At 62.6% G+C, this 55,854-nt stretch carries 59 protein-coding genes (2 of these 59 only partly in view); 50 read left to right on the plus strand and 9 right to left on the minus strand.

All coding sequences use genetic code 11. The features are described from left to right. Positions 1 to 435 carry the start of a helix-turn-helix transcriptional regulator gene (locus BW992_RS14950; protein ID WP_072459172.1) on the minus strand. The gene continues 435 nt to the left of window position 1, outside the view, so the window shows 435 of its 870 coding nt (coding positions 1-435); it begins with the start codon at positions 433 to 435; the stop codon falls past the left edge of the window. 276 nt (positions 436 to 711) lie between these two features. On the opposite strand from BW992_RS14950, the gene BW992_RS14955 reads away from it, so the two are divergent. The 12 genes from BW992_RS14955 (at position 712) to BW992_RS15010 (ending at position 10,980) form a co-directional block, all read left to right on the plus strand. Continuing rightward, positions 712 to 906 (plus strand): Flp family type IVb pilin, encoded by a 195-nt coding sequence (locus tag BW992_RS14955; protein ID WP_072393491.1) that lies wholly within the window; start codon positions 712 to 714, stop codon positions 904 to 906. A gap of 142 nt (positions 907 to 1,048) precedes the next feature. Continuing rightward, positions 1,049 to 1,243, plus strand: a complete 195-nt coding sequence (locus tag BW992_RS14960; protein ID WP_072393488.1) for a Flp family type IVb pilin — start codon at positions 1,049 to 1,051, stop codon at positions 1,241 to 1,243. 26 nt (positions 1,244 to 1,269) lie between these two features. Next, positions 1,270 to 1,800, plus strand: coding sequence for an A24 family peptidase (locus BW992_RS14965; RefSeq protein WP_072393485.1), 531 nt, complete (start codon positions 1,270 to 1,272; stop codon positions 1,798 to 1,800). A gap of 2 nt (positions 1,801 to 1,802) precedes the next feature. Beyond that, on the plus strand, positions 1,803 to 3,131 hold the full coding sequence (locus tag BW992_RS14970) for an AAA family ATPase (protein ID WP_072393482.1): 1,329 nt from the start codon (positions 1,803 to 1,805) through the stop codon (positions 3,129 to 3,131). 15 nt (positions 3,132 to 3,146) lie between these two features. After that, positions 3,147 to 3,965, plus strand: a complete 819-nt coding sequence (cpaB, locus tag BW992_RS14975; protein ID WP_076406479.1) for a Flp pilus assembly protein CpaB — start codon at positions 3,147 to 3,149, stop codon at positions 3,963 to 3,965. Between the two features lie 65 nt (positions 3,966 to 4,030). After that, positions 4,031 to 5,350: a TadE/TadG family type IV pilus assembly protein gene (locus BW992_RS14980; RefSeq protein ID WP_072393476.1), complete on the plus strand. Its 1,320-nt coding sequence runs from the start codon at positions 4,031 to 4,033 to the stop codon at positions 5,348 to 5,350. 8 nt (positions 5,351 to 5,358) lie between these two features. Beyond that, complete coding sequence (locus tag BW992_RS14985) at positions 5,359 to 5,838, plus strand: TadE/TadG family type IV pilus assembly protein (RefSeq protein ID WP_076406480.1); 480 nt, start codon at positions 5,359 to 5,361, stop codon at positions 5,836 to 5,838. An 11-nt stretch (positions 5,839 to 5,849) separates the two neighbouring features. Further along, positions 5,850 to 6,344: a TadE family protein gene (locus tag BW992_RS14990; protein WP_076407342.1), complete on the plus strand. Its 495-nt coding sequence runs from the start codon at positions 5,850 to 5,852 to the stop codon at positions 6,342 to 6,344. Beyond that, positions 6,338 to 7,558, plus strand: a complete 1,221-nt coding sequence (locus BW992_RS14995) for an AAA family ATPase (protein WP_072393470.1) — start codon at positions 6,338 to 6,340, stop codon at positions 7,556 to 7,558. The genes BW992_RS14990 and BW992_RS14995 overlap by 7 nt, the downstream gene beginning before the upstream one ends. 3 nt (positions 7,559 to 7,561) lie before the next feature. Continuing rightward, on the plus strand, positions 7,562 to 9,004 hold the full coding sequence (locus BW992_RS15000) for a CpaF family protein (RefSeq protein WP_072393467.1): 1,443 nt from the start codon (positions 7,562 to 7,564) through the stop codon (positions 9,002 to 9,004). Then, positions 9,001 to 9,987: a type II secretion system F family protein gene (locus BW992_RS15005; protein WP_072393464.1), complete on the plus strand. Its 987-nt coding sequence runs from the start codon at positions 9,001 to 9,003 to the stop codon at positions 9,985 to 9,987. Before BW992_RS15000 ends, BW992_RS15005 begins: the two co-directional genes overlap by 4 nt. Before the next feature lie 27 nt (positions 9,988 to 10,014). Then, on the plus strand, positions 10,015 to 10,980 hold the full coding sequence (locus BW992_RS15010) for a type II secretion system F family protein (protein ID WP_076406482.1): 966 nt from the start codon (positions 10,015 to 10,017) through the stop codon (positions 10,978 to 10,980). A 445-nt stretch (positions 10,981 to 11,425) separates the two neighbouring features. Here BW992_RS15010 and BW992_RS15015 read toward each other — a convergent pair whose 3' ends face one another. The 5 genes from BW992_RS15015 to BW992_RS15035 all read right to left on the minus strand — a co-directional run bounded on the left by BW992_RS15015 (position 11,426) and on the right by BW992_RS15035 (position 17,151). Then, positions 11,426 to 11,695, minus strand: coding sequence for a DUF3613 domain-containing protein (locus BW992_RS15015; protein ID WP_072393458.1), 270 nt, complete (start codon positions 11,693 to 11,695; stop codon positions 11,426 to 11,428). Positions 11,696 to 11,716: 21 nt separating this feature from the next. Beyond that, positions 11,717 to 12,427, minus strand: coding sequence for a tetratricopeptide repeat protein (locus BW992_RS15020; protein WP_072393455.1), 711 nt, complete (start codon positions 12,425 to 12,427; stop codon positions 11,717 to 11,719). A gap of 56 nt (positions 12,428 to 12,483) precedes the next feature. Next, positions 12,484 to 13,707, minus strand: a complete 1,224-nt coding sequence (locus BW992_RS15025) for a type II and III secretion system protein family protein (protein WP_072393452.1) — start codon at positions 13,705 to 13,707, stop codon at positions 12,484 to 12,486. A 505-nt stretch (positions 13,708 to 14,212) separates the two neighbouring features. Continuing rightward, complete coding sequence (locus tag BW992_RS15030; protein ID WP_072393448.1) at positions 14,213 to 14,620, minus strand: PA2817 family protein; 408 nt, start codon at positions 14,618 to 14,620, stop codon at positions 14,213 to 14,215. A gap of 83 nt (positions 14,621 to 14,703) precedes the next feature. Beyond that, positions 14,704 to 17,151, minus strand: a complete 2,448-nt coding sequence (locus tag BW992_RS15035; protein WP_076406484.1) for an acyl-CoA dehydrogenase — start codon at positions 17,149 to 17,151, stop codon at positions 14,704 to 14,706. A gap of 309 nt (positions 17,152 to 17,460) precedes the next feature. Between BW992_RS15035 and BW992_RS15040 the strand changes: the two genes are divergently transcribed. From BW992_RS15040 to BW992_RS15055, 4 genes are all read left to right on the plus strand, one after another. Continuing rightward, positions 17,461 to 18,120: a transglutaminase-like domain-containing protein gene (locus BW992_RS15040; RefSeq protein ID WP_072431799.1), complete on the plus strand. Its 660-nt coding sequence runs from the start codon at positions 17,461 to 17,463 to the stop codon at positions 18,118 to 18,120. Between the two features lie 44 nt (positions 18,121 to 18,164). Then, entirely contained in the window at positions 18,165 to 18,788 is a 624-nt protein-coding gene (locus tag BW992_RS15045) for a glutathione S-transferase family protein (protein ID WP_072394117.1), read from the plus strand. Positions 18,789 to 18,968: 180 nt separating this feature from the next. Further along, positions 18,969 to 19,901 (plus strand): ABC transporter ATP-binding protein, encoded by a 933-nt coding sequence (locus BW992_RS15050; RefSeq protein WP_072431800.1) that lies wholly within the window; start codon positions 18,969 to 18,971, stop codon positions 19,899 to 19,901. Continuing rightward, positions 19,898 to 20,677: an ABC transporter permease gene (locus tag BW992_RS15055; protein WP_053150099.1), complete on the plus strand. Its 780-nt coding sequence runs from the start codon at positions 19,898 to 19,900 to the stop codon at positions 20,675 to 20,677. Before BW992_RS15050 ends, BW992_RS15055 begins: the two co-directional genes overlap by 4 nt. Positions 20,678 to 20,739: 62 nt before the next feature. Here BW992_RS15055 and BW992_RS15060 read toward each other — a convergent pair whose 3' ends face one another. Continuing rightward, positions 20,740 to 21,255: a DUF2062 domain-containing protein gene (locus BW992_RS15060; protein WP_072393434.1), complete on the minus strand. Its 516-nt coding sequence runs from the start codon at positions 21,253 to 21,255 to the stop codon at positions 20,740 to 20,742. Between the two features lie 145 nt (positions 21,256 to 21,400). Between BW992_RS15060 and BW992_RS15065 the strand changes: the two genes are divergently transcribed. The 12 genes from BW992_RS15065 to BW992_RS15120 all read left to right on the plus strand — a co-directional run bounded on the left by BW992_RS15065 (position 21,401) and on the right by BW992_RS15120 (position 33,010). Then, positions 21,401 to 23,635, plus strand: coding sequence for a DNA internalization-related competence protein ComEC/Rec2 (locus BW992_RS15065; RefSeq protein WP_076406486.1), 2,235 nt, complete (start codon positions 21,401 to 21,403; stop codon positions 23,633 to 23,635). A 139-nt stretch (positions 23,636 to 23,774) separates the two neighbouring features. Then, positions 23,775 to 24,410, plus strand: a complete 636-nt coding sequence (locus BW992_RS15070) for a MotA/TolQ/ExbB proton channel family protein (RefSeq protein ID WP_165887346.1) — start codon at positions 23,775 to 23,777, stop codon at positions 24,408 to 24,410. Next, the gene (locus tag BW992_RS15075) at positions 24,407 to 24,835 is read left to right on the plus strand and encodes an ExbD/TolR family protein (RefSeq protein WP_072393427.1); all 429 of its coding nucleotides are present in this window, start codon (positions 24,407 to 24,409) and stop codon (positions 24,833 to 24,835) included. Before BW992_RS15070 ends, BW992_RS15075 begins: the two co-directional genes overlap by 4 nt. Then, a complete protein-coding gene (gene lpxK / locus BW992_RS15080) occupies positions 24,835 to 25,845 on the plus strand; it encodes a tetraacyldisaccharide 4'-kinase (protein WP_072393424.1) in 1,011 nt (336 codons plus the stop codon). The genes BW992_RS15075 and lpxK overlap by 1 nt, the downstream gene beginning before the upstream one ends. 23 nt (positions 25,846 to 25,868) lie before the next feature. Next, a complete protein-coding gene (locus BW992_RS15085) occupies positions 25,869 to 26,054 on the plus strand; it encodes a Trm112 family protein (protein WP_042728811.1) in 186 nt (61 codons plus the stop codon). After that, positions 26,051 to 26,815, plus strand: a complete 765-nt coding sequence (gene kdsB / locus BW992_RS15090) for a 3-deoxy-manno-octulosonate cytidylyltransferase (protein WP_072431802.1) — start codon at positions 26,051 to 26,053, stop codon at positions 26,813 to 26,815. The genes BW992_RS15085 and kdsB overlap by 4 nt, the downstream gene beginning before the upstream one ends. After that, entirely contained in the window at positions 26,815 to 27,279 is a 465-nt protein-coding gene (locus BW992_RS15095; RefSeq protein WP_072393418.1) for a low molecular weight protein-tyrosine-phosphatase, read from the plus strand. Before kdsB ends, BW992_RS15095 begins: the two co-directional genes overlap by 1 nt. After that, entirely contained in the window at positions 27,276 to 28,295 is a 1,020-nt protein-coding gene (gene murB / locus BW992_RS15100) for a UDP-N-acetylmuramate dehydrogenase (protein WP_072393415.1), read from the plus strand. The genes BW992_RS15095 and murB overlap by 4 nt, the downstream gene beginning before the upstream one ends. A 340-nt stretch (positions 28,296 to 28,635) precedes the next feature. Beyond that, the gene (locus BW992_RS15105; protein ID WP_072393412.1) at positions 28,636 to 29,106 is read left to right on the plus strand and encodes a (2Fe-2S)-binding protein; all 471 of its coding nucleotides are present in this window, start codon (positions 28,636 to 28,638) and stop codon (positions 29,104 to 29,106) included. Next, positions 29,103 to 31,418, plus strand: coding sequence for a xanthine dehydrogenase family protein molybdopterin-binding subunit (locus BW992_RS15110; RefSeq protein ID WP_076406487.1), 2,316 nt, complete (start codon positions 29,103 to 29,105; stop codon positions 31,416 to 31,418). Before BW992_RS15105 ends, BW992_RS15110 begins: the two co-directional genes overlap by 4 nt. Continuing rightward, entirely contained in the window at positions 31,418 to 32,389 is a 972-nt protein-coding gene (locus tag BW992_RS15115) for an XdhC family protein (protein WP_072393407.1), read from the plus strand. Before BW992_RS15110 ends, BW992_RS15115 begins: the two co-directional genes overlap by 1 nt. A 27-nt stretch (positions 32,390 to 32,416) precedes the next feature. Then, positions 32,417 to 33,010, plus strand: a complete 594-nt coding sequence (locus BW992_RS15120) for a nucleotidyltransferase family protein (RefSeq protein ID WP_076406489.1) — start codon at positions 32,417 to 32,419, stop codon at positions 33,008 to 33,010. Positions 33,011 to 33,100: 90 nt separating this feature from the next. Here BW992_RS15120 and rne read toward each other — a convergent pair whose 3' ends face one another. Then, positions 33,101 to 36,301, minus strand: coding sequence for a ribonuclease E (gene rne, locus BW992_RS15125; RefSeq protein WP_072459179.1), 3,201 nt, complete (start codon positions 36,299 to 36,301; stop codon positions 33,101 to 33,103). A gap of 698 nt (positions 36,302 to 36,999) precedes the next feature. On the opposite strand from rne, the gene rluC reads away from it, so the two are divergent. The 3 genes from rluC to sppA are packed head-to-tail and all read left to right on the plus strand — an operon-like array spanning position 37,000 to position 39,618. Next, positions 37,000 to 37,956, plus strand: a complete 957-nt coding sequence (gene rluC / locus BW992_RS15130; RefSeq protein ID WP_072394114.1) for a 23S rRNA pseudouridine(955/2504/2580) synthase RluC — start codon at positions 37,000 to 37,002, stop codon at positions 37,954 to 37,956. Further along, positions 37,946 to 38,608: an HAD-IA family hydrolase gene (locus BW992_RS15135; protein ID WP_072459180.1), complete on the plus strand. Its 663-nt coding sequence runs from the start codon at positions 37,946 to 37,948 to the stop codon at positions 38,606 to 38,608. The genes rluC and BW992_RS15135 overlap by 11 nt, the downstream gene beginning before the upstream one ends. Positions 38,609 to 38,628: 20 nt before the next feature. Then, complete coding sequence (sppA, locus tag BW992_RS15140) at positions 38,629 to 39,618, plus strand: signal peptide peptidase SppA (protein WP_072459181.1); 990 nt, start codon at positions 38,629 to 38,631, stop codon at positions 39,616 to 39,618. A 66-nt stretch (positions 39,619 to 39,684) separates the two neighbouring features. Here sppA and BW992_RS15145 read toward each other — a convergent pair whose 3' ends face one another. Further along, the gene (locus BW992_RS15145; protein ID WP_072393392.1) at positions 39,685 to 40,263 is read right to left on the minus strand and encodes a Maf family protein; all 579 of its coding nucleotides are present in this window, start codon (positions 40,261 to 40,263) and stop codon (positions 39,685 to 39,687) included. 105 nt (positions 40,264 to 40,368) lie between these two features. Here BW992_RS15145 and BW992_RS15150 point away from each other — a divergent pair, with 105 nt between their 5' ends. From BW992_RS15150 to BW992_RS15240, 19 genes are all read left to right on the plus strand, one after another. Then, positions 40,369 to 40,896, plus strand: a complete 528-nt coding sequence (locus tag BW992_RS15150; protein ID WP_072393389.1) for a YceD family protein — start codon at positions 40,369 to 40,371, stop codon at positions 40,894 to 40,896. 13 nt (positions 40,897 to 40,909) lie between these two features. Beyond that, positions 40,910 to 41,092, plus strand: coding sequence for a 50S ribosomal protein L32 (rpmF, locus tag BW992_RS15155; protein ID WP_003179396.1), 183 nt, complete (start codon positions 40,910 to 40,912; stop codon positions 41,090 to 41,092). 3 nt (positions 41,093 to 41,095) lie between these two features. Then, a complete protein-coding gene (gene plsX, locus BW992_RS15160; RefSeq protein ID WP_072393385.1) occupies positions 41,096 to 42,106 on the plus strand; it encodes a phosphate acyltransferase PlsX in 1,011 nt (336 codons plus the stop codon). A 123-nt stretch (positions 42,107 to 42,229) separates the two neighbouring features. Continuing rightward, positions 42,230 to 43,168 carry an ACP S-malonyltransferase gene (gene fabD / locus BW992_RS15165; protein ID WP_072393382.1) on the plus strand — a complete coding sequence of 313 codons (939 nt, stop codon included), beginning with the start codon at positions 42,230 to 42,232 and terminating at the stop codon, positions 43,166 to 43,168. 15 nt (positions 43,169 to 43,183) lie between these two features. Beyond that, positions 43,184 to 43,927 carry a 3-oxoacyl-ACP reductase FabG gene (gene fabG / locus BW992_RS15170; RefSeq protein WP_072431811.1) on the plus strand — a complete coding sequence of 248 codons (744 nt, stop codon included), beginning with the start codon at positions 43,184 to 43,186 and terminating at the stop codon, positions 43,925 to 43,927. Positions 43,928 to 44,118: 191 nt separating this feature from the next. Then, positions 44,119 to 44,355, plus strand: coding sequence for an acyl carrier protein (gene acpP / locus BW992_RS15175; RefSeq protein WP_007987170.1), 237 nt, complete (start codon positions 44,119 to 44,121; stop codon positions 44,353 to 44,355). 108 nt (positions 44,356 to 44,463) lie between these two features. After that, entirely contained in the window at positions 44,464 to 45,708 is a 1,245-nt protein-coding gene (gene fabF / locus BW992_RS15180) for a beta-ketoacyl-ACP synthase II (protein WP_072393376.1), read from the plus strand. Continuing rightward, entirely contained in the window at positions 45,708 to 46,523 is an 816-nt protein-coding gene (gene pabC, locus BW992_RS15185; protein ID WP_072459182.1) for an aminodeoxychorismate lyase, read from the plus strand. The genes fabF and pabC overlap by 1 nt, the downstream gene beginning before the upstream one ends. A gap of 3 nt (positions 46,524 to 46,526) precedes the next feature. Further along, on the plus strand, positions 46,527 to 47,687 hold the full coding sequence (gene mltG, locus BW992_RS15190) for an endolytic transglycosylase MltG (protein ID WP_072393370.1): 1,161 nt from the start codon (positions 46,527 to 46,529) through the stop codon (positions 47,685 to 47,687). 19 nt (positions 47,688 to 47,706) lie between these two features. Then, the gene (gene tmk, locus BW992_RS15195; protein ID WP_072393367.1) at positions 47,707 to 48,339 is read left to right on the plus strand and encodes a dTMP kinase; all 633 of its coding nucleotides are present in this window, start codon (positions 47,707 to 47,709) and stop codon (positions 48,337 to 48,339) included. Further along, the gene (locus BW992_RS15200) at positions 48,332 to 49,318 is read left to right on the plus strand and encodes a DNA polymerase III subunit delta' (protein WP_072393364.1); all 987 of its coding nucleotides are present in this window, start codon (positions 48,332 to 48,334) and stop codon (positions 49,316 to 49,318) included. Before tmk ends, BW992_RS15200 begins: the two co-directional genes overlap by 8 nt. Before the next feature lie 162 nt (positions 49,319 to 49,480). Further along, complete coding sequence (locus tag BW992_RS15205; RefSeq protein ID WP_072393361.1) at positions 49,481 to 49,837, plus strand: PilZ domain-containing protein; 357 nt, start codon at positions 49,481 to 49,483, stop codon at positions 49,835 to 49,837. 11 nt (positions 49,838 to 49,848) lie between these two features. Beyond that, positions 49,849 to 50,643: a TatD family hydrolase gene (locus BW992_RS15210; protein ID WP_072393358.1), complete on the plus strand. Its 795-nt coding sequence runs from the start codon at positions 49,849 to 49,851 to the stop codon at positions 50,641 to 50,643. Positions 50,644 to 51,027: 384 nt separating this feature from the next. Then, a complete protein-coding gene (locus BW992_RS15215) occupies positions 51,028 to 51,666 on the plus strand; it encodes a TetR/AcrR family transcriptional regulator (protein WP_072393355.1) in 639 nt (212 codons plus the stop codon). Between the two features lie 136 nt (positions 51,667 to 51,802). Then, positions 51,803 to 52,771 carry a GTP 3',8-cyclase MoaA gene (locus BW992_RS15220; RefSeq protein WP_072431813.1) on the plus strand — a complete coding sequence of 323 codons (969 nt, stop codon included), beginning with the start codon at positions 51,803 to 51,805 and terminating at the stop codon, positions 52,769 to 52,771. 227 nt (positions 52,772 to 52,998) lie between these two features. Continuing rightward, complete coding sequence (locus BW992_RS15225) at positions 52,999 to 53,604, plus strand: DUF4823 domain-containing protein (RefSeq protein WP_072393349.1); 606 nt, start codon at positions 52,999 to 53,001, stop codon at positions 53,602 to 53,604. Between the two features lie 15 nt (positions 53,605 to 53,619). Then, a complete protein-coding gene (locus BW992_RS15230; RefSeq protein ID WP_076406491.1) occupies positions 53,620 to 54,180 on the plus strand; it encodes a DUF1285 domain-containing protein in 561 nt (186 codons plus the stop codon). Positions 54,181 to 54,290: 110 nt separating this feature from the next. Further along, on the plus strand, positions 54,291 to 55,037 hold the full coding sequence (locus tag BW992_RS15235; protein WP_072393343.1) for a FadR/GntR family transcriptional regulator: 747 nt from the start codon (positions 54,291 to 54,293) through the stop codon (positions 55,035 to 55,037). After that, positions 55,034 to 55,854 carry the 5' portion of an SMP-30/gluconolactonase/LRE family protein gene (locus tag BW992_RS15240; RefSeq protein ID WP_072431815.1) on the plus strand. It continues 55 nt past the right edge of the window, so only the first 821 of its 876 coding nucleotides appear in the window; it begins with the start codon at positions 55,034 to 55,036; its stop codon lies off the right edge, out of view. Before BW992_RS15235 ends, BW992_RS15240 begins: the two co-directional genes overlap by 4 nt.

Genomic DNA, 55,854 nt, shown 5'->3' on the forward strand with positions numbered 1-55,854 from the left:
CGGCAGGGTAGGGGCATGGTCGATCTGCGAGGCTTTACCCCGGCCAAGGGCGTTGCGCCGCAGCTCGCATAATTGCACCAGGGCCGCCAGGTAGCGTTTCCTTTCGGTGGCCGACAGGGGCAGCACCATGTATTCCCAGACGCTGGAGCGCATCGCCCAGACCGCCAGCTCTTCGGAATGCTGCACCGTGAACATGGTAATGGGGATGGCGGGTACCGTGCGCTTGATCTCCAGCAGGCGCCTCAGGCCGGGGGTGTCCGGCCGGTCGAAATGGATGCAGATCATGTCCACCTGCTCTGCGCCGGGCAACATGGCATGTTTGCCCAGTGTGCAGATGCAGGATTCCTCGAACTGAGTGATGAGTTCATTCGTGGACCGATCATGGGTCAGATCGAACCACAACAACTTTGGCTTTCCGGTCAGATTCGACGTCATGTGCCTGTCCAGGTGGTTCTTCCTGCCCTTTAGCCGGAAGTATCGTCAATGTGCCATCATCTCGCCGAATAAATTCTTCTAAGAAATCGATCCCTTATCTCCATCCCCCCTCAGTGTCGGCTGCGGCGCGGGGTGATGTCCTCTGCGCGAACCTGCGCAAAAAAGTCCTAGGGATGTGCAAAATCCTCCTAACGGCTCTCCCGCCCCCCTGACTAGGGTTGCATCAGGCAGTTCGCAATGTACTGCCTTTAAAACAACCCCGATGAGGTGTGCGAAATGACTCTTCAAACAATCAAGGCTTCGGTAGTGAAGTTCGCCAAAGATGAAGACGGCCTGACCATTGTGGAATACGCAGTGGCCGGCGGGTTGATCACGGTACTGGTGGCCGCTGCCTTCGTTCTCCTGGGCGGTGCCGTGAATACCAAGATCCGTGCCCTGTGCCAGGCCGTCAACGGCAACGTTGCCTGCTGATCGTAACCATTACGGCAGGGGACGCGGCAACTTTCATGGAATAGCGCTTGCGACTCTTTAGCAGTGAGTACAACCAACTGATTCGAATGGATCTCGCGCTGTCCCCCGACCCCAGCTTCTTTCCGAAGACGAGGTAAATGAAATGACTCTGCACACAATCAGAACTTCGATCGGCAAGTTCGCCAGAGATGAAGACGGCTTGACCATCGTCGAGTACGCAGTGGCGGGAGGCTTGATCACGGTCGCGGTGGCCGCGGCGTTCGTCCTGTTGGGTGGCGCCGTGGATACCAAGATCCGTGCCCTGTGCCAGGCCGTCAATGGCAACGTTGCCTGCTAACGATCACTGCAACCGGGAGACGCGTCATGTCCATGGAATTGCTGGTATCGACAGTACTGCTGGTGGGACTGCTGGGTGTGGCGGTGGTGAGCGATCTGCTTCGCCACCGCATTCCCAACACGCTGGTCCTGCTGGGGCTCGCCCTGGGAGTGGCCGGTCAGGTCTATGCAGCTGGCATCGCCGGGCTGGGTGACAGCCTGTTGGGCATGCTGATTTGCTTCGGGCTGTTCCTGCCCATGTATGCGGTGGGCGGCATGGCGGCGGGAGACGTCAAGTTGATGGCCATGGTGGGCAGTTTCCTGCCGTTCCATTATGCGTTGTGGGCGGCGCTGTTCAGCCTGATCGCAGGCGGGGTGTGCGGTTTCCTGATTGTCCTGGCCCGCGGTCAACTGCTCCAGACCCTTGGCCGCTACTGGCTGATCCTCAGAGCCCAGGCTTACCTGGCGCCCACGACGGATGAAGTGGCCGGCAAACCTTTTCCTTATTCGATTGCCATCCTGATCGGCACCTTGAACAGCGTCTATTGGCAGCTGGTTGCCGACGGCTGGGGAGTCTAGTCATGCACGTCATCAACGATAGTGATGCCTACCCCAGCGAACGGGAGGCGGTACAGCGCCTGGCACCCCAGCCCTGCACCATTCGCGACACCGGCCTGTCCGACAGCTTCCTGGGCGAACTGGTGTGCAAGCATCTGCATGATGCCGGCGTGCTGGACATGCCGCGGCTGGTGGAGCGCCTGGCGCTGACCGGCGCGGTACTGGAGGAAGTCCTCGCGTTCCTGCGCAAGGACGGGCGTGTCGAAGTGCTTGGCCAGATCGGCCAGGCGAGTGTCCAGGGGCTGCGCTATGGCCTGACCGAGCGCGGTCGCAGCTCGGCCCGTGACGCCTTGTCCCGCAGTGGCTACATCGGTGCGGCCCCGTTCCCGGTGAGCACTTACCGGTCGCTGATCAAGATCCAGACCATTCACCATGGCCGAATCACCGCCAACGACATGCAACGGGCCCTGTCCGGGATCGTGTTGACCCAAAGCATGCTCGACCAGTTGGGTGTAGCGCTGAACTCCGGTCGGGCCATCATGATCTACGGCCCTGCGGGCACCGGCAAGACGTATGTCAGTAGCCGCCTGATCCGTCTGTTCGCCGAGGCCATCTGGGTTCCCCACGCCATTGTCATCAACGAGTCGGTGATCGAAATCTACGACCCGCAGGTCCACCAGCGCCTGGACGACAACAGCCAATCGAACAACCTGATGCTTAACGAGGGCATCGACCGCCGTTTGCTGTGCTGCAAGCGCCCCATCGTGATCACTGGCGGCGAGTTGAGCATGGAGCAACTGGATGTGCGCTACGACCCGTTCACCCGCCAATACCAGGCCGCGTTGCAGCTCAAGGCCAGTAACGGCCTGTTCATCATCGACGACATGGGCCGCCAGCGCATGGCGCCGGCCGAGCTGCTCAACCGCTGGATCGTGCCCATGGAAGAGAAGCGCGACTTCATCAACCTGGGCGGCGGTCGTCACTGTGAGCTGCCGTTCGACCTGATCCTGGTGTTTTCCACCAACCTCAACCCCCTGGAACTGGCCGACGAGGCCTTCCTGCGGCGCATTGGCTACAAGGTGCAATTCGGCTACCTCAAGCCTGAGGAATACGAGCGCATCTGGCGCCAGGAATGCGAACGCCTGGGCATTCCCTACGACCCGTTGCTGGTGCGCTACGTGCTGCAGCGGCTCTATGCGGGCGAAGGCATGCCCCTGGTGCCTTGCCATCCACGTGATCTGTTGAACATGGCGCTGGACCGCCAGCGTTACCTGGGCGGCTCCGGGCCGCTGGCGCCCCAGGAGCTGGAATGGGCGTGGCACAACTATTTCGTTCAGCTCGACTTCCTTTGATTCGGAGATACCGACATGAGCTCTCGTACGCTTTCGCTGATAGGCGTTTCCCTGGTAATGGGCCTCGGTGCCGCATGGATGGCCGACTCCTGGCTGAGCGCACGACTCAATGCCACGCCTGACGATCACCTTCGAAGCGTGGTGGTCGCCACGGTGGAGATCCCGTTCGGGCAGATGGTCGAGGCCCAGCAGGTCACGACCGTGCGCATGCCCATGGACACGATTCCGGAAGACGCTTTCGATTCCAGCGAAAAGGCCGTGGGCAAGATCGCCACGTTCGACATCCTGCGCGGTGACATCGTGCGGGGGGCGCGCCTGAGCGAGCATCTGGGAGGCAGCACCCTGGCCTCGCTGATCGCCCCGGACAAGCGCGCCATTTCGGTACGGGTGGACGATGTGGTCGGCGTGGGCGGCTTCCTGTTGCCGGGTAACCGGGTCGATGTGCTGGCGACCAAGACCACCAGTGCCGGCAGCAACAACGCGGTGTCCCGGACCATCCTGGAAAACCTGCGGGTGCTGGCGGTCGACCAGACGGCGGGCACCGACAAGACCCAGCCAGTGGTAGTGCGGGCCGTGACGCTGGAGATGACCGCCGCGGAGGCGGAGGCCCTGGTTACCGCACAGACCGAAGGCAAGTTGCAACTGGCCCTGCGAAATCCGCTGAACCTGGAGAAAAAAGCCGCGGCCGTCGCGCCACCCGCTCCCGCGCCGGTCATAGCGGTGGCGGCTGCCCCGGTACCAAGGCCCGTGGTGCAACGCCGCGCCAAGGCGCCGGACGGCGGGGCGGTCACGGTGATCCGAGGGGTTGAAAGCAGCGTGATCAACGTCCGCTGATTCGCGCGGACGAAACGGCCTGGCTCCCAGGCGATGACGATCCTCAAGCAGTCAGCGAGGGCGTGATGATGAGTTCCAATATTCGGCAGCGCCAGGGAGGGGCAGTGAGTGTACTGATGGTGATCGCCTTGGTGGCGATCTCCATGATGGCGGCATTGGCCCTGGATGGCGGTCACATGCTGCTCAACAAGACCCGCCTGCAGAATGCCGTGGATGCCGCGGCGCTGAGCGGCGCCAAGACCCTCAGCCAGGTCGTGGGCGGCCTGAACATGGCCAGCACGACGCGTGCCGCAGCCCTCGATACCCTGACGAAAAATGCCGATGCCTTGGGTAACGCCGAACTGGCGAGCGCAGTGGCCGGTAACCCGGGGGCATTCGCCGTGGTGGAGTTGGCCAGCAGTGTCTATGGCCCTTTCTCTTACCCGGGGCCGACGGATGCCAAGTATGTACGGGTGTCGGTGTCCAGTTATCAATTGAACGGGTTCTTCTGGAGTTTCGTCCAGACCATGGGCAGCGCCGGTCTCGGCGGCAAGGCCGTGGCGGCGATCGCTACCGCGGGCCCCAGCCCGACTTCGCCCTGTGACCTGGCACCGCTGATGGTCTGCGGCGATCCCAACCAGTACGACCCCTCCGCCGGCAATTTCTGGGGTTACCACTTCGGTGACCTGGAGGTGCTGAAGACGGCGGCGGGCAATACGTCGCCCATCGGTCCCGGCAACTTCCAATTGCTGGATTTCGGCTCCGGCGGCAGTGCGGTCCGGGAAGACCTGGCCGGTGGAGGCTCGGTCTGCCGCAGCGTGGGCGACAACGTCCAGACCGCTCCCGGCAACAAGGCCGGTCCCACCTCCCAGGGCTTGAATACACGCTTCGGCATCTACAACGGCCCCGTCAGTTCGTCCGACTATCCGCCGGACCTGGTGACCTCGTCGAGCAATCCGGCGATGACCTATGACGATGCGCTTGCCCAGGCGAAATACAAGAACCAACCCGTGACCGCGAGCAACGGCGATCTCACGGCGGGTGGCGAGGCGATCCAGGACTATAACGACTGGCGAACCCAGGTCGCCGCCTGTGTGGCCGGCAGCGGCAGTGGCTGTGAAAGCAACGGGGTGTTCGAGCGCCGGATGCTGAAGATCGTGATCGGCAACTGCACCGGCAAGCAGGGCGGCTCCACCTCGATTCCGGTCCTGGGCTTTGGCTGCTACTTCGTCGTGCAACCGGTGGACGGCGGCGGCTCGGACTCCCTGGTCTTCGGCCAGTTCGTGCAGGAGTGCGAAGGGGACGGGGTACCGGGCCCTACGCCATCCACCGATGTCGGCCCGCAGATCATCCAGCTCTACAAGACCTATCTCAACGGCAGCGGCACTCCGAGCACCGACTCGTAGGAGGCTTCATGAGACTTGCCCCGTTCGATCCACCCCAGGCCCAGCGAGGCGTGGCGCTGGTGGAGTTCACCCTGGTGCTGCCGCTGTTGCTGCTGTTGCTGCTGGCCTTCGGCGAATTCGGCCGCATGCTCTTGCAGTACAACGTGCTGCTGCAGGCCAGCCGCGAAGCCGATCGTTTCGTCGCCAGCCAGGCCTGGAACGCCACCCTGGGAGGGGTCGCCCTGACCAGTACATTGCAGACCCAGACCAAGAACGTCGCGGTGTACGGCGTGCCCAACGCGGTCGGCAGCCCTGTGGTGTCGGGTTTGACGACGGCCCATGTGGAAGTCGCCGTCGTGGGCAGCGATCACGTGCGCGTCACCATTACCTACCCCTTCTGCCCGGTGATTGGCGCAGGCAACTGCAGCGGATCGATTCCGGCGTTCTTTGGCAACGCCATGCCGCTGGGCATACCGCTGGTCGCGACAACGGTCATGAGGGTGCTGTGATGAACAGGCAGATAAACATGAAGCACATGCGCGGCACGTACATCGTGGAGTTTTCCTTCGTTGGCCTGCTGGTGTTCATCCTGCTGTTCGGCGTGGTGGAAATGGGCCGGCTGTACTTCGTCGCCCATGCACTGGACGAAGCCGCACGCCGGGGCGCGCGCCTGGCGGCGGTGTGCAACATCAGCGATCCGGTGGTGCTGCGCCGGGCCATCTTCAATGCCGCGACCGATGCCGGGACCAGCCAACTGATCAGCAGCCTGGCCACCTCGAACCTGGCGCTGACCTATCTGGACGCCAATGGCGCGGTGGTGGCGAACCCCGCCGACACGGTCAGTGCCAGTGGCTTCCGGGCCATCCGCTATGTCCGCCTGAGCGTGCAGAACTACGTTTTCAATCTGTTCATTCCCGGCTTGGGCGTGCCCATTACGTTGCCCCCGTTCCGGGCAACCTTGCCACGCGAAAGCCTTGGGCGTCATTCCGATTCCGGGGAGATCACACCATGCTGAATACCAGGGAAACTCCGCTCTCGTCCGCCACCGGCAAAGCCGGGCTGCGGCTGCTGATCAGCAGTCGCGACGCCACATCCTTGCGCGACCTGCAATGCGTCTGCCAGCGTATGCCGAGCCTGGAGGTGAGCACGCGCCTGGTGAGCAACGGCCATGTCGATCCCCTTTATGGGCTGGACCGCATGCCCGACCTGCTGCTGTTGCGGGTCAGCCATCTGTGGCGCGAGGAATTGGCCGCACTGTTGCAACGTCCGGCCCATGAGCGCCCGCCGATGCTGGTGTGTGGCTTGCTCGGCGACCAGGAAGGCATGCGCCTGGCGATGCAGGCCGGTGCACGGGATGTGTTGCCCGAGCCGTTCGCCGAGACGGAACTGGTGGCAGCCTTGAATCGGTTGGTGGCGGAGGTACGCCTGGGCAATGGCGCCGAGGGCAAGCTGGTGGCCGTTATCAGTGCCAAGGGCGGCTCCGGCGGGACCCTGGTGGCCTGCAATCTGGCCCAACAGCTCAGCATGCGGGCCGGCAACACACTGCTGCTGGACATGGACCTGCAATTCGGCAGCGTGACCCACTACCTCGATGTGGCCCAGTCCCACAGTCATCTGGAGGTGCTGCAGCAGGTCGATGACCTGGACGGTATGGCGTTGCGCGGCTTCTGCAGCCATTTCAGCCCGACCCTTCATGTCCTGGGTGGCCGGGCCGGCGAATTGTGCCTGCCCCAGGATGCCCAGCCCGAACAGCTCGATGCCTTGTTGCAACTGGCCCGTACCAGCTACGACTGGGTGGTGGTGGACCTGCCGCGGCAGATCGACCACCTCACCGGCGCGGTGCTGGAACAGGTGGACCGGGTCTACGTGGTGGTGCAGCAGAGCGTCAGTCACCTGCGCGACGCCTGCGCCCTGGTGCGGATCCTGCGCGAAGACCTGGGCATGCGCGGGGACCAGTTGCAGATCGTGGTCAACCGCTACGACAAAGCCGCCGCCATCAGCCTCAAGGATATCGGCGAGGCCTTGCGCTGCGCGAACCTGTCCAGATTACCCAATGACTTCAACCTGGTCAGCCAGAGTCAGAACACTGGCGTGCCGTTGGGGCTGCATGCGCCGAGGGCGGCTATCACCGTGGCCCTGCGCGATTTGACCGAAGACCTGGTCGGTCACCAGATGGCGGCAGACAAAGGCCTGCTCAAACGTGCCTTCAACCGTTTTTTCGGGGGATGACCCATGATCAGCGATTTCCGCAACCGCTTGCGCAAACAATCCGCCAAGCCCGGTGCCTCGATGGCGGCCCAGAACGGCGACAGCCTGCCGGACCCGACCGATGAACTGATGGCCTGGGAACAGGCTGTCCCGGATGTCATCTATGAAACCCGCAGCCAGGTCTCCCCGGTGGAAGCCGAATGGCGGGAACGGATCTACCAGCAGTTGCTCAAGGTCATGGACCTGTCCTTGCTCGACGCCCTGGAGCAGGCCGAGGCGACGCGGCAGATCCGTGATATCTGCCAGCGCCTGCTGGACGAGCATTCGGCGCCGGTGAGTTCCGCCGGTCGCCAGTTGATCATCAAGCAGATCACCGACGAGGTGCTTGGCCTGGGGCCGCTGGAACCCTTGCTGGCCGACCATAGCGTGTCCGACATCCTGGTCAATGGGCATGCCTCGGTCTATGTCGAGCGCTTCGGCAAGTTGCAACGCACTGACGTTCGCTTCCGTGACGACCAGCACCTGCTCAATATCATCGACCGCATCGTCTCCGGCCTGGGACGGCGTATCGACGAGTCGTCGCCCCTGGTGGACGCCCGGCTCAAGGACGGCTCGCGGGTCAACGCGATCATCCCGCCCCTGGCCATCGACGGTCCGAGCATGTCGATCCGGCGCTTTGCCGTGGACCTTCTCAACACCGACAGCCTGATCCAGGTGGGCAGCATGACCCCGGCCATTGCCCTGTTGCTCAAGGCCATCGTGCGCGGACGCCTGAATGTGCTGATTTCCGGCGGGACCGGCAGCGGCAAGACCACCATGCTCAACGTGCTGTCCAGCTTCATCCCGCATAACGAACGCATTGTCACCATCGAGGACTCGGCCGAACTGCAGCTGCAGCAGCCCCACGTGGTCCGTCTGGAAACCCGGCCTTCGAACATCGAGGGACGCGGCGAGGTGAGCCAGCGCGAACTGGTACGCAACAGCCTGCGGATGCGCCCGGACCGCATCGTCATCGGCGAAGTGCGCGGCGCCGAGGCGCTGGACATGCTGACGGCCATGAACACCGGCCACGATGGCTCCCTGACCACGATCCACGCCAACACCGCCCGCGATGCCCTGGGACGAATCGAGAACATGGTATCGATGACTGGCGCGACTTTTCCTATCAAGGCGATGCGTCAACAAATTGCCTCGGCCATCGATGTGGTGATCCAGCTGGAGCGTCAAGAAGACGGCAAGCGCCGCGTGGTGAGCATGCAGGAGATCAACGGCATGGAAGGAGAGATCATCACCATGACCGAAATCTTCTCTTTCGTGCGCCAGGGTATCGGCGAAAACGGCGAGGTGCTCGGGGAGTATCGACCCAGCGGCATGATCCCGGCCTTTCGCGACGTGCTGGCCAAGCGCGGCATCGAGTTGCCATTGACCATGTTCCGCCCTGAATGGATGGAGGCCCGTTCGTCATGAACAATATCCCTGCTGAGTTCATTCTGATTTTCCTGGGCATGGTGTTCATCGCGGTCTTCCTCTTGTCCCAGGGCGTGGTGGTGCCGGTGTTCGGCGAGGCCGGCAAGATGCGCAAGCGCATTCGCGGACGCTTGCACGTATTGGAAAAAGCCAATCACCTGCCCAACATGCAGACGGTGTTGCGGCAGAAATACCTGACGCGCCTGTCCCCCCTGGAAGCCAGCCTGGAGCAGTTGCCATTGATGGCCAACCTGACCCAGTTGATCGAGCAGTCCGGTCACGAATATCGCGCCTACCGGGTGATGCTGCTGGGCCTGGCCCTGGGAATGGGAGGCGGGGCCGTGGTCCTGATGATTTCGCAGGTGTGGTGGATGGCCCTGCTGGCGTTGTCGGGATTGTTCTGGTTGCCGGTACTCAAGATCATGCGCGACCGCAGCAAGCGGTTCGCCACGTTCGAGGAAGGCCTGCCGGATGCACTGGACGCCATGTGCCGGGCGTTGCGCGCCGGTCATCCGTTCAACGAAACCCTGCGCCTGGTGGCCGATGAGCACAAGGGCCCGGTCGCCCAGGAGTTCGGCATGACCTTTTCCGACATCAACTACGGTAACGACGTGCGCCGGGCCATGCTGGGCCTGCTGGAGCGCATGCCCAGCATGACCGTGATGATGCTGGTGACCTCGATCCTGATCCACCGCGAGACCGGCGGCAACCTGACCGAAGTGCTGGAACGCCTCAGCCGGCTGATCCGTGGGCGATTCCGGTTTCACCGCAAGATCCGGACCCTCTCGGCGGAAGGACGGATGTCGGCCTGGGTGCTGGTGGCGATCCCCTTCGTGCTGGCGATCGCCATCGTGCTCACCAGCCCCAGCTATATGCCGGTGCTGATCAACGACCCCATCGGCCACAAGCTGATCATCGGTGCGTTCTGCGCCATGTTGATCGGGATTTTCTGGATTCGAAAAATCATTCGGATCCAGGTTTAAGCGCCGTCCTGCCGCGAGGTATCAGTCATGGATTTTTTGCTCGGGTTGTTCAGTCGGTTTACAGGAAGCGAGGAGGTGGCACGGCTGCTGTTCATTGCCGTGATCGGTGTCAGTACGGTACTGGCGGTGGTCGCTGTGCTCTTGCTGCTGCTGGGCCTGCAGGACCCGGTGCAGAGACGCCTGGCCTTGATCAAGCGCGGCTATGGCGGCACGTCGGCGGGACAGCAGGCCCCCGGTAACCTGCAACTGCTGCTGGAGCGGGTAGGCCAGCGCTTTGCCTCGACCGACCAGGCCCAGGCATCCGCCACCCAGACCTTGCTGACCCATGCCGGTTACCGGTCCGCATCGGCGGTGCAGATGTACTGGGCCGTGCGCTTGATGCTGCCGTTGCTGCTGCTCGGTATCGCGTTGGTGTTGCTGCCGCTGATCAAGGTGTCGGTGATCGTCGGGCTGCTGATCGTGACTGTGGTGGCGGGGGTCGGCTGGTTGCTGCCGGCGATCTATGTCGGCAAGCGCAAGCAGGCGCGACAAGGCCGGTTGCGTGCGGCATTTCCGGATGCGTTGGACTTGATGGTGGTGTGTGTCGAATCGGGCCTGGCCCTGCCTACCACCATCGAACGGGTGGCGGAAGAAATGTCGGTCAGCCAGGTCGAGCTGGCCGAAGAGCTGGCCCTGGTCAATGCGCAGATCCGTGCCGGCATCACCAGCACCGAGGCGCTCAGGCAACTGGCCGTGCGCACCGGGCTGGAGGACATCCAGGGCCTGGTCAGCCTGTTGGCGCAGAGCATCCGTTTCGGCACGAGCGTGGCCGATACCCTGCGTATCTATGCCGATGAATTTCGCGACCGGCGGACCCAGGCCGCCGAGGAGATGGGGGCGAAGATCGGCACCAAGCTGATCTTTCCTTTGATCTTCTGCCTCTGGCCAAGCTTCTTCCTGGTCGCCATCGGGCCCGCCATGATTGGCGTGTTCAGGGCCTTCGGCAATATGTAGCCGCGCCTGCGAACGTTGGCTCGCGCTGACGAGAAAGCTTGCTCCCCTCCGGGCCGCCTCGCGGCCCTTGTTGTTTGCGGCGGTTGGGCCCAGGGGCACAACCGCCCTCGCCAGGGTTGTTCCAGCCTATTCTTAAGTCTCGCCTCAGTACCCTGTGACGGGATGCGTGCGCTCTTCGGGTCGCATGGAGGCCTTGGAGTCCACCTTCGTGCTGCATCAGCCGGGGTGGAGTTGTGCCGCTGTCGGGGCGCAGCCCTGCGATGCGCCACAAGGGTGTGTGATTCTGAATGTGACGAGGGCGCGTGCCCCGTTGGGTCGTCTGGCGTCCTACGCGCTGGCTTCGTGATGCATCAGCCAGCTCCGGCAAAGGAATCGAGCCTTGCCAACGGTATAAAAAAGCCCCAGGGCGGTGGGGCCTCGGGGCGATCTGTATTGTTGCCGGATTTCATTTGCTGCTGGTGATCTCTCCACCCGAGTCCTGGTCGAAGTACTCCGGGATCGGATAGTTGAAACTATTGAGCCAGCGCTGCATGGCCAGTTCGCGTTCGGTGGCCGAGGCGGTTTGCAGGTGGGTGGAGGCAACCACTCCGCGAATCTGTAGCTGCATCCAGCTCTCGGTGCCTTGTTGGGCGGCGGAAGAAGGACCGGGCTCGATTGCCCAGGCGGTGGTGCAAAGGCAGGCCATGCACACGATCGACAGTTGTTTGGTTTTCATCTCTTGAACTCCTCGCAATGCTTACTTGACCGTGCCGGATGAGACATCGGCTACCTCGGTCAGACGGTCGGCCTGTGTGATCCCCACCTTGTTGGTCATGCCCCTGATTTTTTCCGCGCGGGCCTGGGCGTCTGCCACCTGGCTGGGACTCAGCCTGGCCATGCTTGCCAGTTCGGCGGCCTGTTTCCAGTTGTCCTGGTAGATCAGCAGCGTCACCATGTTGAGCGCCGCCAGGGAATCCGACTGGCGCAGTTCCATGGCGGTCATGAACTCGAAGCGTGCTTCAGGGATCCGGCGCTGGTTCAGATAGACAACGCCCAGGTCGTTGCGGATCTTTCCTTCGGTGGGAGCCATTTTCACCGCACGTTCGAGGTGTTCGATGGCGGTGGCATTGTCGTTCCTGGCGGCGGCCAGTTGGCCGAGGCCATGTTCGCCATCGGCGGCCAGGCAGGTCCCGAGCAGGCTCTGGTACAACGGCTCCGCTTCGTTACGCCCCATCAGGCGCAGGACCCGGGCCTTGCGCAAGCGGACCTGGACCAGGTCCTCGGGCAGCCCCTCGAGGTTGGCGAGGCTGGCGTACAAGCGACCGTCATTGGCCATGTCGTCGGCCAGGTTCAGGGCCAGCTCCTGGTCGGATCCGGGCTTGACGCAACTGGTCGGGCGAGACGCCACGCCGTTACTGGCACAGCCGGCGAGCACCAGGCTGGCCGTCAACGCGATGATTGCTTTCATTGAATGTCCCCTGGTTACAGGCTCGATCCCTGGACGCCGGCACAGCAGGCGCCGGCTCATTGGGAAAGACCCGTGCGGTTGTCGAACTCGCCGTTTTCGAGAAAGTACATCCGGTAGAAATTAGGGTCGTAGTTGCGCAGCTGTTCGCCCGGCAACGTCGGCAGTTGCGCGTTGGCAGCCAGGGGTTGGACCAGGTGCGGCGTGACGATCATCAACAGTTCCCGTTCTTCGCGGTTGATGGAGTTGTCGCGAAAGAACGCGCCGAGAATCGGAACATCGCCCAATCCCGGAAACTTGTTCACCTGGGAAGCGTTGCGGGTGCTGATCAGGCCGCTGATGACGAAACTTTCGCCGTCGGCCAGGGCAATGCTGGTATCGGTACGGCGCACGGTAAGCGCCGGAACCAGCGTGCCGGCGATGTTCACGGCGTTGGTGAAATCCAGCTCACTGACTTCCGGAGCCACCTTCAAGGCAATGCGGTTTTTCCCGATGACGGTTGGCGTCAGGGTCAGGCGGATACCGAACTCCTTGTATTCGATGGAGACGTTGTCGCTGCCGGCGCTGGGCACCGGGATTGGCACCTCGCCACCGGCCAGGAAGCTCGCGCTCTGGCCACTGAGGGCTACCAGGCTCGGCCGCGCCAGGGTGTAGGCAAAGCCGCTGCCTTCCAGTGCGTTGATCATCAGCAGGGTTTGCCCGGTGGCGAATGACAGGTTGAACATGTCGTTGTTGACCGGCAGCGACGGCCGGACCACGCCACCGATGGTGGGCAAGGTCCGAGGGGAGCCGAACAGGAAGTTGCCACGGCTGCCGAAGATCGAGGTCGAGGCTTCCTTGAGCTTGGTCCGGCTGACCTCGACGAAACGGATATCGGTCTGCACCTGGGCCAGCAGCATCGGATCCTCGGTAGGCACGCTGGCCGCGCTGGTCAACGCCGCGGTGGCCCGGCCTTCGACGAAAATCATGCTTTGGCGGGGCGTTTTCGAGCATTCCGTCCAGACCATCAGGCTGGTGGCGCCCGGCGCGATGCCCGTAAGAATGAAAGCGTCGCTGCCACTGGGCTGGACGTCGGCAATTTTCGGGTCGCCCACTGCCAGCTTGGTCACGGGCGCCAGGATACGCAATTCGTCCTGGAGGCCCTGGCCAACCACGAAGGTGGCCGGCAACTTGTCCAGTTGCGCACAGCTGGCAGGTGCGGCCTGCGCCGCATCCAGGCCAAGGCCCATCCAGAACAAGCCATGGATAAGGTGTTTTATAGCGGGCACGGTACGGTAGCTCATAAGATGATCCTCGACAGACTGGCCGTCCATAGGCTTGAACGATGCCTCGGATCATTTATGGGGCCCGGGCAACCCCCTCACTCACCACGCGACTCAATGAGCCGGTACGGAATTCGCCGCTGAACGCCAGCGACGATCACCGGCCCGACTGAACGGCGGGCGGCTTTCGAAAACATCCTCAAGACCCGGAAAGCTCCGGTCGTCGAGCCAATGGCGGATATCCACAGCTCACCCGCAAGGGCGCTCTGCCTGCCATCGTTCTCGCTTCTGTTTGAAGGTAGTCGACCTATGGCAAAGCGCCACGCCTGAAATGAAAAAAACGCCTAAAAAGTGACGGTCGGCGAAATGATGGCAAAACACGTGTCAATAAAATGTCTTTTGCCCTGAGTAGCCCTTGGTCTGCATTCCTTCCAGGAATGCTCCAAGGCCTGGCGCCTGTTTCGGTTTCCCAATAAAAAGGCCCGCAGGATCAACCGTGCGGGCCTTTGGCGTGACTGGATCGAGATCAGTGCTTGCTGTCCTGGTCCGACATCGCCAGCAATTGTTTTTCCTGGTTCCAGTCGAACGGCTCGTCGTTCTGTTCGGCTTCGAAACGGCGCTCCTCCAGCGCCTGGTACAGGCTGATTTCTTCATCGGGCATGTAGTGCAGGCAGTCACCGCCGAAGTACCACAACAGGTCGCGAGGTACGAGATGGGCGACCTGTGGGTAACGTACGATCACCTGGCACAGCAGATCCTGGCCCAGGTACTGGCTTTCGATCGGGTCGATGGGCAATTGCGCACGCAACTCGTCGAAGCGCTCCAGGAACAAGGCATGGCTTTCTTCGGGAACCTGTTCGGCCTCACCCACGGCGACCAGGATGCTGCGCAAGTGGTCAAGCAGGAGAAGGTGATCGGCAACGACGTTGGACACGAGATAAGTCCTCAAGAGCAAAACGGGCGCGGGAGTATAAAGCCACCGCGCCCGTTTTTACATGGTGGAACCGGTCGGCGGGATCAGCGGACCCTGCCTTCGGCGAGTGTCAGCGCCTCCTTGTCGAAATCATCCACGTCGATGACCTTGCGTCGCGCCGCTTCGGCCTCGCGCAGGGCCTGGGCTTCGCCGGCCTGCAGCACTCCCGCTTCGAGGGCGGCGTCGATGAGGTGTTCCCCCGGGGCCGGGTTGAGCTGGCCTTGCTTGAGTGCCGTATGCAACTTGCGTTGCGTGGGATGCGCAGCGGCCAGCAGGTCGGCGGCGTGCTGCAGGGCGCCCACGGGGTCGTCGACCGATTGTGGGCGATAGCAGCCCTGCAACAACTCCTCGAGGGTCGGATCGCCCTTGGCTCGGCCGATCACCGCGGCCACTTCGGCATCCAGGCGGTCGCTCGGCCCCTTGTGGCGGCGGCCGAAGGGGAATACCACGCAGCGCAGCAGGCCACCCAGCAACCGGTTGGGGAAATTTTCCAGCAGTTCGTCCAGCGCACGCTCCGACTGACCGAGGCTTTCTTCCATGGCCCAGGTGAACAGCGGCGCCATATGGTCCGGTGAATCCAGGTCGTGGTATCGCTTGAGGGCCGCACTGGCCAGGTACAGGTGGCTGAGCACATCGCCCAGGCGTGCCGACAGGCGTTCGCGACGTTTGAGCTCGCCGCCCAGCAACATCATGCTCAGGTCGGCCAGCAGGGCGAATGCCGCTGCCTGTCGGTTGAGCGCTCGGAAATAACCCTGGCTCAAGGTGTCGCCCGGAGCTCTTTCGAAATGCCCCAGCCCCAGGTTCAGCACCAGGGTGCTGGCGGCATTGCTGACGGCGAAGCCGATGTGCTTGAGCAGCAGCCGATCGAATTCCAGCAGCGCCTGGTCCTTGTCCTCGCGAGTGGCCAGGGCCATTTCCTTGAGTACGAAAGGATGGCAGCGGATCGCCCCCTGGCCGAAGATCATCAGGTTGCGCGACAGGATGTTCGCGCCTTCCACGGTGATGAAGATCGGCGCGCCTTGCCAGCTGCGCCCCAGGTAGTTGTTCGGGCCCATGATGATGCCCTTGCCCCCATGCACGTCCATGGCGTGGCTGATGCACTCGCGGCCGCGTTCGGTCAGGTGGTACTTGAGGATCGCCGACAGCACCGAGGGTTTTTCACCCAGGTCCACCGCGTTGGCGGTGAGCATGCGCGCGGCATCCATCAGCCAGGCATTGCCACCGATTCGAGCCATGGCCTCCTGGATGCCTTCGAAGGCCGACAACGGTACGTTGAACTGCTCCCGCACCTGGGCGTACTGGCCGGTTACCAGGCTGGTGAATTTCGCCGCCCCGGTTCCCACCGCCGGCAGGGAGATCGAGCGCCCCACCGACAGGCAGTTCATCAGCATCATCCAGCCCTTGCCGAGCATGGCCTGGCCGCCGATGAGGAAGTCCAGGGGGATGAACACGTCCTTGCCCCAGTTCGGTCCGTTCATGAACGCCGCGCCGAGGGGCAGGTGACGGCGACCGATATTGACCCCGGGTGTATCGGTGGGAATCAGCGCAAGGCTGATGCCCAGGTCTTCTTCGTCGCCCAGCAGGTGGTCGGGGTCGTACGCCTTGAACGCCAGGCCGAGGAGGGTCGCCACCGGGCCGAGGGTGATGTAGCGTTTTTCCCAGTTCAGGCGCAGGCCGAGGGTTTCCTGGCCCTGCCACTCTCCCTTGCAGACGATGCCGGTGTCGGGCATCGCTCCGGCGTCGGAGCCGGCCAGTGGCCCGGTCAGGGCGAAACAGGGGATATCGTCGCCACGTGCCAGCCGTGGCAGGTAATGGTCGCGTTGTTCCTCGGTGCCGTAGTGCAGCAGCAGTTCCGCCGGACCCAGGGAGTTGGGGACCATCACGGTCGACGCCAGGTCGCCGCTGCGGGTCGCCAGTTTCATGGCCACCTGGGAGTGGGCATAGGCGGAGAAACCCTTGCCGCCGTAGACTTTGGGAATGATCAGCGCGAAGAACCCGTGCTCCTTGATGTGCGCCCAGGCTTCGGGCGGCAGGTCCATGGCCTGGCCGATCTGCCAGTCGCTGACCATGGCGCAGAGTGCTTCGGTGGGCCCGTCGAGGAAGGCCTGTTCTTCTTCGGTCAGTTGCACCTTGGGGTAGGCCAGCAGCGTGTCCCAGTCGGGCCGACCGCTGAACAGCTCGCCGTCCCACCACACCGTGCCGGCGTCGATGGCGTCACGCTCGGTCTCCGACATGGGCGGCAGGGTTTTCTGAAACCACTCGAACATCGGCGCGCTGAAGTATCTGCGGCGCAGGTCCGGCAGCAGCAGGGGGGCCGCGATGGCGGCCAGCACCACCCAGAGGATCGCCATCAGCCAGCCGGGGGCGGGGCTGAAGATGCCCATGGCCAGCAGGTAGACCGCGACGACACCCAGCACGGGTAGCGGGGCGATGCGCCGATGCGCCAGCCAGGCGATCCCGACGACCAGGACCAGTATCCACAACAACAGCATATGTAATCCTCCGTGAACCAAGGCAAGACCGACCCCCAGAGCTTAGACGGCATCGGTCAATCCGGCGGTCAGCGCGATGTGATGGGTTTCGTGGGAAATCTCGCATGCTTTACGCCAGTCTGGTTGGCAACAGCCGTGGGAAATCGTTCGCCGAAAAGGAGAGAAAACGCCATTGTTTGGCCGAAACGCCGTTATCGCTGCATCAGGGCTGTGGATAGACTCAGCGTTTCCCTGATGCCGTAGGCGTTGCGCCGGTGCAGGAGCAAGTTCTGACCCTGCCAGCGGCGTTGCAGTGCGAGAGGTTTCCCCATGCAGCAATACCTGAACCCCGGCCGCTTCATCGACAGCGATCATCCTGCGGTCATCGCGTTCGCCGAAACCCACCGCGGCACCGACCGCGATCCGACGGCGCAGGCGATCAGCCTGTATTACGCCGTGCGCGAAGCAGTGCGCTACAACCCTTATACCTTCAGCCGCGACCCGGCGACTCTGCGTGGCAGTCATGCATTGGCCCTGGGTGAAAGCTATTGCGTGCCCAAGGCAACGTTGCTGGCCGCCTGCGCCCGTCACTGTGCTGTCCCGGCCCGGATCGGCCTGGCGGATGTGCGCAATCACTTGTCCACGCCGCGCCTGCTGGAGCTGCTCAGGAGCGATGTGTTCGCCATGCACGGTTACACCGAGCTGTACCTGAACGACCGCTGGGTCAAGGCCACGCCGGCCTTCAACCAGGGTTTGTGTGAGTTGTTCGACGTCGCGCCCCTGGAGTTCGATGGTCGTCATGACAGCATCTTCCATCCGTTCAATCGCCAGGGTGCCCGGTCGATGGAATACGTCACTGACCACGGTCCTTTCCCCGACGTACCGGAAGGGTTCTTTTTCCAACACCTGGAAAAATGCTATCCGCACCTGTTCGAGGATCGGCTGGCGCCGGTGCTGGGCGACATGCAGGGCGATTTGAGTCATGGCTGATCCGGCGTATGCTGCTGCGGCACTTATTCATCGAGGATGCCGTGATGCTGAAGATCTGGGGCCGGAAAAACTCATCGAATGTCCGTAAGGCGCTGTGGTGCGCCGAGGAGTTGGGATTGGCCTTCGAGGCCATCGACGCCGGTGGCGCATTTGGCGTGGTGGACACGCCCGAATACCGCGCGAAGAATCCCAATGGCCGGGTTCCGATGCTCGAGGACGATGGTTTCGTGCTCTGGGAGTCCAACACCATCGTGCGTTACCTTATGGCCCGTCACGCATCCGGTTCGGCCTGGTACCCCACCGACCTTCAGGCTCGGGCCCAGGCTGAAAAATGGATGGACTGGACCACTTCCACCTTCGCCGATCCGTTTCGCACCGTGTTCTGGGGTGTCCTGCGCACGCCCGCCGAACAGCAGGATTGGGCTGCCATCAAGTCGGCGATCCAGGTCTGCGACGCGGTGCTGGCAGTGGCGGACCAGGCGCTGGGCGAGCAACCTTTCCTGTCGGGCGATGAAATCGGCATGGGGGACATTCCCCTGGGCAGTTTCATTTATGCCTGGTTCGAGATGCCCATCGAGCGTGCCCCATTGCCTCACCTGCAGGCCTGGTATGCGCGATTGCAGCAGCGTCCGGCTTATCGCAAGGCGGTCATGACCGCGTTGACTTAATACCTACTATCGACACGCTTGACTGTACTTGTTTGGCGACGCCAAGCACCATGGCACCTCCTGCGCCAGTGGTTGCATTGTTCGCCACTCGCCCTTATCTAGGGTTTGTGCGAAAGGTCGCGCAGGCACTTTTCGTACAAAACCTAATGTTTTTCTCTCCTCTTGGTGCGTAGATCCGATATGAGTTCCGCTCTGTCCATCCGGCAGCTAACCAAAACCTACGGCAACGGTTTCCAGGCCTTGAGTGGTATCGATCTGGACGTCGCCGAAGGTGATTTCTTCGCCTTGCTCGGCCCCAACGGCGCGGGCAAATCCACCACCATCGGCATCCTGTCCACGCTGGTGAACAAGACCAGCGGCACCGTGAGTGTCTTCGGCCATGACCTGGACCGCGAACCCGCCGCGCTCAAGCGCTCCATCGGCGTGGTCCCCCAGGAATTCAATTTCAACCAGTTCGAAAAGACCTTCGACATCGTCGTGACCCAGGCGGGTTACTACGGCATCCCGCCGAAGATCGCCAACGAGCGCGCCGAGCGCTACCTGACCCAACTGGGGTTGTGGGACAAGCGCGACGTGCCGTCCCGTTCGTTGTCCGGTGGCATGAAGCGGCGATTGATGATTGCCCGGGCCCTGGTGCACGAGCCACGCCTGTTGATCCTCGACGAACCGACCGCGGGCGTGGACATCGAGCTGCGTCGTTCGATGTGGACCTTCCTGACCGAGCTGAACCAGAAAGGCATCACCATCATTCTTACCACCCATTACCTGGAAGAGGCCGAGCAGTTGTGCCGCAACATCGGCATCATTGACCACGGCACCATCGTCGAGAACACCAGCATGCGGCAACTGCTCAGCCAACTGCATGTGGAAACCTTCCTGCTGGACCTCAAGGGCGATCTCGATAGCGCGCCGCAGTTGGTCGGTTATCCGGCCCGGCTGCTGGATCATCGCACCCTGGAAGTGCAGGTGGACAAGTCCGTCGGCATTACCGGACTGTTCACCCAGCTGGCCCTGCAGAACATCGAAGTGCAGAGCCTGCGCAACAAGACCAATCGCCTCGAGGAGCTGTTCGTGTCCCTGGTGGAAAAAAACCTGGCGAAGGTGGCGGTATGAGTTCCGAGTTCCGTCCCAATCTCATTGCCCTCAACACCATCGTTTACCGTGAGGTCCGCCGCTTCATGCGGATCTGGCCACAGACCTTGCTGCCGCCGGCCATCACCATGGTTCTGTACTTCGTGATCTTCGGCAACCTGATCGGTCGGCAGATCGGTGACATGGGTGGCTTCACGTACATGGACTACATCGTGCCCGGGCTGATCATGATGTCGGTGATCACCAACTCCTACGGCAACGTGGTGTCGAGTTTCTTCGGCAGCAAGTTCCAGCGCTCCATCGAAGAACTGATGGTCTCGCCGGTTTCGCCCCATACGATCCTGATCGGCTTTACCCTGGGCGGTGTCTTGCGCGGCCTGGCGGTGGGCTTGATCGTGACCCTGCTGTCGTTGTTCTTCACCGATCTGCAGGTGCACCACCTGGGAGTGACGATACTGGTGGTGGTGCTCACCGCGACGATCTTTTCGCTGCTGGGCTTCATCAATGCCGTGTTCGCGCGCAACTTCGATGACATCTCCATCATTCCCACGTTCGTGCTCACGCCGCTGACTTACCTGGGCGGGGTGTTCTACTCCATCTCGCTGCTGCCACCGTTCTGGCAGACCGTGTCCCTGGCCAACCCGGTGCTGCACATGGTCAACGCCTTCCGCTACGGGATCCTCGGGGTTTCGGACATCAGGATCAGCATCGCGATCACCTTCATGCTGGTGGCGACGGTGGTGCTCTATATCGGTTGCGCCCGGTTGCTGGTGAGCGGACGCGGGATGCGGACATAACGGGCTGCGCATTTACCTTGCACCACTGAAAAGGCCTCCGATCAGGGAGGCCTTTTTGCATTTCACTGCCGTCTTTTCTTGCGCTTTTTCCATTGCCGCGCCACCCACCAGCGCCAGTAGCTCATGGTCACGAAATACGCCAGGACGCCGAGCACCAGGCCAGTCACCACCGAGCCCAGCAGGAACGGTCGCCACAAAGTGGACAGCTGGTCGGTGATCCATGCCCAGGTCAGTTCATCGGGCAGGGTCCGGGCAGGAACGTCCATCAGCCACGCCCCGGTCTGGTAGGTGCAGAAAAACACCGCCGGCATGGTGATGGGATTGGTCAGCCAGACCAGGCTCACCGCAATGGGGATGTTGCCGCGGACCGTGACGGCCAGCGCGGCGGCCAGCAGCATCTGCAGGGGGATGGGGAGAAAGGCGGCGAACAGGCCGACGGCCATTGCCCGGGCCACGGAGTGGCGATTGAGGTGCCAAAGGTTGGGATCGTGCAGCAGGGCGCCGAGAAAGCGTAAGGATTTGTGTTCCCGAATGATCGCTGGGTCTGGCATGTAACGTTTGAATAGGCGCCGGGGCATAAGGCTTCTCGGTCGGTTCAAAGCAATAAAGCCGCAAGTATGTCCGGATTCTAGGAGCGGCAGATTCAGACTTTGTGACAATTGATAACGGCCACGGTGCCGCAGACCGACTATGCCTGAGTGAGGAACTCTCAAGGATGGGGTTATGCGCAGGGGAATGGTCGCGCTTGCACTGGGTCTGTCGGCCCCGGTTTTCTTGTCGGCGCTGCCGTCGCCATGGCTGATGGCGGCCATGCCGGTACTGGCTTTGATGCTGCTACCGTTTCGAGCCTACCCGCTGGGTTTTTTCCTGCTGGGGTTGGCCTGGGCCTGCCTGGGGGCGCAGTGGGCACTGGACGACCGGTTGCCCTTGGCGCTGGACGGCGAGACCCGCTGGGTCGAAGGGCGGGTCGTGGGGTTGCCGCAACAAGGTGATGGCGTGGTGCGCTTCGAGCTGGCCGATGCCCGTTCGCGGCGCACCCGGTTGCCGTCATCGATGCGCCTGGCCTGGTTTGGCGGGCCGCCGGTCAGTAGCGGCGAACGTTGGCGGTTGGCGGTGAAACTCAAGCGGCCCACGGGTCTGCTGAACCCTCATGGTTTCGACTACGACGCCTGGCTGCTGAGCCGGGGGATTGGCGCGACCGGTACGGTCAAGGACGGTCATCGCCTGGCTTCGGCCCAGGGAGCGTGGCGCGATGGGGTCCGCCAGTCGCTGGCACGGGTCGACGTCCAAGGCCGCTCGGGCGCGCTGATCGCCTTGGTCCTGGGCGATGGGGCAGGGTTGAGCCGCGATGAATGGCAGGTGCTGCAAGACACCGGCACGGTTCACTTGCTGGTGATTTCCGGGCAGCACATTGGCCTGCTCGCCGGCCTGATGTACCTGTCAGTGGCCGGGGCGGCGCGTTACGGTTTATGGCCGGCGCACCTGCCATGGCTGCCCTGGGCCTGTTTCCTGGCTTTTGTCGCGGCGTTGGGCTACGGCTTGCTCGCCGGTTTCGAAGTGCCGGTGCAAAGGGCCTGCGCGATGATCGGGCTGGTGTTGCTGTGGCGCCTGCGCTTCCGTCATCCGGACCCGTGGCGGGCGTGGCTGCTGGCGCTGGTCGGGGTGCTGGTGTTCGACCCGCTGGCAAGCCTGAGGCCTGGGTTCTGGCTGTCGTTCGCCGCAGTCGCCATACTGATTTTCATCTTCGGCGGGCGCCTGGGTCCCTGGCGCTGGTGGCAAACCTGGACCCGCCCCCAGTGGCTGGTCGCGGTGGGGCTGTGTCCGCTGCTGCTGATACTGGGTTTGCCGGTCAGCCTCAGCGGGCCGTTGGTGAACCTGGTGGCGGTGCCCTGGATCAGCCTGTTGGTGTTGCCGTCGGCATTGCTCGGAACGGCCTTGCTGCCGGTGCCATACATCGGTGAAGGATTGCTGTGGATCGCCGGTGGGCTGCTCGACCTGCTGTTCAGGGGATTGGCCCTGGTCGGCGCAATATGGCCAGCCTGGGTTCCGGTTGCGCTACCGGTGTGGGCCTGGTGCATTGCAGCGCTTGGCGCTGTCATCATATTGCTGCCGCAAGGCGTGCCGCTGCGCGTGCTGGGCTGGCCGATGCTGTTGCTGTTGGTTTTTCCGCCGCGGGACGAGGTGCCGGCGGGGCACGCCGAGATCTGGCAGCTGGATGTGGGCCAGGGGCTGGCGGTGCTGGTGCGTACCCGACGGCATAACCTTCTATATGACGCTGGGCCGCGTTTCGGCGACGCCGATGCAGGCGAGCGTGTGGTGCTGCCCACCTTGCGCAAACTGGGTGTGGGCGGGTTGGACCTGATGCTGCTCAGCCATGCCGACGCCGATCACGCCGGTGGTGCCAGGGCGGTGCACAACGGCTTGCCCACCGCCCTGGTCATCAGCGGTGATCCGGCCGCCTTACCCGCTGCACTGAAGGCCGATCCTTGCCACAGCGGTATGCAGTGGGAGTGGGACGGCGTCAGGTTTGAGCTGTGGCGATGGGCAGCGGCTCTTGAAAGCAACCAGAAGTCCTGTGTCTTGCTGGTCGAGGCCGGCGGCGAGCGGCTGCTGCTGACCGGCGACATCGATAGCCACGCCGAGCGCGCCTTGCTCGACGGCCCCTTGGCGGTCCCCATCCAGTGGCTGGCGGCGCCTCATCACGGCAGCCGCAGCTCGTCGTCGATGGCACTGCTCTCGCGTCTCACTCCTCATTCGGTCCTGATCTCGAGAGGGCGAGGCAATGCGTTCGGCCACCCTCATCCTCGAGTGATGGCCCGCTATCGACGGTTGGGCATGGCGGTCTACGACAGTGCCGAACACGGTGCCATTCGTCTGCAACTTGGAGCCTTCGCTGCGCCGACGACCCAGGCCGGGCAGCGGCGTTATTGGCGCGACCCGCCGTCCTCCGGGCCATGAATCCGCTTGGCACAGGGGCTGACGCGGGGGGAGGCGGACCTGTCTCCCGAGGCCCGATGCACGGGCTTTTGGCGGGGCGGGCCTGCACGGCCGATTCTGTATGATAAAGTGGCGCACTTTTTCCGAGGGGGCTGTCACTGTGTGGGAATTGGTCAAATCCGGCGGCTGGATGATGTTGCCGATCATTCTGAGTTCCATCGCGGCACTGGGTATCGTTGCCGAACGCCTGTGGACCCTGCGGGCCAGCCGTGTGACCCCGGAGCATCTGCTCGGGCAGGTCTGGGTCTGGATCAAGGACAAGCAACTGAACAAGGACAAGCTCAAGGAGCTGCGGGCCAGTTCACCGTTGGGGGAAATCCTGGCGGCAGGCCTGGCGAACTCCAAGCACGGTCGCGAGATCATGAAGGAGTGCATCGAGGAAGCTGCCGCCCGGGTCATCCATGAGCTGGAGCGCTACATCAATGCCCTGGGCACCATCGCCGCCATGGCTCCTCTTCTGGGGCTGCTGGGTACCGTACTGGGCATGATCGATATTTTCAGCGCCTTTACCGGTTCGGGCATGAGCACCAATGCTTCGGTGCTGGCGGGCGGGATTTCCAAAGCCCTGATCACGACGGCCGCGGGCCTGATGGTGGGTATTCCGTCGGTATTCTTCCATCGATTCCTGCAACGCCGTGTCGATGAGCTGGTGGTGGGCATGGAGCAGGAAGCCATCAAGCTGGTCGAGGTGGTGCAGGGCGACCGAGACGTGGACCTGGCCGGGGGCAAGAAGTGAGATTTCGCCGTAAACCACGGGAGAACATCGAGATCAACCTCGCGTCGCTGATCGACGTGGTGTTCATCCTGCTGCTGTTCTTCGTCGTGACCACGACCTTTACCCGGGAAACCCAGCTCAAGGTCGAACTGCCGCAAGCCGTCAGCGGCTCGCCGGCCGAAGACCAGCAGGTCAAGAACCTGGAAGTCACCATCAACGCGGAGGGGGCCATTTCGGTGAACAACCAATTGCTGCCCAAGAGCGACCTGGCGACACTGATCGAGGTGTTGCAGAAGGAGTCCGGTGGTGACACCAGCCTGCCGTTGTCCATCAGCGCCGACGGCAAGACGCCTCATCAATCGGTCATCACCGCCATGGACGCTGCCGGCAAGCTCGGTTTCAGTCACCTGCGCATGACCACGGTCGAGGCGGCGCCGGCACCCTGATGGCCATGTCCGATCGATTGCTCGCCGCGTGGTACGAAGGTCACCCGGCCTTGTCGCTGTTGCGCCCGCTGGAGTGGCTCTACCGGCGCGTGGTGGTGGGCAAGCGCGAGCGCTTCCTGGCAGGCGAGGGCAACATCTACCAGCCTCCGGTACCGCTGATGGTGGTGGGTAATATCACAGTGGGTGGCACCGGCAAGACACCGATGATCCTGTGGATGATCCAGCATTGCCAGCGCAGCGGCCTGCGTGTTGGCGTGGTCAGCCGTGGCTACGGGGCCAAGCCCCCGCAACTGCCGTGGCGGGTACGGGCCGACCAGCAAGCCGGTGTTGCGGGTGACGAGCCGCTGCTGATCGTCCAGCGCACTGGCGTGCCGTTGATGATCGACCCGGATCGCAGCCGCGCGGTCCGGGCGCTGCTGGCCAGCGAACCGCTGGATCTGATCCTGTCCGACGATGGCCTGCAGCATTACCGGCTGGCCCGGGACCTTGAACTGGTATTGATCGACAACGCCCGTGGCCTGGGCAACCGGCGCTGCTTGCCTGCCGGGCCGCTGCGTGAGCCGGTCGAACGCCTGCAATCGGTCGACGCGGTGCTCTACAACGGCGCCAGCGCCGACCGCGAGGACGGTTTCGCCTTCGAACTGCAGCCCACCGCCCTGGTGAACGTGGCCAGCGGCGAACGACGCTCGCTCGACCATTTTCCGCACGGCCAGGCACTGCATGCCGTGGCCGGGATCGGCAATCCCCAGCGTTTCTTCAAGACCCTCGAAACGCTACACTGGCGTCCTATACCGCACGGGTTTGCCGACCATGCCGAATACAGTGCCCAGGCCTTGAGCTTCACACCGTCGTTGCCGGTGGTCATGACGGAAAAGGACGCGGTCAAGTGCCGTGCCTTTGCCGCTTCCGACTGGTGGTACCTGACGGTGGACGCCGCGCCGTCACCGGCCTTCGCGGCCTGGTTCGATACGCAGTTGATGCGCCTGTTGCCGGATCGTCTGTTGCCTTAAAAACCTTTATCCAGGGGAATCTCATGGACACCAAACTGCTCGATATCCTGGCCTGCCCGGTCTGCAAGGGGCCGCTCAAGCTCAGCGCCGACAAGACCGAGCTGATCAGCAAGGGCGCCGGCCTTGCGTATCCGATCCGCGACGGTATTCCGGTGATGCTCGAAAGCGAAGCGCGTACCTTGAGCACCGACGAGCGCCTGGACAAATGACAGTTGCCTTTACCGTCGTCATCCCGTCGCGCTTCGCCTCGACGCGCCTGCCCGGCAAACCGTTGCTGACGATCGCCGGCAAGCCCATGATCCAGCACGTCTGGGAACAGGCCTGCAAGAGCAGCGCCCAGCGCGTGGTCGTGGCGACGGACGATGTGCGAATCGTCGAGGCCTGCAACGGTTTCGGCGCCGAAGTGGTCATGACCCGTGAAGACCACAATTCCGGCACCGATCGCCTGGCGGAGGTGGCGCAGAAACTGGGCCTGGAGCCCGACGCCATCGTCGTCAATGTGCAAGGCGACGAGCCGCTGATCCCCTCCAGCGTGATCGACCAGGTGGCGAACAACCTGGCGGCACACCCCCAGGCGCGCATGGCCACCCTGGCCGAGCCGATCGAGGACGTGAAGACGCTGTTCAACCCGAACGTGGTCAAGGTGGTCAGCGACCTTGATGGCCTGGCGCTGACCTTCAGCCGTGCCACGTTGCCCTGGGCCCGGGATGCGTTCGCTCAAGACCGCGACGTCATGCCCGCCGGCGTGCCGTATCGCCGCCATATCGGCATCTATGCCTACCGCGCCGGCTTCCTCCAGGATTTCGTGAGCTGGGGCCCATGCTGGCTGGAAAACACCGAAGCCCTGGAGCAATTGCGCGCCCTCTGGCATGGCGTGCGGATCCACGTCGCCGATGCGCTGATCGCACCGCCGACCGGCGTCGACACTGTCGAAGACCTCGAGCGCGTTCGTCGCCTGCTGGAGGCTTGATGCGGGTTCTGTTCGTTTGCCTCGGCAACATCTGCCGGTCCCCCACCGCCGAGGGCATCCTGCGGCATAAGCTGCGGGAGGCCGGGTTGGCCGGGCAGGTGGAAGTGGCTTCCGCCGGTACCGGGGACTGGCACGTGGGCAAGGCCCCGGACAAGCGCAGCCAGGCTGCCGCCCTGCGGCGCGGCTATGACCTGTCGGCCCAGCGTGCCCGGCAGGTCAGCCGCGCCGACTTTGCCGCCTACGATCTGATCCTGGCGATGGACAGCAGCAACCTGCGCAATCTCAAGGCCCTGCAACCGGCCAATGCCAGGGCCGAACTGGACCTGTTCCTGCGCCGCTACGAAGCCGGGCTCGACGATGTACCGGATCCCTACTATGACGGTGAACAAGGCTTCGAGCAGGTGCTTGACCTGATCGAGCACGCCACGGATCGCCTGGTGATCGAACTGAAGGGGCGCTTATGAGCCTGCAAGTACGCAGCGGCGTCAGCCTCAAGCCATTCAACAGCTTCGGGGTGGACGTCACGGCCCGACTGTTCGCCGAAGCCCATTGCGACGAGGATGTTCGCGAGGCGCTGGCGTATGTCGCCGGACATCAGGTGCCATTGTTGGTGATCGGTGGCGGCAGCAATCTGCTGCTGACCGGCGATATCGACGCGCTGGTGCTGCGCATGGCCAGCCAGGGAATCCGCTTGCTCGGTGATGACGGCGAGCGGGTCGTGGTCGAGGCCGAAGCGGGGGAGCCGTGGCACCCTTTCGTCCAGTACACGCTGGCGCAAGGCTGGTCAGGCTTGGAAAACCTCAGCCTGATTCCCGGTACGGTGGGGGCGGCGCCGATGCAGAACATCGGTGCCTATGGCGTCGAGATAAAGGATGTCTTCGCCGGTCTCACTGCCCTGGATCGCCAGACAGGCGAGCTGCGCGATTTCACCCTTGAGCAATGCCAGTTTGCCTACCGCGACAGCCTGTTCAAGCAGCAAGCGGGGCGCTGGTTGATTCTGCGGGTGCGTTTTGCCCTCAGTCGCGCCGCGCACTTGCATCTGGAATACGGCCCGGTTCGCCAGCGGCTGACCGAGCAAGGCGTCGACCGCCCGACGCCCCTCGATGTCAGCCGGGCCATTTGCAGTATCCGCAGTGAAAAGCTTCCGGACCCGGCGGTGCTGGGCAATGCCGGCAGCTTCTTCAAGAACCCGTTGGTACCGGCCGCTCACGTGGCGCGTCTCAAGGCACAATACCCCGACCTGGTGGCTTATCCACAGCCTGAGGGGTACATGAAACTGGCGGCAGGCTGGTTGATCGAGCGAGCCGGCTGGAAGGGCTTTCGCGAAGGCGACGCCGGGGTGCACAAGTTGCAGGCCCTGGTGCTGGTCAACTACGGCGAGGCCACGGGCTCGCAGCTACTGGAACTGGCGTTGCGCATCCAGAAAGACATTGCCGAACGTTTCCAGGTCGAACTGGAAATGGAGCCCAACCGCTACTGAACCCTGCCCGTTGCCGTCATCGCGGATTTTCCGGGGCTGGCGATCCCTGCCGGGCATAGCGCCCCGTGGCGCAATCGCCTGCTTATGGCGAGGGTAAACCAAACGCCCTGCATGATCCTCGCAAGCTTCATTTGTGCAGGATTGTGCAGGGCTTTTTTTCGGGTCCTGGGTTAATTTAGTCCGCTGACGATGCGCCATAGCATCTGTAAAGGCCCGGTGCAGACACCTGCGTGTGCGCATAAGAGAGCCTGATTAGCCTGAGCCAGTCTGCGATAACCAAACCGCTACCCAAGCGGCAGATTGCTCGACCCCATAACTCGATAACTATGCGGGCGTGCCCATGATTACCCTGAAACTCAATGGAAAAGATCATCAACTGGATGTGACCGAGGACATGCCGCTGCTGTGGGCGATCCGCGACGTTGCCGGTTATGACGGTACCAAGTTCGGCTGCGGCATGGGCTTGTGTGGCGCATGCACCATTCATATCGATGGCGCCCCGGCGCGCAGCTGTATCACGCCGATCGGTTCGGTGAAAGGGCAGGACGTCAGCACCATCGACGAGCTCCATGCCGATCCGATCGGGCAAGTCGTCCAGAAGGCCTGGCTCGATACCGCCGTGGCCCAGTGCGGTTACTGCCAGGGCGGGCAGATCATGTCCGCGACGGCCTTGCTCAAGACCAATCCCAACCCGAGCGATGAGCAGATCGAGGAAGCCATGATGGGCAACATCTGCCGCTGCGGTACCTATAACCGGATCAAGACCGCGATCCGGCAGGCTTCCACGCATCTGAAGGAGGCCAAGGCATGAGCCGTTTACCCGATGATTTCGTGCTGAGCAACCTCAGCCGTCGCGGCTTTCTCAAAGGCGCCAGCGCCACGGGTGTGCTGGTACTGGCCGCCAGCTGGGGGCTGCCGGACGCCTTCGCCGAAGAAAAGAAGTTTGGCGCCGAGGGCATGCCGCATGGCGCGGTCGATGACCCCAAGGTGTATGTGAGCATTGCCGCCGATGGCAGTGTGACGGTGATCTGCAACCGCTCGGAAATGGGCCAGGGCGTGCGCACCAGCCTGACCATGGTCGTGGCCGATGAGCTGGAGGCCGATTGGGCTCGGGTGAAGGTGCAGCAGGCTCCGGCCGATGAAGTGCGCTTTGGCAACCAGGATACGGACGGCTCGCGCAGCATGCGTCACTGGTATGAGCCGATGCGTCGTTGCGGTGCGGCCGCCAGGACCATGCTGGAGCAGGCTGCTGCGGCGCAGTGGAAGGTTCCGGTGGGCGAGTGTCATGCCCGCCTGCACAGCGTGGTCCACCAGCCTTCCGGTCGAGAGCTGGGTTATGGCGCGTTGGCCGCCGCTGCCAGTGCCTTGCCGGTGCCGGCGCGCGATAGCCTGCGTCTCAAGCAGCCTTCGGAGTTTCGCTACATTGGCAAGGAGGGGAGCCGGGCCATCGACGGCGCGGACATCGTCAACGGTCGTGCCGTATTCGGCGCCGACGTGCATTTCGACGGCATGCTCTACGCCGTGGTAGCCCGCCCGCCGGTCTATGGCGGCAAGGTCAAGTCCGTGGACAGCAGCGCGGCGCTGAAGGTCCCCGGGGTGGTCAAGGTGCTGCAGATCGAGCCTCGTCCCCTGCCTTCGGAATTCCAGCCCCTGGGCGGCGTGGCGGTGGTGGCGAAAAATACCTGGGCGGCCATGAAGGGGCGCGAGGCGCTGAAAATCGAGTGGGACGATGGCCCGAACGCGGGCTATGAGTCCGTCGCCTACCGCAAGGAGCTCGAAGCCGCAGCCCTCAAGCCTGGAAAAGTCGTGCGCAATGCCGGTGATGTCGACGATGCGCTGGCCAAGGCCGACTCGACCCTGGAAGCGACCTATTACTTGCCACACCTGTCCCAGTCGCCCATGGAGCCCATGGTCGCCACCGCGCGCTTCAAGGATGGCCAGTGCGAAGCCTGGGCCCCGAGCCAGGCGCCGCAGGTCACGCGTGAGCGCATCGCTGAACGGCTGGGCATTCCTTTCGAAAAGGTCACGGTGAATATCACCTTGCTGGGGGGCGGCTTCGGGCGAAAATCCAAGCCTGACTTCGTCCTTGAGGCGGCGCTGCTGGCCAAGGAGTTCCCAGGGCAGGCGATCCGGGTGCAGTGGACCCGCGAGGATGACATCCATCACTCCTATTTCCATACCGTATCGGCCGAATACCTGAAGGCCGGCCTGAATCGGGACGGCCTGCCTTCCAGCTGGTTGCATCGCACCGTCGCGCCCAGTATCACCGCGCTGTTCGCCCCGGGAATGACTCACGAAGCCCCCTTCGAGCTGGGCATGGGCGTTACCAACATGGCCTATGCCATTGCCAACCTGCGCCTGGAGAACCCCGAGGCGACGGCTCATACCCGGGTGGGCTGGTACCGCTCGGTGTCGAATATTCCCCACGGTTTCGCGATCCAGAGTTTCATCGACGAACTGGCCCACAAGGCCGGTCAGGATCCGCTGGACTACCACCTCAAGTTGCTTGGCCCGGACCGCAAGATCGATCCGCGCACCTTGAACGAGGAGTGGAACTACGGCGAATCCCCCGACCGCTATCCCATCGATACGGCACGGATCCGCACCGTGCTGCAAACGGCTGCCAAGGCGGCGGGTTGGGGGCAGCAACTGCCCAAGGGGCGCGGCCTGGGGCTGGCGGTGCACTACAGCTTCGTCACCTACGTGGCGGCGGCGATCGAAGTAGAGGTCAAGGACGATGGCACGGTGATCGTGCACAAGGCTGATATCGCGGTGGACTGCGGCCCGCAGATCAACCCGGAGCGCATCCGTTCCCAATTCGAAGGTGCCTGTGTCATGGGCCTGGGCAACGCGATGGTGGGGGAGATCAGCTTCAAGGATGGCAAGGTGCAGCAGGACAACTTCCACATGTACGAAGTGGCGCGCATGTCCCTGGCGCCCAAGAAAGTGGCCGTGCATCTGGTGACGCCGCCGGGCGAGGTTCCGTTGGGAGGGGTCGGGGAGCCGGGAGTGCCGCCGATTGCCCCGGCGCTGTGCAACGCGATTTTCGCCGCCACCGGCAAGCGCATCCGTGATCTGCCTGTGCGCTATCAGCTGCAAGGCTGGCAGCAGGCCAAGGCCTGATGGACAGTGTCGACCTGAACGTCCTGCGCAGCGTGCTTCAATGGCGCCGTGCGGGGCAGCGCGTGGTGCTGTTCACCGTGGTCCAGACCTGGGGCACCGCGCCAAGGCCACCCGGGGCGATGCTGGCCCTGCGCGAAGACGGCGTGGTGATCGGCTCGGTGTCGGGCGGCTGTGTGGAGGACGACCTGATCGCCCGGCTGCATGATGGTCGTATCCCGGCGCAAGGTCCGCCGGTGCAACTCATCACCTATGGCGTCACCCGCGAGGAGGCCGCGCGTTTCGGCCTGCCGTGCGGTGGCACCCTGCGCCTGACCGAAGAGCGGGTCGGCGATCCGCAATGGGTCGCTGAACTGCTGGAGCGTTGCGACGCCCACGAGATTGTCGCCCGGGAGCTGGTGATCGCCACTGGTGCCGTGACGCTGGTACCTGCCAGTAAACACGACGCGCTGGTTTTCGATGGCCAGACGCTGCGAGCCATTTATGGCCCACGCTGGCGGCTGCTGCTGATCGGTGCCGGACAACTGTCGCGTTATGTGGCACAGATGGCTCGGTTGCTGGACTTCGAAGTGCTGATCTGCGATCCGCGCAAGGAGTTTGTCTATGGTTGGGAAGAGCAGCAGGGGCGCTTCGTCTCCGGAATGCCCGACGAAGCGGTGTTGAGCATCCAGACCGATGAGCGCACGGCCATCGTCGCCCTGACCCACGACCCACGGCTGGATGACATGGCGCTGCTGACCGCCCTGGATTCCAAGGCATTCTATGTCGGGGCCCTGGGGTCGCGGGTCAACAGTCAGAAGCGCCGGGACAACCTGGCTCAGCTAGGCTTGTCGGCACAGGCCATCGAGCGGCTGCATGGGCCGATCGGGCTGCACATCGGCAGCCATACCCCGGCGGAGATCGCCTTGTCGCTGCTGGCTGAAATCGTGGCCATCAAGAATGGCGTCGAGCTTCGGCAGAAGAAGCCGTTGTAAGTCGCGGGTGGAGGGCGAGGAGGGCGTATGACTGAATCCATTGGGGCGATTATCGTCGCGGCCGGGGCGGGGAGCCGGTTCCGTCAGGTCGCGGGTCCCGACAAGGACAAATTGCTGGCCGATTGCGCCGGGCGTGACGGTGCTGTGCGTTCGGTGATCGAGCAGGTCCTGGTGAATCTGCCGGTTTCCCTGGCAAAGCGCATCCTGGTGACTCGCGAAGATCGTCCCCAGGCCATTCGCATGGCCCAGGCCTATGGGTGCGATTTCATCGAGCTGCAGTCCCCGGGGCTGGGGGATAGCATCGCGGCCGGCGTGCAGGCCTCGCCCGATATGGATGGCTGGCTGATCGTGCTGGCAGACATGCCGTTCATCCTGCCATCAAGCATCGAGCGGGTGATGGCGAATATCTGCGAAGACGGCATCTGCGTTCCGGTCTTTGCGGGTGAGTATGGGCATCCGGTGGGATTCGGTCGTGGTCTGGGGGCGAAATTGATGGCCTTGACCGGCGATCGTGGTGCCAGGGTGTTGTTCGCCGAGGCGGAAGTGGTCGAGGTGGCGGTCGATGACCCCGGTGTGCTGTGGGACGTGGATGTGCCTGAGGCTCTGGTCTTCAAGCAATAGCCGCGGGGCGGAGCCCGCCCGAGTGGATGGACAGGGAATAAAAAGCCCCGCCTGGCATTACCAGGCGGGGCTTTTTATCGGGCTATGGAATCAGGCGTGAGGTTTTGGCTCGTGCTCTTTTTCCAGGGCCTGGGGGTGACGCGGGGCGACTTCCTCGGCTTCAGCGGTGTGCTGAGGCTGGGATTCATCGCTTGCCGGCACCGATTCAACCGGTTCAGCCGGAGCAGGTTCGGCAGCGGCCTCAGCGGTTGGGGCAGGGGCTGCCTCGACGGCTTCCACCACCGGAGCCGGTTCGGCGACAGGTGCCTGAGCGGCAGCCAGTTCAGCTTCCTTCTGCAGGCGTTCGGCTTCGCGCTTGCGACGACGCACTTCACGTGGGTCGTTCGGTGCGCGACCGTTCGGAGTCAAGGCGCTCACAGGGGCAGGTGCTTCGACTGGCGCCTGTACCGCAGCCGCTACAGGGGCTTCGACCACCGGAGTCGGCTCGACCGTCTTCACAGGTTCAGCCTCGGGGGCTGGCTCAGGCGCTGGCGCTGGCTCGTCGACCGCAGCCGGTGCGGCAGGCTCCGAATGCCAGTTGAACGCGGTCTGTTCCTCGCGTACCAGCGGCTCCGGTGCTTTTTCCTCTGCTGGTGTTTCGACGACAGGTTCGGCTTCAGCAATCACCGGTTGCTCGACGACCGGCGCAGGTTCGGCGACGGTTTCGGCGGCAGGCTGGGCTTCACTGACCGGCGCGACTTCCACTTCCGGCGAAGCGGTGACTTGCACTGCCGTATTGGCTTCGACCACCGGAGCTTCGACCTGTGCTTGTTCCACCGCGGCGGTGGCGCGTTCGGCCTGCTCGTTGGCCTGGGCTTCGGCCGGGGCACTGATGGTGCTGCTGGCAACTGCCGCGGTGACGGCCAGGCCGGCGGCCAGGTCCGCAGCGCTTGGCGCTTCGGTAGTGGCGGACTCTTCCGAGCCCTCGATCACGTTCCCGTTGGCGTCGCGTTGGCGCTCGCGGCGGTTGCTGCGACGACGCTGGCCGCGGGAACGGCGACGTGGACGATCGCCTTCGGCGGCGTCCTGGCCGTCTTCCTGCAATTGTTCCTCGGTGTTCAGCACTTCGTCTTCGCTGGCTGCGGCGGCAGCCTGTTCGGCCCGAGGCTGACGCTCTTCACGCGGTGGACGTGGAGCACGCTCTTCGCGAGGCTGGCGAGCCGGACGCTCTTCAGCGGTGGCGGCAACGGCAGGGGCGGCGTCCAGCGGCTCGCGTAGTTCGCGAACACGTTCTTCACGCTCGCCACGTGGCTTGCGGTCTTCACGCGGGGCGCGCGGTTGACGCTCTTCACGTGGTGGACGCGGCGTGCGTTCTTCGCGGGCTACGGCCGGTGCATCCTCGCGGGCTTCGCGCGGCTGGCGTTCTTCACGCGGTGCGCGTTCTTCACGCGGGGCCCGTTCTTCGCGTGGCTTGCGCTCTTCGTCGCGGCGGCCGTTGCGGTTGCGGGTCTGCTGGCGACCGTTGCGACGCTCTTCGTTGCGGGCCGGACGCTCGGTGGCAGGCTTGGCGGTGACCACGGGCGCGGCCGGTTCTTCCTTGGTGGCGAACAGGCTGACCAGGGACTTCACCAGGCCCTTGAACAGGCTAGGTTCAGGCGCGGCGGCCGGTGCAGGTGCGGCAGTGGCAACTTCGGTCGGAACCGGCGCGTTGGCGCGGGCCGGCGCGGTCTTGACGGCGGCTTCCTGGCGAACCAGGGTGCGGGTGGCGGCAGCCGGCTGGACGTCTTCCACTTCGGCTGCGGCGGCAGCGATCTCGTAGCTGGACTGGTTGGTGTGGGCTTCCGGGCTATCGTCGCGCAGGCGCTGCACTTCGAAATGCGGCGTCTCGAGGTGGTCGTTCGGCAGGATGACGATGCGGGCACGGGTGCGCAGTTCGATCTTGGTGATCGAGTTGCGTTTTTCGTTGAGCAGGAACGCGGCCACCGGGATCGGCACCTGGGCGCGGACTTCGGCGGTGCGGTCTTTCAGGGCTTCTTCTTCGATCAGGCGCAGGATCGCCAGGGACAGCGACTCGACGTCACGGATGATGCCGGTGCCGTTGCAGCGTGGGCAGACGATGCCACTGCTCTCGCCCAGGGATGGACGCAGGCGCTGACGGGACATTTCCAGCAAGCCGAAGCGCGAGATGCGGCCAACCTGTACGCGGGCGCGGTCGGCTTCCAGGCATTCACGGACCTTTTCTTCCACGGCGCGCTGGTTCTTGGCCGGGGTCATGTCGATGAAGTCGATGACGATCAGGCCGCCGATGTCGCGCAGGCGCAGCTGGCGGGCGATTTCCTCGGCCGCTTCCAGGTTGGTCTGCAGGGCGGTTTCTTCGATGTCGCTGCCTTTGGTGGCGCGAGCCGAGTTGATGTCGATGGACACCAGGGCTTCGGTGGGATCGATGACGATGGAGCCGCCGGAAGGCAGTTCGACGACGCGCTGGAAGGCGGTTTCGATCTGGCTTTCGATCTGGAAGCGGTTGAACAGTGGGACGCTGTCTTCGTAGAGCTTGATCTTGCTGGCGTACTGCGGCATCACCTGGCGAATGAAGGTCAGGGCTTCGTCCTGGGCTTCGACGCTGTCGATCAGCACTTCGCCGATGTCCTGGCGCAGGTAGTCGCGGATGGCGCGGATGATGACGTTGCTTTCCTGGTAGATCAGGAACGGCGCGGAGCGATCCAGGGACGCTTCCTTGATGGCGGTCCACAGCTGCAGCAGGTAGTCGAGGTCCCACTGCATTTCTTCGCTGCTGCGGCCCAGGCCGGCCGTGCGCACGATCAGGCCCATGTCGGCAGGAGCCACCAGGCCGTTGAGGGCTTCACGCAGTTCGTTGCGCTCTTCGCCTTCGATGCGGCGGGAGATGCCACCGGCACGCGGGTTGTTGGGCATCAGGACCAGGTAACGGCCGGCCAGGCTGATGAAGGTGGTCAGGGCGGCGCCCTTGTTGCCACGCTCTTCTTTTTCGACCTGGACGATGACTTCCTGGCCTTCGCTCAGGACGTCCTTGATATTGACGCGGCCTTCGGGGGCCTTCTTGAAGTATTCGCGGGAGATTTCTTTGAGGGGCAGGAAGCCATGGCGCTCAGAGCCGAAATCGACAAAGGCAGCCTCCAGGCTTGGTTCGATGCGAGTGATCCGGCCTTTGTAGATGTTGGCCTTCTTCTGCTCGCGTGCACCGGATTCGATATCCAGGTCGTAGAGGCGCTGGCCGTCTACCAGTGCAACACGCAACTCTTCGGGTTGAGTTGCGTTAATCAGCATTCTTTTCATGTAGTACCGTCGGTTTCCGGGCTGCCGGAAACGGCGTTCGGCACACACGACTTCTCACGGTCGGTGTCAGGTGCGTCATGGAAGTGGCATTGCCACTCCAGTGTCCAGCGAGTTCGGCCCAATAACGGCGAAGTCGCGACGGACGCGTCCTGCTTGCTGGTACTCAAGCACTCAGTCAGGAGGAGGAATCAACCGGCGCCTGTGGACGAGATGAAGCGTCTAAATATAAGCCTAGTGCTACACAGTCCGACGGTTGTACATCTCCACCCTACACGTATCCCTGATAATTCGGGTGCTGCCGCGCGCAGAATCCGCAGCGGGTTGGCATTTACCGTGAGCTCCGGAAGGGGAGGTCACGCATCATGGCTAATTAGGCGTTGTTTCCGAAGCTCTCGCCCGGGGTCGTCCGCAACTGACTGCACTTTGTGAACTGGCCGTGAATGTGGCGCGCAAGGCGAGCCAAAACTCTGCTTTGCGGCGTATTTCAGGCCTCATGTCACCTGCGCTCGTTACACCTGCAAACTCTGCCGTTACGTAGCAAAAGCCCCGTAGGACGGCCTCTCGTCCTCGTGAATTGCGTTGGTCAGGGCCGGTTTTTGACCGTTAGTCCGCTGTCCAGCCACTTTTGGCGGCGTTCGCGACTATAGCAGCAATGATTAAGTGCTTCAATTCCATAAAAAATTGTTATGATCGCCGCCATGACGACTACTGCCCCTTCGACCCCTGGCGTTCAACTGCTCGAGGTCTCGCCGGAATATGCCGGCCAACGAATCGATAATTTCCTGCTAGCCCGGCTCAAGGGTGTGCCCAAGACCTTGATTTATCGCATTTTGCGCAAGGGCGAAGTGCGGGTGAACAAGGGCCGGATCAAGCCTGAGTACAAGCTCCAGGCGGGCGATATCGTGCGTGTGCCGCCGGTTCGCGTGCCTGAGCGCGACGAACCGGTGCCCGTCGCCCAGGGACTGCTGCAGCGCCTGGAGGCTTCGATTGTCTACGAAGACAAGGCGCTGATTGTGATCAACAAACCCGCGGGCATCGCAGTTCACGGCGGCAGCGGCCTGGATTTCGGCGTGATCGAAGCCTTTCGTCAGTTGCGTCCCGACGCCAAGGAGCTGGAACTGGTCCATCGCCTGGACCGGGACACTTCCGGCCTACTGATGATCGCCAAGAAACGCAGCATGCTGCGTCATTTGCACGAACAGTTGCGGGGCGATGGTGTCGACAAGCGCTACATGGCCCTGGTCCGCGGCCATTGGGCGACGTCCATCAAGCAGGTCCGCGCACCGTTGCTCAAGAGCAACCTGCGTTCCGGCGAGCGCATGGTCGAGGTCAACGACGAAGGCAAGGAAGCGCTGACCGTATTCAAGGTCCTGCGCCGTTTCGGCGAGTTCGCCACCCTGATCGAAGCCAAGCCGATCACGGGGCGCACCCACCAGATTCGTGTCCATACCCTGCACGCCGGGCACTGCATTGCCGGTGACCCCAAATACGGGGACGACGACTTCAGTCGGGAGATACGCGATCTTGGCGGAAAGCGATTGTTTCTCCATGCTTATATGCTCACGGTGCCGCTGCCCGATGGGGGTGAGCTGAAACTGCAGGCCCCCGTGGATGACATGTGGGCCCGAACCGTGGAGCGGTTGAGTGCATCCTGAATACAAGCTGCTGATATTCGATTGGGACGGCACTCTGGCCGATTCCATCGGTCGGATCGTGGAGTCGATGCATGCCGCATCGGATCGTACGGGTTTTGCCAGGCGTGACGACCTTGCAGTCAAAGGCATTATCGGTCTCGGCTTGCCCGAGGCGATTCGCAGCCTGTATCCGGAGATCGGCGACCAGGAGTTGGTGGTGTTTCGTCAGCACTACGCCGACCATTACATCGCGCTGGAGGCCGAGCCTTCGCCGTTGTTCGATGGCGTCCTGGATACCCTCCAGGCGTTTCGGGCGGAGGGTTACCACCTGGCCGTTGCCACTGGAAAGGCTCGTCGGGGATTGGATCGCGTGCTGAAGGCTCATGGCTGGGAGGGCTATTTCGATGTCACTCGTGCTGCCGATGAAACCGCCAGCAAGCCCCATCCCTTGATGCTCGAGCAGATCCTGGCGCACTGCGAGGTGCGTGCGGAGCAGGCGCTGATGGTGGGGGATTCGTCCTTCGACCTGCAGATGGCGCGCAATGCCGGCATGGGCTCGGTGGCTGTCAGCTACGGTGCGCAGACCATCGAGGCGCTGCGGGCATTCGAACCGCGATTGACGATTGACCGTTTTACTGAATTACACGCCTGGCTGAGCCGGCCTACCGATTAGAACCTGTTGGAGATGCATGTATGACCGATGAATGGAAAGCACCGGCCAAGGCAAGCGCTGAAAACGGTGACGATAAAAGCTGGAAGTTGCTGGAAAAAACCCTCCTGGCGGGGGTGCAAGAACAGCGTCGCGCTCGCCGCTGGGGAATTTTCTTCAAGTTCCTGGTCTTCATTTATCTTTTCGTCGGGCTGGGTGTCATCATCCAGGCGATCGATATGAAGAAGAGTCCCGGCAGTGCTTCGGCCTATACGGCGGTGATCGACGTCGAGGGCATGATCGCCGACAAGGAGGCGGCCAGCGCGGACAACATCATTGGCAGTCTGCGGGCTGCGTTCGAGGATGAGAAGGTCAAGGGGGTGGTGCTGCGTATCAACAGTCCGGGCGGCAGTCCGGTGCAGTCCGGCTACGTCTATGACGAGATCGTTCGCTTGCGCGCTGCGCATCCGGACACCAAGGTCTATGCGGTGATCGCCGACCTCGGCGCTTCCGGTGCCTATTATATCGCCAGTGCGGCGGATCAGATCTATGCCGACAAGGCCAGCCTGGTGGGGTCCATCGGTGTCACCGCTGCCGGTTATGGCTTTGTCGAGACCCTCGACAAGCTCGGTATCGAGCGCCGGGTCTACACCGCCGGTGAGCATAAGTCGTTCCTCGACCCCTTCCAGCCGCAGAAGCCGGAAGAGATCGCTTTCTGGCAGGGCGTGCTCGATACGACCCATAAGCAGTTCATCGCCAGCGTCAAGAAAGGTCGGGGCGATCGGCTCAAGGACAAGGATCATCCGGAGCTGTTTTCCGGCCTGGTATGGTCTGGAGAGCAGGCGTTGTCGCTGGGCTTGATCGACGGCCTGGGCAGTGCCAGTTCGGTGGCGCGGGATGTGATCGGCGAGAAGGAGCTGGTGGACTTCACTGTCGAAGAATCGCCGCTCGACCGTTTCTCGAAGAAGCTGGGGGCGAGCATCGCCGAGCGCCTGGCAATGTGGATGGGGTTCCAGGGGCCGGTATTGCGCTGACTCGCTGGCAGGGCTCCGGCCGTTCGGTTGCGGGCGGCGGGTGCTCTGCCATGGATGATGCCAGATTCAGGGTATCTCTACGCCCTCCGCCAGCAACATATCCACAAGGCGAATCAAGGGCAGTCCGATCAGGCTGGTGGCGTCCGGGCCTTCGGTGCTCTGGAACAGGCTCACGCCCAGCCCTTCGGCCTTGAAGCTACCGGCGCAGTCATAGGGCTGCTCGGCCCGCAGATAGCGCTCCACTCGCTCCGGGTCGAGCGCGCGCATATTGACGCTAAAAGCCACGCAATCGACCTGGCAGGCGCCGGTCTGGCTGTTGAGCAGTGCCAGGCCTGTGAGAAACGTGACCTTGGTGCCGCTGGCCGCCAGCAGTTGCTCGCGGGCCCTTTCGAAGGTGTGGGGTTTGCCCAGGATGCGTTCGCCGAGCACGGCGACCTGGTCCGAGCCGATGATCAGGTGTCCCGGGTGACTGTCGGCCAGGGCCAGGGCCTTTTCCCGCGCCAGGCGTTCCACCAGTGTTCGGGCAGCCTCGCCGGGGCGTTGGCTTTCGTCGATATCCGGTGACTGGCAGACGAATGGTAACCCCAGGCGGGCGAGCAATTCCCGGCGATAGACCGAGCTGGAGGCAAGTAATAAGGGCAGCATGGGCATCTCCAAAAGGCAGGGGCGAATTCTAGCGGGGCGTGCAAGTGACGGACAGGGCTGAATTTCCTTTGACATGGCTGGGTGCATCCCTATAATGCTGCGCCTATGTTGAATGACCCGATTCCACCTCACGTTGACCCGCGCAAATTGGCTGATCGTGGCACCACCCTTCAAGGTGAACTGCCGCTGGCCGATTTGAAGAGACTCTGCGACCCGCTTTCCGACGATATCGGGACGGTCCAGGCCAAATTCGTTTTTGAACGAGATGAACGTAAATCTGTGGTTATCCACAGCTTTATCGACACTGAAGTCAAAATGGTTTGCCAGCGTTGTCTTGAGCTGGTCACCCTGCCGATCCACAGCGAATGCAGTTACGCCGTGGTGAAGGAGGGTGCGAATACCCAGTCGTTGCCGAAAGGCTATGACGTGCTGGAACTGGGCGAAGATCCATTGGATCTGCAGTCACTGATCGAGGATGAGCTCCTGCTCGCCTTGCCCATTGTGCCTGCTCATCATCCGGAAGAATGCCAGCAGCCGGCGGGAGCAGATGAGCCCGAGCCGAGCGAGGACGAGGTAACGCGGTCCAACCCGTTCAGTGTTTTGGCGCAGTTAAAGCGTGACCCAAACGTTTAGGAGTTAATCAATTATGGCTGTTCAGCAGAACAAAAAATCCCGCTCTGCCCGTGACATGCGCCGTTCGCACGACGCTCTCGAGGCTAGCACCCTGTCTGTAGAAAAAACCACTGGTGAAGTTCACCTGCGTCACCACGTATCGCCAGAAGGCGTATACCGTGGTCGCAAAGTGATCGACAAGGGCGCTGACGAGTAATCCTTGTCCGCTCAAGTCATCGCGATTGACGCAATGGGCGGGGACTTCGGTCCCCGCAGCATTGTTCAGGCCAGTCTTGCTTGCCTGAATGCTACGCCCTCGTTGCACCTGACCCTCGTTGGTCAACCCTCCCTCCTGGAAGAAATGCTCAGCGGCCAGCCTGCTGCGGATCGTGCGCGCCTGACGATTACCCCGGCGTCTGAAGTGATCGCCATGGACGAAAAGCCCGCCCAGGCCCTGCGCGGCAAGCCCGATGCGTCGATGCGGGTGGCTTTGGAGCTGTTGCGCGATGGCAAGGTCCAGGCGTGTGTCAGCGCCGGGAACACTGGCGCGCTGATGGCGCTGTCGCGCTACGTGCTCAAGACGCTGCCAGGCATCGACCGGCCGGCAATGGTCGCGGCGATACCGACCCGGCGCGGTTTCTGCCAGTTGCTGGACCTTGGCGCCAATGTCGATTGCAGTGCCGAGCATTTGCTGCAATTTGCGGTGATGGGCTCGGTGGCCGCTGAAACCCTGGGCATCGCACGTCCTCGCGTGGCACTGCTGAACATCGGTACCGAAGACATCAAGGGCAACCAGCAGGTCAAGCTGGCCGCCACCCTGCTGCAGGGTGCGCGTGGCATCAACTACATCGGCTTTGTCGAGGGCGACGGCTTGTACCGGGGCGAGGCGGATGTGGTCGTGTGCGACGGCTTCGTTGGCAATATCCTGCTCAAGTCCAGCGAAGGCCTGGCCACCATGATCAGCGAGCGCATCGAGACCCTGTTCCGGCAGAGCCTGGCCTCGCGCCTGGTTGGAGCGCTGGCCTTGCCGTTGATGCGTCGCCTGCAGGCAGACCTGGCGCCGGCGCGACATAACGGCGCGAGTTTCCTCGGCTTGCAGGGCATCGTGATCAAGAGCCACGGGTCGGCGGGGGTGCAGGGCTTTCAAAGTGCGATCAATCGTGCGGTGATCGAGATCCAGGAAAACCTGCCGGAACGCCTGCATGGCCGCCTCGAAGATTTGTTAACTTAGGCGTTTTCGTCCGACAATGCTTAAATGTGACCGGCTGGTTCAACCCGCCATCCAACTGTCAGTTTCCTAGCGCCCCCAGGGGCGTCAATTTTTGACGACAAGATCATTAGGGGCTTTGTTTTCATGTCTGCTTCCCTCGCATTCGTCTTTCCAGGACAGGGCTCGCAGTCCCTCGGCATGCTGGCCGAGCTGGGCGCGCAATACCCGCTGGTCCTCGAAACATTCAAAGAAGCATCCGATGCGCTCGGCTACGACTTGTGGGCATTGACCCAGCAAGGGCCGGAAGAGCTGCTCAATCAAACCGACAAGACCCAACCGGCCATCCTCACCGCCTCGGTCGCGCTGTGGCGCCTGTGGCTGGCTGAAGGTGGCGCGCGTCCGGCTTTCGTCGCCGGCCATAGCCTGGGTGAATACAGTGCTCTCGTGGCCGCTGGCAGTCTCAGCCTGGGCGATGCCGTGAAACTGGTGGAGCGTCGCGGCCAGTTGATGCAGGAGGCCGTTCCGGCCGGGCAGGGCGGCATGGCCGCTATCCTCGGCCTGGAAGATGCAGATGTGCTGGCTGCCTGTGCCGAAGCGGCGCAAGGCGATGTGGTCAGTGCCGTGAACTTCAACTCGCCTGGCCAGGTGGTGATTGCCGGCGCCAAGGCCGCGGTCGACCGGGCCATCGAGGGCTGCAAGGCGCGTGGAGCCAAGCGCGCCATGCCGCTGCCGGTCAGCGTGCCGTCGCACTGTGAACTGATGCGGCCTGCCGCCGAACGCTTTGCCGAATCCATTGCCGCCATCGATTGGCAGGCTCCGCAGATACCTGTGGTGCAGAACGTCAGCGCCGATGTGGCGCCGGACCTCGAAACCCTCAAGCGCGATCTGCTGGAACAACTCTACAAGCCGGTTCGCTGGGTCGAAACGGTGCAGACCCTGGCGGCCAAGGGTGCGACCGAGCTGGTCGAATGTGGCCCGGGCAAGGTGCTGGCCGGTCTGAACAAACGCTGCGCCGAAGGCGTGTCGACTTCCAACCTCAATACCCCAGACGCTTTCGCTGCCGCTCGTGCAGCGCAGGCCTGAACAGGAGAAGCTTGCATGAGTCTGCAAGGTAAAGTTGCACTGGTGACCGGTGCGAGCCGTGGCATCGGCCAGGCTATTGCCCTGGAATTGGGTCGCCAAGGCGCCATCGTCGTCGGCACCGCGACTTCCGCTTCGGGCGCCGAGCGCATCGCCGCGACCCTGAAGGAAAACGGTATCCAAGGCACCGGCCTTGAACTGAACGTCACCAGCGACGAATCCGTCACGGCGGTGCTGGCAACTATCCAGGAGCAGTTCGGTGTCCCGGCGATCCTGGTCAATAACGCCGGTATCACTCGTGATAATCTGATGATGCGCATGAAAGATGACGAATGGTTCGATGTGATCGATACCAACCTGAACAGTCTGTACCGGCTGTCCAAGGGCGTCCTGCGCGGCATGACCAAGGCTCGCTGGGGTCGTATCATCAATATTGGCTCGGTTGTGGGTGCCATGGGCAACGCAGGCCAAGTAAACTATGCTGCGGCCAAGGCCGGTCTGGAAGGTTTCAGCCGTGCGCTGGCGCGGGAAGTGGGTTCGCGTTCGATTACGGTAAACTCGGTGGCCCCGGGTTTCATCGACACCGACATGACCCGCGAACTGCCAGAGGCGCAGCGTGAGGCCTTGTTGACGCAAATTCCGCTGGGGCGTCTGGGGCAGGCTGAAGAAATCGCATCCGTGGTGGCTTTTCTTGCATCCGACGCTGCGGCATACGTCACGGGGGCTACAATCCCGGTGAACGGCGGGATGTACATGAGTTAAATGTGACGGATTGCTTCAAAAAAATGTCATACGAGCTGTCTAAAATCCGTTATAAAGCTGCAATCTATTTATAGGGGCGGGCCCGAGGGGTTTGAGGAGTGAAGCTTTCGGTTGAAAAACCGAAAAGCCTTTCTATACACTTACCCACCGGCCAGCTGCCTGAATTTGTCCATTAGGAGTGAAAACAAGGTATGAGCACCATCGAAGAGCGCGTCAAGAAAATCGTTGCCGAGCAACTGGGCGTCAAGGAAGAAGAAGTTGTGAACACTGCTTCCTTCGTTGAAGACCTGGGTGCCGACTCCCTTGACACCGTTGAGCTGGTGATGGCTCTGGAAGAGGAATTCGAGACCGAGATTCCTGACGAAGAAGCTGAGAAGATCACTACTGTACAAGCTGCCATCGACTACGTTACTGCCCACCAGGCGTAATCGTTTTTAGTCGTCGCTAGCTGTCATGGAAAAACCGCACTGCCGTTACGGCGTGCGGTTTTTTCTTTAGGCCTGATGCAAAGTCGTCATTAGAAAAAGGAGAGTGCTGTGTCGCGTAGACGCGTCGTAGTCACCGGTATGGGTATGTTGTCGCCACTGGGCACGGATGTGCCGAGCAGCTGGCAGGGCATTCTGGCTGGCCGTAGTGGCATTGGTCTGATCGAACACACCGACCTTTCTGCCTATTCCACCCGTTTTGGCGGCTCGGTAAAGGGCTTCAATGTCGAGGAATACCTGTCGGTCAAGGAAGCCCGCAAGCTAGACCTGTTCATCCAGTATGGTCTGGCAGCCGGATTCCAGGCAGTGCGTAACGCCGGCCTGGAAGTCACCGACGCCAACCGTGAGCGCATCGGCGTTGCCATGGGCTCGGGTATCGGCGGCTTGACCAATATCGAAGAGACCAGCCGTACATTGCACGATTCGGGGCCGCGACGGATTTCCCCATTCTTCGTGCCGGGCTCGATCATCAACATGATTTCCGGTTTCCTGTCCATCCACCTGGGTGTGCAGGGGCCCAACTACGCCATTGCCACGGCGTGCACCACGGGTACCCACTGCATAGGCATGGCTGCCCGCAACATCATGTACGACGAAGCCGACGTCATGATTGCCGGCGGTGCCGAGATGGCCGCGTGTGGCCTGGGCATGGGTGGCTTCGGTGCCTCCCGTGCGCTGTCGACCCGCAACGATGAACCGACCCGCGCCAGCCGTCCATGGGACAAGGGCCGTGATGGCTTCGTGCTGTCCGATGGTTCCGGTGCGCTGGTACTCGAGGAACTGGAGCATGCCAAGGCCCGCGGCGCTACCATTTATGCCGAGCTCATCGGCTTCGGTACCAGCGGCGATGCCTACCACATGACATCGCCTCCGGCCGATGGCGCCGGTGCGGCCCGTTGCATCGCCAATGCTCTGCGGGATGCGAAGGTCAATGCCGACCAGGTCCAGTACATCAACGCCCATGGCACCTCGACCCCTGCGGGCGACCTGGCCGAAGCCCAGGCGATCAAGACCGTATTCGGTGATCATGCCTACAAGCTGGCCGTCAGCTCCACCAAGTCCATGACCGGTCACCTGCTGGGGGCCGCCGGTGCGGTAGAGGCGATCTTCAGCGTACTGGCGATCAACAGCCAGGTCGCGCCGCCGACCATCAACCTCGACGAGCCGGATGAAGGCTGCGACCTGGACTTCGTTCCGCATACCGCCCGTGGCATGGATATCGATGTAGTGATATCCAACTCCTTCGGCTTTGGCGGGACCAACGGCTCGCTGGTGTTCCGCCGGTTCGCTGGTTGATGGATAGCTGGGTCGACGGTCAGCCGGCCGACGTTCTGTCGCTGAAGGATCGCGGCCTGGCTTATGGCGATGGGTTGTTTGAAACCATCGCCGTGCGTGCCGGCGTACCCGTGCTGCTGGAGCGTCATCTGCAACGTCTTGAACAGGGTTGCCAACGGCTGGCGCTCCATGTCGACTGGGTTGCGTTGAGCGCCGAGCTGGACGCCTACGCGCAAGGCCTGGGGCAGGGGGTGCTGAAACTGATCGTGACCCGAGGCGACGGCCTGCGGGGTTATGCCGCCGTCCCGTCGGCCCCGGCCCGGCGCATCCTGCAAGGCAGTCCGCCGGTCGCGTATCCCGCTGCGCATGCCGAGCAGGGAATTTCCCTCTTTCCTTGTGCCACGCGCCTGTCCGAGCAGCCTTTGCTCGCGGGCCTCAAGCACCTCAATCGCCTTGAGCAGGTGTTGGCCCGCGCCGAATGGGGCGGTGCGGAACATGCCGAAGGCCTGATGCGGGATACCTCCGGGCGAGTGATCGAAGGGGTGTTCAGCAATCTGTTTCTGGTGTGCGATGGTGTGCTGATGACGCCTGACCTGAGCCGTTGCGGTGTGGCCGGGGTGATGCGCGCCGAATTATTGTTTCAAGCCGAGTCCCAGGGCATCGTCACGCAGATTGCCGATATTGGCCTGGAGCAACTGCACCTGGCCGACGAAGTCTTTGTCTGCAACAGCGTATATGGCGTGTGGCCGGTACGCGCATGCGGTTCGGCACGCTGGTCGGCCGGGCCGCTCACCCGTAAACTGCAGACCCTTGCCCGCGCGTTATTGGATGTTTGATTCGTGAGACGTAAATTCTTGCTGTTGCTGGAAACCGGACTGGTTCTGGCAGGGCTGTTGTGGGGCGCTTCGGCCTGGAAGATTCATTCGGCGCTGCAGCAGCCGTTGAACATTACCCAGGAAGAACTGCTGGATATTCCCAGCGGGACCAACCCGACCGGGACCCTCAAGCGTCTCGAGGCCGAAGGTCTGATCAAGGACGCTTTCTGGCTGCGGGTGTATTGGCGTTTCAACCTTGCCGGCCAACCCCTGCACGCCGGCGAGTACCGCATGGTGCCGGGCATGACGATGCAGGACCTGATCGCCGTGTGGAAGCGTGGGGAAGTGGTGCAGTACAGCGTGACGCTGGTGGAGGGCTGGAATTTCCGTCAGGTCCGTGCCGCGCTGGCCAAGGATGAAAAACTCCAGCAGACCCTGACCGGCCTGAGCGACAGCGAGGTCATGGATCGGCTCGGCCACTCCGGCGTCTTTCCCGAGGGGCGGTTTTTCCCCGACACCTATCGTTTCGTACGCGGGACCTCGGACGCCGACGTGCTGAACCAGGCCTACAACCGGCTCGAGGAAGTGCTCGCCAGGGAGTGGGCCGAACGCTCCCCCGATGCCCCTTACACCCAGCCTTATCAGGCGCTGATCATGGCGTCGCTGGTGGAGAAGGAAACCGGCGTGCCACAGGAGCGCGGGCAGATCGCCGGTGTGTTCGTGCGTCGGCTGCGCATGGGCATGTTGCTGCAGACCGACCCTACGGTTATCTACGGCCTGGGCGAGCGCTACACCGGCAAGCTCACCCGAGCCCATTTGAAAGAAGAAAACCCATACAACACCTACATGGTCCCGGGCCTGCCGCCGACGCCAATCGCGATGGTGGGACGAGAGGCGATTCATGCGGCCCTGAATCCGGCGCCGGGAAGCAGCCTTTACTTTGTCGCTCGCGGTGATGGCAGCCATGTCTTCTCCGACAGCCTGGAATCGCACAACAATGCGGTGCGCGAGTACCAGCTCAAGCGACGTGCCGATTATCGTTCCAGTCCTGCGCCAGCTACGCTGGACGACACCGCGCCGATTCCCGCCGCATCGCCTGATACGGCGCCCGAAGCCGTGCCCCAGGTCCCGGCACAGCAGCCGGCTCCCGAACCGAATGCCAGCGAGCCGTCGGGCTCGCAATGACTCTGATTAAGGACCGCCCGTGACTGGCTTGTTTATAACGCTGGAAGGCCCTGAAGGCGCCGGCAAGAGCACTAACCGCGAATACCTGGCCGAACGCTTGCAGGCCGCGGGGGTCGAGGTGGTATTGACCCGCGAGCCTGGCGGTACGCCGCTGGCGGAGCGGATTCGCGAGGTGTTGTTGACACCGGCGGACGAGGTCATGAATCCCGACACCGAGTTGCTGCTGGTGTTTGCCGCCCGGGCACAGCACCTGTCCGAGGTGATTCGTCCGGCCCTGGCTCGTGGCGCCGTGGTGCTCTGTGATCGCTTTACCGATTCGACCTATGCCTACCAGGGGGGCGGCAGGGGATTGTCCCTGGAGCGCATCGCTACACTGGAGAGCTTCGTGCAGCGTGAATTGCGCCCGGACCTGACGCTGGTGTTCGACCTTCCCGTGGAAGTCGGCCTGGCTCGCGCCAGCGCCCGCGGGCGGCTGGACCGTTTCGAACAGGAAGGCGCGGCGTTCTTCAATGCTGTGCGCAGTGCGTTCCTGAGCCGCGCCAAGGCCGATCCGTCGCGTTACCTGCTGATCGATGCCGCGCAGCCCCTGGCGCAGGTCCAGCGGTCTCTGGATGATCTGTTGCCGCGCCTGCTGGAGCGTGTCCGTGGCTGAAGCCTATCCCTGGCAGGACGGTCTCTGGCAGCAGTTGGCCGGACGTACCCAACATGCCCACGCGTATCTGCTGCATGGCCCGGCCGGTATCGGCAAGCGGGCGCTGGCGGAGCGCCTGATGGCCAGCTTGCTGTGCCAGCATCCCGGGCCCTCCAATGCATGCGGTGAGTGCAAGTCCTGCCTGTTGCTCAAGGCCGGGAGCCATCCCGACAACTATGTGCTGGAGCCGGAAGAGGCGGACAAGGCGATCAAAGTCGACCAGGTCCGCGATCTGGTCAGCTTTGTAGTCCAGACCGCGCAACTGGGTGGGCGCAAGGTGGTGCTGATCGAGCCGGTGGAATCAATGAACATCAATGCGGCCAACGCCTTGCTCAAGAGCCTGGAGGAGCCTTCGGGCGACACCGTGCTGTTGCTGGTCAGCCATCAGCCGAGCCGCTTGCTGCCGACCATCAAGAGCCGTTGCGTGCAGCAGGCGTGTCCGTTGCCGAGCGAGGCAATGAGCATGCAATGGCTGGCCCAGGCCTTGCCGGAGAGTACCGAGCAAGAGCGGGGCGAGCTGCTGACCCTGGCCGCCGGTTCCCCCTTGGCCGCCGTCAGCCTCCAGGCCCAGGGTGTGCGTGAACAGCGGGCCCTGGTGGTGGAAGGGGTGAAACAACTGCTCAAGCAGCAGCAATCCCCCACGCAGCTGGCCGAGGGCTGGAATGCTGTCTCGCTGTTGTTGCTGTTCGACTGGTTCTGCGACTGGTCGAACCTGATCCTGCGCTACCAGCTCACCGAGGATGAGTCTGGCCTGGGGCTGGCGGACATGCGCAAGGTGATCCAGTACCTGGCGCAGAAAACCAGCCGGGACAAAATCTTGAACATTCAGGACTGGATACTTGCCCAACGTCAGAAGGTGCTGAGCAAGGCGAACCTCAACCGGGTCTTGTTGCTCGAAGCCCTGTTGGTGCAATGGGCGAGCCTGCCGGGCCGAAACTGACAGGCTGCAACTGAAGGAAAACCGGTGAGAATGTTCCTTGCTCTGTACGAAAAGCCTTGATACTCGTTCAGGCAGCGTTGAAAGCTGCCTCGCCTTGCCTGGCCTTCGTCTCAAGACTTTCATACAGAGCCTAGACTCAGCTCAATCGCAGCGGAGGTCAGCATGAACGAACCTGTCAGTCCCGGTCCACGCAATGGCATCCTGTCCCTGACCATCAAGGACAAATCGGTGCTTTACGCCGCCTACATGCCTTTTATCAAGAATGGTGGCCTGTTCATTCCCACCAACAAGAATTATCGCCTGGGCGATGAAGTGTTCATGCTGTTGAGCCTGATGGAGGAGCCGGAGAAGATCCCGGTCGCCGGCAAGGTGATCTGGCTGACTCCCAAGGGCGCCCAGGGCAATCGCGCCGCCGGCGTCGGCGTGCAGTTCAACGAGGGCGACAACTCCGCCCGCAACCAGATCGAAACCCACTTGGCCGGAACCCTGAAATCCGACCGTCCCACCCATACGATGTAACCTGGTTCCCTATGCTTGTAGATTCCCATTGCCACCTTGACCGCCTCGATCTTGCCGCCCATGGCGGCTCCCTGGATGCTGCGCTGGACGCGGCTCGTCAGCGGGGCGTCGGGCACTTCCTGTGCATCGGCGTCAGCGCCGACAATGCCGCCGACGTCAAGGTCCTGGCCGAACGCTACGAAGATGTCGATTGTTCGGTCGGCATCCATCCCCTCGATGTCCAGCCCGACGCCGCGCCGGCTCTGGACTGGCTGTTGCGCGAACTCGATCATCCGCGGGTGGTGGCGATTGGTGAAACCGGTCTGGACTATCACTATGAGCCCGAAGCCGCCGAAGTCCAGCAGGCGTCGTTCCGACTGCACCTGGAAGCGGCTCGACAAACCGCAAAGCCGGTGATCATCCATACCCGGGGCGCCCGAGCCGATACCCTGGCCTTGTTGCGCGAGGCCGCGTTGCCCCAGGCTGGCGTGCTGCACTGCTTCACCGAGGACTGGGACATGGCCAGGGCTGCGTTGGACATGGGCTATTACATTTCCCTGTCGGGCATTGTCACGTTCCGCAACGCCGATGCCTTGCGCGATGTGGCCAGCAAAGTGCCGGCCGACCGCTTGCTGGTGGAAACCGATTCGCCTTACCTGGCGCCGATTCCGTACCGCGGCAAACCGAACCTGCCGCAATACGTACGGGAAGTGGCGGAGTTTCTGGCGATGTTGCGGGGCGAATCCTACGAGCGTTTTGCAGCCCAGACGACAGAGAACTTCCAACGGCTGTTCCCGCTGGCCCACGTCCGTTCGGCACGGGCTTGAATTTCAAGCAAAAAAAACCCGGGTTCTGGGGGGTGAATCCGGGTTAAGACCATTAGGAGTAAAACAAAGGCACGCGGTCCTTTGGTACCTTTATCGGCGCGTCACTTGGGGGAGATGTCGCACCGACAGTTCAAGTATTGATCAGTATGCGGACGCGTCCAGTTTGCCCGGGGCGGTTTTTAAACAAATTTGGAATACGCTCGCTTCGGATAAGTTCTCATTGTCGCCTATGCCTGCCTCCGGGGCGTGGTGGGGCAAGGGAAGAAGAGCCAGATCTATACGATTTTGTGAAGAACTGAGGCCGGGAACGGATGATCCGTGCATTTTTGCGTAAGTTAGGCATAATACCCGGCTTCGAATTTTGACCCTTCAGACCTTTCTCTTATGCACAAAGAACCTCGTAAGGTCCGTGAGTTTCGTCGCCGCGAGCAGGAAATTCTCGACACCGCGCTCAAGTTGTTCCTCGATCAGGGTGAAGACAGCGTCACCGTCGAGATGATTGCGGATGCCGTGGGTATCGGCAAAGGCACGATTTATAAACATTTCAAATCCAAGGCGGAGATCTACCTGCGCCTGATGCTCGATTACGAGCGTGATTTGAACGAACTGCTGCATTCGGCCGATGTGGACAAGGACAAGGAAGCCCTGTCCCGGGCCTACTTCGAATTCCGCATGCGCGATCCGCAACGTTATCGCTTGTTCGATCGCCTGGAAGAGAAGGTGGTCAAGGGCAACCAGGTACCGGAGATGGTCGAGGAGCTGCACAAGATCCGCGCCTCGAATTTCGATCGCCTGACCTTGTTGATCAAGGGCCGGATCAGCGAAGGCAAGCTTGAAGACGTGCCACCCTATTTCCATTACTGCGCTGCCTGGGCGTTGGTGCATGGCGCGGTGGCGCTGTATCACTCGCCGTTCTGGAGCAACGTGCTGGAAGATCAGGAAGGCTTCTTCCAGTTCCTGATGGACATCGGCGTACGCATGGGCAACAAGCGCAAGCGCGATACCGACGTCCCGAGCAGCTGACATTCACCTGTCTGATTGCGCCATGGCTGCTTACATGGCGCAGTGCCCCAGTAATATACTCAGGCATGAGGCTTGCGAAAACTTGAATTCTGAGTCAAGTTTTGCCAGTCCGATTCTTCTTCCGCCGGAGTGATCCATGATCGTTGATCGTCAGGGCAGGCGTTTTCGCAATTTGCGAGTCAGCCTGACTTCCGCCTGCAACTACGCCTGTACCTACTGCGTACCTGATGGCAAGCGTCTGGTCGCCGCACAGGATGAGCTGTCGGCCGAGGCGATGGCCCGAGGCGTGGCTTACCTGATCGAGGCCGCCGGTATCGAGCGTTTGCGCATCACCGGTGGCGAGCCGCTGGTGAGCCCAAAACTCGAGCGTTTCATGACGGCGGTGGGGCAGATGGGGCTGGAAGACATCAGCCTGACCACCAACGGCCAATTGTTGGCGAAGAAACTGCCTTTGCTGGTGGACGCCGGAATCCGTCGCATCAACGTTTCCCTCGACACCCTGGATCCTTCTGCGTTTCGCGGGATCGCACGAGGGGGCGACCTGGCGACCGTGCTAGACGGCATGGACCAGGCCCGGGCGGCGGGCATGAAGATCAAGGTCAACATGGTGCCGTTGCGCGGACAGAACCTGGACCAGGTCATGCCGCTGCTCGAATACTGCCTGGAGCGGGGTTACGAGCTGCGTTTCATCGAGTTGATGCGCATGGGCCACCTGGCCAGCGACTCCAATGCATTCCTGCAGCAGTTCGTCAGCCTCGAACAGCTGTTGAGCCTGATTGGCGACCGGTACGAATACCTCCAGGCCAACGCGCCGGTGGATGCCACGGCGGTACGTTACGAGATTCCGGGCATGGGGCACTTCGGGGTGATCGCCAACGAAAGCGTGCCGTTCTGCCGTACCTGCTCGCGGCTGCGGTTGTCCTCGACGGGCTGGTTGCACGGCTGCCTGTCGTCGAGCAATCGTCACTTCATTGGCGACCTGCTGGATAAACCTCGTCACCAGGCCTTGCCGGCTATCCAGCGGTTGCTGGTCAAGGCCCTGGGAGACAAGCAGGAAGTAGCGTTTTCCGGTGGCGCCACCATCATGAAGATCATCGGCGGCTGATCCGCCTTTGTGGCGAGGGGATCTATCCCCGTCGGGGGCGAAACAGCCCTCGGCCCTGTCACCCCTGGGAATCGGACTGACTGCATTACAAGGGGCGCCTCGCACCCCATCGGGGATGAATCCCCTTGCAACAGGAATATGACGGCCCCCTCATCTATCGAACTGGCGCAAAAGCTGCATCCAACGGCCATTCGCCGGTTTTCCGACACCGGTCTCTGGAGGGTAGGATGCGTAGCCTGGTTTTGCTGCTGGCCGTCTTGGTGCTTGGCGGCTGCATGAATGTCAGCGACATGGGGGAGGGCGTGCGTTATCACATGAGCGACGCCGGCCTGCTGGATCACAGCGATAGCCGTCGTGTGAATAACCTGCGTATCCAGCCCGATTCCTTTATCTATATTGCCCAAGGGGCCTTCGCTCCGCCGGGCAGCGCCTATCCGCGACCCAATGTCGTGGCCGAGGAAGCCTTCAACGGTTTCATCGAATATTTCCCCATGGTTCGGCGCGCCCGGGTTCCTGAGGGCCTCGACCAGGCCATGGGCGAAGCCCGTGCCGCCGGTGCCCATTACCTGCTGTATACCCGGTTCGCCAAGGCCGACAACCGCATCGGCAACACCGACGAATGGTTGGACGAGGAAGCCGTGGACCGCCTGGGCGTCGACACCAGCGTGATCCAGATCATGTTGATCGAGACCAGTACCCAGTATTTGATCGATACTGCACGTATCAAGAGTCGTGGCGGTTTGCTGACACTGCACGACAAACAACCACAAGACCTCATCGCCCCACCCTTGCGTGAATATGCCCGCAGCCTGCTGGGGATGAGTGATCAGTAAACACAAGGAGTCGACATGAGCGGACCGCAAAAAGCCAATGACTTGCTGGGGCAGATCCCCAAGACCAGAGGCCTGCCACCGGTCCACCTGTGGAACCCCGACTTCTGCGGCGACATCGACATGCGCATCGCCCGGGACGGTACCTGGTATTACCTGGGGACGCCCATCGGGCGAAAGCCGATGGTCAAGCTGTTTTCCACCATCATCCGCCGTGACGGCGATGACTACTTCCTGATCACCCCCGTGGAAAAAGTCGGCATCCAGGTCGACGATGCGCCGTTCGTGGCCGTGACCCTCGAGGTCGAAGGCGAGGGGGAAGGGCAGTTGCTACGCTTCACGACCCATGTCGACGAAACCACCGAGGCCGGCCTCGAACATCCGATACGGGTGGTGCTCGATCCCCACACCCAGGAGCCCGCGCCTTACGTTCATGTGCGCAGCAACCTGGAAGCGCTGATCCATCGCAATGTCTTCTACCAACTGGTCGAGCTGGGGGTGAGCCGCGAAATCGACGGCCAGCGATGGCTGGGCGTCTGGAGCGGCGGTGAGTTCTTTCCCATCGGCCTGGAACCGTAGATCCGGTAGGAAGCTCCGGCCCCCGCTGTGAGACCAACCGAAATTCAAATTGACACCCAATCATATGATGATTAGCGTGAGCCTCCATCGAGAGTGCTCATGGGGTGTTCATGTCCAGCAGTTATCATGCATCGACCGTCGATTGGCTGGGGGGCTGGATCGCCGCCGGCCAGGTCAAGCCTGGGCAGACCATCAAGGTCGAGGCGGACCTGGGCGAGCAATTGGGTGTCAGCCGTACGGTCATTCGTGAGGCGATCAAGACCCTGGTGGCCAAGGGCATGCTGGAGGTCGGGCCGAAAGTCGGTACGCGGGTATTGCCGGTGCGGCGCTGGAACCTCTTCGATCCACAGGTGGTCGGCTGGCTGTCGCGCAGCGGCCTGCCGGAGAACTTTGTGGACGACTTGCTGGACCTGCGCCGGACCATCGAGCCCATGGCGGTGCGGTGGGCCTGCGAGCGGGCGACCGCCGAACAGGTAGAGGCCATCCGTCTGGCCTACCATGCACTGGAGCGGGCCGTGGACAGCGGCGCGGACTACAATCTGGCCGACCAGTTTTTCCATGAGTGCATCCTCGCCGCCAGTCATAATCAATTCATCGAACAAATGATCCCGGCCCTGGGTGCGTTGCTGGCGGTGTCGTTCGAGGTGTCGGCTGCCGACCCGGACGAACTGCGCCGCACCTTGCCTATCCACAAGGACATCGCTGAAGCCATCGCCGCTCGTGATGCGGCGCGTGGCGTCTGGGCCTGCATGACCTTGATCGACAATGCCGACCTGGCCATCAAGCGGTTTTACCCTGATGTGATGGCCGGTCGTACCGACACCGCCGGGCAAGCCGGAAACAGGAGGATTCAGTGATGTGGAAGGCTGTGACGGAACATAGGGCGAAACTGGGCGAGGGCCCTTTCTGGGACGAGCCGACCCAGGCGCTCTACTGGGTCGATATCGCGGGCAGGCAGGCCTTGCGCTTGATCGGCGCCAATGTGCAGATCTGGCAGATGCCCGAGCACGTATCCGCCTTCATCCCGACCCAGAGAGGTGATGCCCTGGTGACGCTGAGCAGCGGCGTCTACCGTCTCGACCTGGAGTCGCCAGGGCTGGAACCTCGGCTGACGTTGCTGTGCATGGCCGATCCCCAGCCGGGCAACCGGGCCAACGAAGCTCGTTGTGACGCGCTGGGCCGGCTCTGGCTCGGCACGATGCAGAACAACATCGGTGAAGACGGCGAAGACCTGCCCATCGAGCGCCGCTCGGGTGGCCTGTTCCGGGTGGGGGGCGATGGCCGGGTCATGCCGTTGCTGCGGGGGCTGGGCATTCCCAACACCCTGCTATGGAGCCCCGACGGTACCACGGTGTATTTCGGCGAAAGCCTCGATGGCACGCTGTACCGACATTTCATCTACCCCGATGGCAGCCTGGCGCCGGCCGAGGTCTGGTTCGGTCCTCACTCGCGGGGCGGTCCCGACGGTTCGGCGATGGACGCCCGCGGCTATATCTGGAACGCGCGCTGGGACGGCAGTTGCCTGTTGCGGTTGAGTCCGCAGGGACATATCGACCGGGTCATCGAGCTGCCGGTCAGCCGCCCGACCAGTTGCGTATTTGGCGGGGAAGACCTCAAGACCCTGTACATCACCAGTGCGGCAAGCCCGCTGGGTCATCCGCTGGACGGTGCAGT

Source organism: Pseudomonas sp. 7SR1, assembly GCF_900156465.1.
GTDB lineage: Bacteria > Pseudomonadota > Gammaproteobacteria > Pseudomonadales > Pseudomonadaceae > Aquipseudomonas.

Bases quoted from the DNA above. Each gene is read 5' to 3' on its own strand.
- BW992_RS14955 (WP_072393491.1), top strand. From the start codon at position 712: ATGACTCTTCAAACAATCAAGGCTTCGGTAGTGAAGTTCGCCAAAGAT.
- BW992_RS14960 (WP_072393488.1), top strand. From the start codon at position 1,049: ATGACTCTGCACACAATCAGAACTTCGATCGGCAAGTTCGCCAGAGAT.
- BW992_RS14965 (WP_072393485.1), top strand. From the start codon at position 1,270: ATGTCCATGGAATTGCTGGTATCGACAGTACTGCTGGTGGGACTGCTG.
- BW992_RS14970 (WP_072393482.1), top strand. From the start codon at position 1,803: ATGCACGTCATCAACGATAGTGATGCCTACCCCAGCGAACGGGAGGCG.
- cpaB (WP_076406479.1), top strand. From the start codon at position 3,147: ATGAGCTCTCGTACGCTTTCGCTGATAGGCGTTTCCCTGGTAATGGGC.
- BW992_RS14980 (WP_072393476.1), top strand. From the start codon at position 4,031: ATGATGAGTTCCAATATTCGGCAGCGCCAGGGAGGGGCAGTGAGTGTA.
- BW992_RS14985 (WP_076406480.1), top strand. From the start codon at position 5,359: ATGAGACTTGCCCCGTTCGATCCACCCCAGGCCCAGCGAGGCGTGGCG.
- BW992_RS14995 (WP_072393470.1), top strand. From the start codon at position 6,338: ATGCTGAATACCAGGGAAACTCCGCTCTCGTCCGCCACCGGCAAAGCC.
- BW992_RS15000 (WP_072393467.1), top strand. From the start codon at position 7,562: ATGATCAGCGATTTCCGCAACCGCTTGCGCAAACAATCCGCCAAGCCC.
- BW992_RS15005 (WP_072393464.1), top strand. From the start codon at position 9,001: ATGAACAATATCCCTGCTGAGTTCATTCTGATTTTCCTGGGCATGGTG.
- BW992_RS15010 (WP_076406482.1), top strand. From the start codon at position 10,015: ATGGATTTTTTGCTCGGGTTGTTCAGTCGGTTTACAGGAAGCGAGGAG.
- BW992_RS15015 (WP_072393458.1), bottom strand. From the start codon at position 11,695: ATGAAAACCAAACAACTGTCGATCGTGTGCATGGCCTGCCTTTGCACC.
- BW992_RS15020 (WP_072393455.1), bottom strand. From the start codon at position 12,427: ATGAAAGCAATCATCGCGTTGACGGCCAGCCTGGTGCTCGCCGGCTGT.
- BW992_RS15025 (WP_072393452.1), bottom strand. From the start codon at position 13,707: ATGAGCTACCGTACCGTGCCCGCTATAAAACACCTTATCCATGGCTTG.
- BW992_RS15035 (WP_076406484.1), bottom strand. From the start codon at position 17,151: ATGCTGTTGTTGTGGATACTGGTCCTGGTCGTCGGGATCGCCTGGCTG.
- BW992_RS15040 (WP_072431799.1), top strand. From the start codon at position 17,461: ATGCAGCAATACCTGAACCCCGGCCGCTTCATCGACAGCGATCATCCT.
- BW992_RS15045 (WP_072394117.1), top strand. From the start codon at position 18,165: ATGCTGAAGATCTGGGGCCGGAAAAACTCATCGAATGTCCGTAAGGCG.
- BW992_RS15050 (WP_072431800.1), top strand. From the start codon at position 18,969: ATGAGTTCCGCTCTGTCCATCCGGCAGCTAACCAAAACCTACGGCAAC.
- BW992_RS15055 (WP_053150099.1), top strand. From the start codon at position 19,898: ATGAGTTCCGAGTTCCGTCCCAATCTCATTGCCCTCAACACCATCGTT.
- BW992_RS15060 (WP_072393434.1), bottom strand. From the start codon at position 21,255: ATGCCCCGGCGCCTATTCAAACGTTACATGCCAGACCCAGCGATCATT.
- BW992_RS15065 (WP_076406486.1), top strand. From the start codon at position 21,401: ATGCGCAGGGGAATGGTCGCGCTTGCACTGGGTCTGTCGGCCCCGGTT.
- lpxK (WP_072393424.1), top strand. From the start codon at position 24,835: ATGGCCATGTCCGATCGATTGCTCGCCGCGTGGTACGAAGGTCACCCG.
- BW992_RS15085 (WP_042728811.1), top strand. From the start codon at position 25,869: ATGGACACCAAACTGCTCGATATCCTGGCCTGCCCGGTCTGCAAGGGG.
- kdsB (WP_072431802.1), top strand. From the start codon at position 26,051: ATGACAGTTGCCTTTACCGTCGTCATCCCGTCGCGCTTCGCCTCGACG.
- BW992_RS15095 (WP_072393418.1), top strand. From the start codon at position 26,815: ATGCGGGTTCTGTTCGTTTGCCTCGGCAACATCTGCCGGTCCCCCACC.
- murB (WP_072393415.1), top strand. From the start codon at position 27,276: ATGAGCCTGCAAGTACGCAGCGGCGTCAGCCTCAAGCCATTCAACAGC.
- BW992_RS15105 (WP_072393412.1), top strand. From the start codon at position 28,636: ATGATTACCCTGAAACTCAATGGAAAAGATCATCAACTGGATGTGACC.
- BW992_RS15110 (WP_076406487.1), top strand. From the start codon at position 29,103: ATGAGCCGTTTACCCGATGATTTCGTGCTGAGCAACCTCAGCCGTCGC.
- BW992_RS15115 (WP_072393407.1), top strand. From the start codon at position 31,418: ATGGACAGTGTCGACCTGAACGTCCTGCGCAGCGTGCTTCAATGGCGC.
- BW992_RS15120 (WP_076406489.1), top strand. From the start codon at position 32,417: ATGACTGAATCCATTGGGGCGATTATCGTCGCGGCCGGGGCGGGGAGC.
- rne (WP_072459179.1), bottom strand. From the start codon at position 36,301: ATGAAAAGAATGCTGATTAACGCAACTCAACCCGAAGAGTTGCGTGTT.
- rluC (WP_072394114.1), top strand. From the start codon at position 37,000: ATGACGACTACTGCCCCTTCGACCCCTGGCGTTCAACTGCTCGAGGTC.
- sppA (WP_072459181.1), top strand. From the start codon at position 38,629: ATGACCGATGAATGGAAAGCACCGGCCAAGGCAAGCGCTGAAAACGGT.
- BW992_RS15145 (WP_072393392.1), bottom strand. From the start codon at position 40,263: ATGCTGCCCTTATTACTTGCCTCCAGCTCGGTCTATCGCCGGGAATTG.
- BW992_RS15150 (WP_072393389.1), top strand. From the start codon at position 40,369: ATGTTGAATGACCCGATTCCACCTCACGTTGACCCGCGCAAATTGGCT.
- rpmF (WP_003179396.1), top strand. From the start codon at position 40,910: ATGGCTGTTCAGCAGAACAAAAAATCCCGCTCTGCCCGTGACATGCGC.
- fabD (WP_072393382.1), top strand. From the start codon at position 42,230: ATGTCTGCTTCCCTCGCATTCGTCTTTCCAGGACAGGGCTCGCAGTCC.
- fabG (WP_072431811.1), top strand. From the start codon at position 43,184: ATGAGTCTGCAAGGTAAAGTTGCACTGGTGACCGGTGCGAGCCGTGGC.
- acpP (WP_007987170.1), top strand. From the start codon at position 44,119: ATGAGCACCATCGAAGAGCGCGTCAAGAAAATCGTTGCCGAGCAACTG.
- pabC (WP_072459182.1), top strand. From the start codon at position 45,708: ATGGATAGCTGGGTCGACGGTCAGCCGGCCGACGTTCTGTCGCTGAAG.
- BW992_RS15205 (WP_072393361.1), top strand. From the start codon at position 49,481: ATGAACGAACCTGTCAGTCCCGGTCCACGCAATGGCATCCTGTCCCTG.
- BW992_RS15210 (WP_072393358.1), top strand. From the start codon at position 49,849: ATGCTTGTAGATTCCCATTGCCACCTTGACCGCCTCGATCTTGCCGCC.
- BW992_RS15215 (WP_072393355.1), top strand. From the start codon at position 51,028: ATGCACAAAGAACCTCGTAAGGTCCGTGAGTTTCGTCGCCGCGAGCAG.
- BW992_RS15220 (WP_072431813.1), top strand. From the start codon at position 51,803: ATGATCGTTGATCGTCAGGGCAGGCGTTTTCGCAATTTGCGAGTCAGC.
- BW992_RS15225 (WP_072393349.1), top strand. From the start codon at position 52,999: ATGCGTAGCCTGGTTTTGCTGCTGGCCGTCTTGGTGCTTGGCGGCTGC.
- BW992_RS15230 (WP_076406491.1), top strand. From the start codon at position 53,620: ATGAGCGGACCGCAAAAAGCCAATGACTTGCTGGGGCAGATCCCCAAG.
- BW992_RS15235 (WP_072393343.1), top strand. From the start codon at position 54,291: ATGTCCAGCAGTTATCATGCATCGACCGTCGATTGGCTGGGGGGCTGG.